This window comes from Deltaproteobacteria bacterium (genome assembly GCA_016930875.1).
In the GTDB taxonomy this organism is placed as follows: Bacteria; Desulfobacterota; Desulfobacteria; order Desulfobacterales.
The window spans coordinates 1-57,671 of the sequence record JAFGFW010000026.1 but is presented as its reverse complement, the minus strand read 5'-3'; the positions used below and the strand labels follow the sequence as shown (position 1 = coordinate 57,671).

51 protein-coding genes (1 of these 51 running past the window's edge) are annotated in these 57,671 nt (G+C 48.4%); 42 read left to right on the top strand and 9 right to left on the bottom strand.

Going from position 1 to position 57,671, the window contains the following annotated elements; translation table 11 throughout:
- From JW883_02885 to JW883_02875, 3 genes are all read left to right on the top strand, one after another.
- Window positions 1–1,566, top strand: the 3' portion of a protein-coding gene (locus JW883_02885) for an ATP-dependent helicase (GenBank protein ID MBN1841212.1). The gene continues 450 nt to the left of window position 1, outside the view; 1,566 of the gene's 2,016 nt are visible here — the last part of the coding sequence; its start codon lies beyond the left edge, outside the window; its stop codon occupies window positions 1,564–1,566.
- 15 nt (window positions 1,567–1,581) lie between these two features.
- Entirely contained in the window at window positions 1,582–2,553 is a 972-nt protein-coding gene (locus JW883_02880; protein MBN1841211.1) for a rhomboid family intramembrane serine protease, read from the top strand.
- A gap of 200 nt (window positions 2,554–2,753) precedes the next feature.
- The gene (locus JW883_02875) at window positions 2,754–4,178 is read left to right on the top strand and encodes a class II fructose-bisphosphate aldolase (GenBank protein ID MBN1841210.1); all 1,425 of its coding nucleotides are present in this window, start codon (window positions 2,754–2,756) and stop codon (window positions 4,176–4,178) included.
- 12 nt (window positions 4,179–4,190) lie between these two features.
- Here the strand turns inward: JW883_02875 and JW883_02870 are convergent, their stop codons facing one another.
- The 3 genes from JW883_02870 to JW883_02860 all read right to left on the bottom strand — a co-directional run bounded on the left by JW883_02870 (window position 4,191) and on the right by JW883_02860 (window position 9,297).
- Window positions 4,191–6,101 (bottom strand): response regulator, encoded by a 1,911-nt coding sequence (locus JW883_02870; GenBank protein MBN1841209.1) that lies wholly within the window; start codon window positions 6,099–6,101, stop codon window positions 4,191–4,193.
- Window positions 6,085–8,283: an HDOD domain-containing protein gene (locus tag JW883_02865; protein ID MBN1841208.1), complete on the bottom strand. Its 2,199-nt coding sequence runs from the start codon at window positions 8,281–8,283 to the stop codon at window positions 6,085–6,087. Before JW883_02865 ends, JW883_02870 begins: the two co-directional genes overlap by 17 nt.
- A gap of 339 nt (window positions 8,284–8,622) precedes the next feature.
- Entirely contained in the window at window positions 8,623–9,297 is a 675-nt protein-coding gene (locus tag JW883_02860) for an adenylate kinase (GenBank protein ID MBN1841207.1), read from the bottom strand.
- 219 nt (window positions 9,298–9,516) lie between these two features.
- Between JW883_02860 and rplM the strand changes: the two genes are divergently transcribed.
- From rplM to truA, 5 genes are all read left to right on the top strand, one after another.
- Entirely contained in the window at window positions 9,517–9,948 is a 432-nt protein-coding gene (gene rplM / locus JW883_02855; GenBank protein ID MBN1841206.1) for a 50S ribosomal protein L13, read from the top strand.
- Window positions 9,949–9,964: 16 nt separating this feature from the next.
- A complete protein-coding gene (gene rpsI / locus JW883_02850) occupies window positions 9,965–10,354 on the top strand; it encodes a 30S ribosomal protein S9 (GenBank protein MBN1841205.1) in 390 nt (129 codons plus the stop codon).
- Between the two features lie 90 nt (window positions 10,355–10,444).
- Window positions 10,445–10,669, top strand: coding sequence for a translation initiation factor IF-1 (infA, locus tag JW883_02845; protein MBN1841204.1), 225 nt, complete (start codon window positions 10,445–10,447; stop codon window positions 10,667–10,669).
- A gap of 223 nt (window positions 10,670–10,892) precedes the next feature.
- Window positions 10,893–11,933, top strand: coding sequence for an N-acetyl-gamma-glutamyl-phosphate reductase (locus JW883_02840; GenBank protein ID MBN1841203.1), 1,041 nt, complete (start codon window positions 10,893–10,895; stop codon window positions 11,931–11,933).
- A 22-nt stretch (window positions 11,934–11,955) separates the two neighbouring features.
- On the top strand, window positions 11,956–12,720 hold the full coding sequence (gene truA / locus JW883_02835; protein ID MBN1841202.1) for a tRNA pseudouridine(38-40) synthase TruA: 765 nt from the start codon (window positions 11,956–11,958) through the stop codon (window positions 12,718–12,720).
- 28 nt (window positions 12,721–12,748) lie between these two features.
- Here the strand turns inward: truA and JW883_02830 are convergent, their stop codons facing one another.
- Window positions 12,749–15,010 carry a chloride channel protein gene (locus JW883_02830; protein ID MBN1841201.1) on the bottom strand — a complete coding sequence of 754 codons (2,262 nt, stop codon included), beginning with the start codon at window positions 15,008–15,010 and terminating at the stop codon, window positions 12,749–12,751.
- A 201-nt stretch (window positions 15,011–15,211) separates the two neighbouring features.
- Here JW883_02830 and JW883_02825 point away from each other — a divergent pair, with 201 nt between their 5' ends.
- Window positions 15,212–16,405 (top strand): pyridoxal phosphate-dependent aminotransferase, encoded by a 1,194-nt coding sequence (locus JW883_02825; protein MBN1841200.1) that lies wholly within the window; start codon window positions 15,212–15,214, stop codon window positions 16,403–16,405.
- A gap of 67 nt (window positions 16,406–16,472) precedes the next feature.
- Here the strand turns inward: JW883_02825 and JW883_02820 are convergent, their stop codons facing one another.
- Window positions 16,473–16,751: a PxxKW family cysteine-rich protein gene (locus JW883_02820; GenBank protein MBN1841199.1), complete on the bottom strand. Its 279-nt coding sequence runs from the start codon at window positions 16,749–16,751 to the stop codon at window positions 16,473–16,475.
- A 291-nt stretch (window positions 16,752–17,042) separates the two neighbouring features.
- Between JW883_02820 and JW883_02815 the strand changes: the two genes are divergently transcribed.
- From JW883_02815 to JW883_02675, 29 genes are all read left to right on the top strand, one after another.
- On the top strand, window positions 17,043–18,254 hold the full coding sequence (locus JW883_02815; GenBank protein ID MBN1841198.1) for a type II secretion system F family protein: 1,212 nt from the start codon (window positions 17,043–17,045) through the stop codon (window positions 18,252–18,254).
- A 70-nt stretch (window positions 18,255–18,324) separates the two neighbouring features.
- Window positions 18,325–19,944, top strand: coding sequence for a PAS domain S-box protein (locus tag JW883_02810; GenBank protein MBN1841197.1), 1,620 nt, complete (start codon window positions 18,325–18,327; stop codon window positions 19,942–19,944).
- A 61-nt stretch (window positions 19,945–20,005) separates the two neighbouring features.
- Complete coding sequence (gene lysS, locus JW883_02805) at window positions 20,006–21,481, top strand: lysine--tRNA ligase (GenBank protein ID MBN1841196.1); 1,476 nt, start codon at window positions 20,006–20,008, stop codon at window positions 21,479–21,481.
- Between the two features lie 276 nt (window positions 21,482–21,757).
- Complete coding sequence (locus JW883_02800; protein ID MBN1841195.1) at window positions 21,758–23,014, top strand: lipoprotein-releasing ABC transporter permease subunit; 1,257 nt, start codon at window positions 21,758–21,760, stop codon at window positions 23,012–23,014.
- Window positions 23,007–23,696, top strand: coding sequence for an ABC transporter ATP-binding protein (locus JW883_02795; GenBank protein ID MBN1841194.1), 690 nt, complete (start codon window positions 23,007–23,009; stop codon window positions 23,694–23,696). Before JW883_02800 ends, JW883_02795 begins: the two co-directional genes overlap by 8 nt.
- Window positions 23,697–23,776: 80 nt before the next feature.
- Window positions 23,777–26,341 (top strand): outer membrane protein assembly factor BamA, encoded by a 2,565-nt coding sequence (gene bamA, locus JW883_02790; GenBank protein MBN1841193.1) that lies wholly within the window; start codon window positions 23,777–23,779, stop codon window positions 26,339–26,341.
- Between the two features lie 62 nt (window positions 26,342–26,403).
- Window positions 26,404–26,973, top strand: a complete 570-nt coding sequence (locus tag JW883_02785; GenBank protein MBN1841192.1) for an OmpH family outer membrane protein — start codon at window positions 26,404–26,406, stop codon at window positions 26,971–26,973.
- A 41-nt stretch (window positions 26,974–27,014) separates the two neighbouring features.
- Complete coding sequence (gene lpxD / locus JW883_02780) at window positions 27,015–28,037, top strand: UDP-3-O-(3-hydroxymyristoyl)glucosamine N-acyltransferase (protein MBN1841191.1); 1,023 nt, start codon at window positions 27,015–27,017, stop codon at window positions 28,035–28,037.
- 22 nt (window positions 28,038–28,059) lie between these two features.
- On the top strand, window positions 28,060–28,506 hold the full coding sequence (gene fabZ, locus JW883_02775) for a 3-hydroxyacyl-ACP dehydratase FabZ (GenBank protein ID MBN1841190.1): 447 nt from the start codon (window positions 28,060–28,062) through the stop codon (window positions 28,504–28,506).
- Window positions 28,503–29,276 carry an acyl-ACP--UDP-N-acetylglucosamine O-acyltransferase gene (lpxA, locus tag JW883_02770; protein MBN1841189.1) on the top strand — a complete coding sequence of 258 codons (774 nt, stop codon included), beginning with the start codon at window positions 28,503–28,505 and terminating at the stop codon, window positions 29,274–29,276. The genes fabZ and lpxA overlap by 4 nt, the downstream gene beginning before the upstream one ends.
- 21 nt (window positions 29,277–29,297) lie before the next feature.
- Window positions 29,298–30,098, top strand: a complete 801-nt coding sequence (gene lpxI, locus JW883_02765) for a UDP-2,3-diacylglucosamine diphosphatase LpxI (GenBank protein ID MBN1841188.1) — start codon at window positions 29,298–29,300, stop codon at window positions 30,096–30,098.
- Between the two features lie 372 nt (window positions 30,099–30,470).
- Window positions 30,471–31,433: a Gfo/Idh/MocA family oxidoreductase gene (locus JW883_02760; protein ID MBN1841187.1), complete on the top strand. Its 963-nt coding sequence runs from the start codon at window positions 30,471–30,473 to the stop codon at window positions 31,431–31,433.
- 90 nt (window positions 31,434–31,523) lie between these two features.
- Window positions 31,524–32,660, top strand: coding sequence for a lipid-A-disaccharide synthase (gene lpxB, locus JW883_02755; GenBank protein MBN1841186.1), 1,137 nt, complete (start codon window positions 31,524–31,526; stop codon window positions 32,658–32,660).
- Between the two features lie 11 nt (window positions 32,661–32,671).
- A complete protein-coding gene (locus JW883_02750) occupies window positions 32,672–33,349 on the top strand; it encodes a lysophospholipid acyltransferase family protein (GenBank protein ID MBN1841185.1) in 678 nt (225 codons plus the stop codon).
- 32 nt (window positions 33,350–33,381) lie between these two features.
- Window positions 33,382–35,106, top strand: coding sequence for a lipid A export permease/ATP-binding protein MsbA (gene msbA / locus JW883_02745; protein MBN1841184.1), 1,725 nt, complete (start codon window positions 33,382–33,384; stop codon window positions 35,104–35,106).
- A 109-nt stretch (window positions 35,107–35,215) separates the two neighbouring features.
- Entirely contained in the window at window positions 35,216–36,460 is a 1,245-nt protein-coding gene (locus JW883_02740) for a 3-deoxy-D-manno-octulosonic acid transferase (GenBank protein ID MBN1841183.1), read from the top strand.
- Window positions 36,461–36,539: 79 nt separating this feature from the next.
- On the top strand, window positions 36,540–37,763 hold the full coding sequence (gene lpxK / locus JW883_02735) for a tetraacyldisaccharide 4'-kinase (GenBank protein ID MBN1841182.1): 1,224 nt from the start codon (window positions 36,540–36,542) through the stop codon (window positions 37,761–37,763).
- Window positions 37,764–37,894: 131 nt separating this feature from the next.
- Window positions 37,895–38,782 (top strand): lysophospholipid acyltransferase family protein, encoded by an 888-nt coding sequence (locus JW883_02730; protein MBN1841181.1) that lies wholly within the window; start codon window positions 37,895–37,897, stop codon window positions 38,780–38,782.
- 206 nt (window positions 38,783–38,988) lie between these two features.
- Window positions 38,989–40,071, top strand: coding sequence for a lipopolysaccharide heptosyltransferase II (gene waaF / locus JW883_02725; protein ID MBN1841180.1), 1,083 nt, complete (start codon window positions 38,989–38,991; stop codon window positions 40,069–40,071).
- A gap of 4 nt (window positions 40,072–40,075) precedes the next feature.
- Window positions 40,076–41,122, top strand: a complete 1,047-nt coding sequence (gene waaF, locus JW883_02720) for a lipopolysaccharide heptosyltransferase II (protein ID MBN1841179.1) — start codon at window positions 40,076–40,078, stop codon at window positions 41,120–41,122.
- 104 nt (window positions 41,123–41,226) lie between these two features.
- Entirely contained in the window at window positions 41,227–42,180 is a 954-nt protein-coding gene (locus tag JW883_02715; GenBank protein MBN1841178.1) for an NAD-dependent epimerase/dehydratase family protein, read from the top strand.
- 257 nt (window positions 42,181–42,437) lie between these two features.
- Complete coding sequence (locus JW883_02710; GenBank protein MBN1841177.1) at window positions 42,438–42,614, top strand: Trm112 family protein; 177 nt, start codon at window positions 42,438–42,440, stop codon at window positions 42,612–42,614.
- On the top strand, window positions 42,615–43,541 hold the full coding sequence (locus tag JW883_02705) for a glycosyltransferase family 2 protein (GenBank protein MBN1841176.1): 927 nt from the start codon (window positions 42,615–42,617) through the stop codon (window positions 43,539–43,541).
- A gap of 1 nt (window position 43,542) precedes the next feature.
- The gene (locus JW883_02700; protein ID MBN1841175.1) at window positions 43,543–44,631 is read left to right on the top strand and encodes a glycosyltransferase family 9 protein; all 1,089 of its coding nucleotides are present in this window, start codon (window positions 43,543–43,545) and stop codon (window positions 44,629–44,631) included.
- A gap of 87 nt (window positions 44,632–44,718) precedes the next feature.
- Entirely contained in the window at window positions 44,719–45,594 is an 876-nt protein-coding gene (locus JW883_02695; protein MBN1841174.1) for a hypothetical protein, read from the top strand.
- A gap of 418 nt (window positions 45,595–46,012) precedes the next feature.
- Entirely contained in the window at window positions 46,013–46,753 is a 741-nt protein-coding gene (locus tag JW883_02690) for a hypothetical protein (protein MBN1841173.1), read from the top strand.
- Between the two features lie 13 nt (window positions 46,754–46,766).
- Window positions 46,767–47,576: a glycosyltransferase gene (locus JW883_02685; protein MBN1841172.1), complete on the top strand. Its 810-nt coding sequence runs from the start codon at window positions 46,767–46,769 to the stop codon at window positions 47,574–47,576.
- Window positions 47,577–48,041: 465 nt separating this feature from the next.
- Window positions 48,042–48,803 carry an SPASM domain-containing protein gene (locus JW883_02680; protein MBN1841171.1) on the top strand — a complete coding sequence of 254 codons (762 nt, stop codon included), beginning with the start codon at window positions 48,042–48,044 and terminating at the stop codon, window positions 48,801–48,803.
- A 284-nt stretch (window positions 48,804–49,087) separates the two neighbouring features.
- Window positions 49,088–49,795: a hypothetical protein gene (locus JW883_02675; protein ID MBN1841170.1), complete on the top strand. Its 708-nt coding sequence runs from the start codon at window positions 49,088–49,090 to the stop codon at window positions 49,793–49,795.
- Between the two features lie 376 nt (window positions 49,796–50,171).
- Here JW883_02675 and JW883_02670 read toward each other — a convergent pair whose 3' ends face one another.
- From JW883_02670 to JW883_02655, 4 genes are all read right to left on the bottom strand, one after another.
- Complete coding sequence (locus JW883_02670; GenBank protein ID MBN1841169.1) at window positions 50,172–51,242, bottom strand: O-antigen ligase family protein; 1,071 nt, start codon at window positions 51,240–51,242, stop codon at window positions 50,172–50,174.
- A gap of 239 nt (window positions 51,243–51,481) precedes the next feature.
- Window positions 51,482–52,660 (bottom strand): glycosyltransferase family 4 protein, encoded by a 1,179-nt coding sequence (locus JW883_02665; protein ID MBN1841168.1) that lies wholly within the window; start codon window positions 52,658–52,660, stop codon window positions 51,482–51,484.
- A 66-nt stretch (window positions 52,661–52,726) separates the two neighbouring features.
- Entirely contained in the window at window positions 52,727–53,482 is a 756-nt protein-coding gene (locus tag JW883_02660) for a glycosyltransferase family 2 protein (protein ID MBN1841167.1), read from the bottom strand.
- 8 nt (window positions 53,483–53,490) lie between these two features.
- Entirely contained in the window at window positions 53,491–53,721 is a 231-nt protein-coding gene (locus tag JW883_02655; protein ID MBN1841166.1) for a hypothetical protein, read from the bottom strand.
- A 54-nt stretch (window positions 53,722–53,775) separates the two neighbouring features.
- On the opposite strand from JW883_02655, the gene JW883_02650 reads away from it, so the two are divergent.
- The 4 genes from JW883_02650 to JW883_02635 all read left to right on the top strand — a co-directional run bounded on the left by JW883_02650 (window position 53,776) and on the right by JW883_02635 (window position 57,564).
- Window positions 53,776–53,964, top strand: coding sequence for a hypothetical protein (locus tag JW883_02650; protein MBN1841165.1), 189 nt, complete (start codon window positions 53,776–53,778; stop codon window positions 53,962–53,964).
- Between the two features lie 439 nt (window positions 53,965–54,403).
- A complete protein-coding gene (locus JW883_02645; protein ID MBN1841164.1) occupies window positions 54,404–55,708 on the top strand; it encodes a UDP-glucose/GDP-mannose dehydrogenase family protein in 1,305 nt (434 codons plus the stop codon).
- A gap of 137 nt (window positions 55,709–55,845) precedes the next feature.
- Window positions 55,846–56,379, top strand: coding sequence for a DUF4416 family protein (locus JW883_02640; GenBank protein ID MBN1841163.1), 534 nt, complete (start codon window positions 55,846–55,848; stop codon window positions 56,377–56,379).
- A gap of 297 nt (window positions 56,380–56,676) precedes the next feature.
- Window positions 56,677–57,564: a YicC family protein gene (locus JW883_02635; GenBank protein MBN1841162.1), complete on the top strand. Its 888-nt coding sequence runs from the start codon at window positions 56,677–56,679 to the stop codon at window positions 57,562–57,564.
- The last annotated feature ends 107 nt before the right edge of the window (window positions 57,565–57,671 follow it).

Here is a 57,671-nt window from a genome sequence, read left to right as displayed (position 1 = left end):
GGGCGGCGCTTTCCGCAGAAGAGGACCATAGTCAACATCTATAGCAAGGCTGTGAACAAGGGAGTTGCCATTGAGGAGGTTATCCTTGAAGATCACCCCCATTTTGTAAAGGATGCGCCGGACCTGCTGCGCCTTCATAAGGCCTATGAAACGTACAAGAAAGAGCATTGCATGATGGATTACGATGATCTCTTGCTTTACATGAAGGTCTTGCTTGAAGGAAACCAGGCTGTGAGGGAGACACTCTCGCACACGTATCGTTACATCATGGTGGATGAATACCAGGATACCAACAGGATTCAGGCCGATATTGTCAGACTCCTTGCTGCTACGCACAATAACGTGATGGTAGTGGGGGACGAGTCCCAGTCTATTTATGCCTTCCGAGGGGCTAATATCGGAAATATCATGGATTTCCCCGAAATATTTCCAGGCACAAAGACGATTAAGTTGGAAGAAAACTATCGCAGCACACAGCCCATACTTGACGTAACCAATGTCATTATTGATCGGGCGCAAAGAAAATACACCAAGGTGCTCTTTACGCGGAAAAAAGGGGGCGTTCCTCCTGCCCTGGTGATGGCGGAAGATGAGCATATGCAGTCACAGTTTGTAGCCCAGAAGATCCTTGAACTGCGAGAAGAAGGTATTCCCCTTGGTGAGATTGCCGTGCTGTTTAGGTCCGGTTATCATGCCTTTGACCTGGAGATTGAGCTGAATGGGAGAAACATCCCATTTGTAAAGGTGGGCGGGTTTAAGTTCATGGAAACGGCCCACATCAAAGACCTTCTGGCTCACATGCGGATTCTGGCCAATCCCCTGGATTCTGTTAGCTGGCATCGGGCGCTCCTTTTGTTGGAAAACGTCGGACCCAAGGCGGCAGACGAAATATTTCACGGCGTGGCGAGCTCAGGCAAGGGTGTTGGCGGCTTGGCCGCCATCAAACCGAAACCTCGTTATGCCCAGGCCTTTGAAAGGTTTAAAGACGCGCTTGAAGACCTCCAGGCAGATCGCCTTTCCGTGGCTGATATTGGCGCAAGGCTTGTGCAGTATTATCAAGCCATTTTAGAAAGGAAGTTTGACGATCATCCCAAGCGTGCCAAGGACCTTGAGCACCTCTTAACGATAATGGAACGTTACAAGGGCATTGAGAAATTCCTTTCTGATATGGCCCTGGAGCCTCCCAATGCCAGCATAGACGACGTTCTTGCCGCCGATTATAATGATGAGCAACTTGTTCTTTCCACGATTCATTCAGCAAAGGGGCTGGAATGGCACACGGTCTTTATCATCTGGACCCTGGAGGGCCGATTTCCGGCTGCTTACATTGTACGCAGTGACGAAGATATGGAGGAAGAGCTTAGGCTTATGTATGTGGCTGCCTCGCGGGCGAAAGAGAATCTCTTCTTTTCCTATCCGGTGAAAATATATGATCGAGGCACAGGGATGGTCCTGTCAAGCCCCTCGCGATTTATCGAAGGCATTTCAGAGGACATACTGGAGCCCTGGTCTCTGACGAGGGATTACGAAGACGAGCCTCTCCAGTGGCAGGGTATTGCAATGTAGAATATGAAATAGTCCATGATCCCTATTCGAGACACCATCCGGTCAGAGACCTATCCAGTCGTCAACAGTCTCATTATTGCGATCAATGTCCTGGTTTTTTTCACAGAGCTGTCCCAAGGGCAAAGACTCAATGAGTTTATCTACGTTTACGGTCTTGTCCCGGCCCGATATTCTGTCTCCGAGATCTCAGCATACTTCACCACCGGGCAGCAGGTTGTGGCTTTTCTCACGTTTTTGTTTTTGCACGGCGGTTTTCTTCACTTGCTGGGCAACATGTGGTTCCTTTATATCTTCGGGGACAACGTGGAAGACAGGCTCGGGCACTTTCGATACCTCGCCTTTTATCTGCTGTGCGGATTGGCTTCGGGGACCTCACATCTGGCTCTCAACTGGCATTCCGAGATACCTACTATTGGAGCCAGCGGCGCCATCGCGGGTGTTATGGGCGCATACTTCATACTCTATCCGAGAGCCAAGGTGCTGACTCTTGTGCCGATTTTTATCTTTTTCCATTTTGTGGAACTCCCCGCGTTTCTTTTTCTCGGCATCTGGCTCTTGATTCAGTTCTTGAGCGCCACTGGCGCCTCAGCCCAGGCAGGGGGCATTGCCTGGTGGGCCCATATTGGGGGCTTTGTTTTTGGCGTCATTTTTTTGAAGCTTTTTGAGATCCTGCCGGAATTCGGAGCGGGCAAGAGGTTTCGGGATCTTACAAAAAAACGGTCAACCCCTCGTCTCCAGGTGATCCGTCCTGCCGGTGTTGGAAATGACCCAAATTTGCACGCGGTTATCTCTGTGAGCGAGCGCGAAGCCCTTTTTGGAGCGCGCAAATTGGTGAACATCGCCCAGGGTTTCAAGAAGAAGACTTTTTTGTTGACCGTGCCGCCAGGCGTTTCAGAAGGAAGCAGGCTCCGCTTGAGAGGGATGGGGCGACAGATGCCGGAAGGGGCCAAGGGGGATCTTTTCCTTAAAGTACAAATCAGGGGCTGATACTCCTGATTATGTCCCAGGGCTCTGTCATATGAACAAGCAACCCCATGAAGTTGTGGATTTTTTCGCTGAATGTTGGAAAATTCGAAACTCGATCGACTTTGACGTCACCTTGTAATTCTGCCACCGCAGGCTTGCCTATCTGTTCATAAGTTGATATTAGAAGTAATCGAGTAAACAAACACAGAAGGAGGAAACCAATGAGCGCTCAAGTATTGCAGACTTTGCTGGCTGAACTGGAAGGCTCGGTGACCTTAGATGCTGACGGGAATATGTCGGTTCAAGATGAAAAGAAACTCCGTGGCGTCCCCATAGACATCCTGGCCAACAAGGCGGCCTTTGGAGAACCCGGACAACAGGCCGTTGCCAGGTGGCTCATGTGGGAGCTGGGGCAGGCCTTGGGCATCTATCCGGCATCTATCAATGAGCTTTATATGGCCCGGGGGCGTGGTGAGGTCCCCTGCGATTTCACGGTGCCGGCCATCAACCTGCGCGCCATGGCCTATGACAGCGCCTGTGCCGTCTTCAGGGCCGCCCTTCAACGCAACGTCGGGGCGCTGATTTTTGAGATCGCCCGCTCTGAGATTGGCTACACTGACCAGCGACCGGCCGAATATCTAAGTGTGGTTATGGCAGCGGCCATCAAGGAAGGTTATCGAGGGCCTCTCTTTGTTCAGGGGGACCACTTTCAGATGAATGCAAAGAAGTTTAAAGCCGATCCGGATGCCGAGTTCAATGCTGTGGCCGACCTGGCGGCAGAAGCCATTAGGGCTGGATTCTACAATATTGATATAGATACATCCACCTTGGTAGATTTGAGTTATTCGACGGTAGATGAGCAACAGCGAAATAACTATGAGGTTTGCGCAAAGCTGACAACCTTGATTCGTGAGAGAGAGCCTGAAGGGGTTACCGTCTCAGTAGGTGGGGAGATCGGCGAGATAGGCGAAAAGAACAGCGACGAGACCGAATTGCGGGCCTACATGGACGGCTACAAACGGAGTCTGCCCAAAGGAATGGTTGGGCTTTCAAAGATCAGTATCCAGACCGGCACGAGCCATGGCGGCGTGCCCCTGCCTGACGGGACCCTGGCCCAGGTCAAGATCGATTTCAATGTGATCAAGGAATTGTCAAAGGTGGCCCGCGATGCCTACGGGATGGGCGGGGCCGTCCAGCACGGGGCATCGACGCTGCCTGACGAGGCATTTAACCAGTTTGTGCAAAACGAGGCGACAGAGGTGCACCTGGCTACCGGGTTTCAGAATATCGTATACGACCATGAAGCGTTTCCGGCCGAACTTCGCCAACGCATCTATGATCACATCAAGACTGCTCATGCAAAAGAACGTAAAGAGGGCCAGACAGAAGAACAGTTCATCTATAAGACACGCAAGAAGGGCTTAGGACCTTTTAAGGCAGAACTCTGGGGGTTGCCAGAAGATGTGCGAAGCGCCATTCGAACCAGCCTTGAAGAGAAGTTTGGCTTTCTCTTTGATCAGCTCAATGTGGGAAACACCATGGAGGTGGCCAAACGCTACACGCCGCACGTGAAAATGCACAGGCATCTGGTCGATTATCAGGAGAAGGACGCTGGGCTGGAGGATACGTCAGAGCTGGCAGACTAGTTCAAGCATTGGTCAACCGCTTAGGACCTGTCGTATGGTATGGGAGAGCTGTGTTGCGGAAAAAGGTTTTTGAATAAACCCGTCACAACCCCGAGCCAGTATCTCACTTGCCTCACCTTCCACGCTATAGCCGCTTGATAGAAGGACTTTGACTTGAGGTTGGATCTCTTTCATTTTGTCGTAGGCCTCACCGCCCCCCATGTCCGGCATGATCATATCGAGAATGACCATATCGATTTTCCCCTTGTTTTTTTCATAGACCTCTACCGCTTCTTTGCCGGATCTTGCCAGAAACACCTCATAACCCATTTCTTCCAGGATTTCCTGGCCAATGTCAATGATGATGTCTTCGTCATCCACAAGAAGCACAGACTCGGTTCCTCGCATGAGGGAAACGGGAAGGTCAGGTTGTTCCGGGATCTCCTTTTCCGAGACGGGGAGATAAATGTCAAAGGTCGTTCCTTCCCCCTTTTTGCTGTCAACAGCAATGATACCGGCATGATTCTTGATGATACCATAGGCTGAAGCAAGTCCAAGGCCCGTGCCTCTGCCCATTTCCTTTGTGGTAAAGAACGGCTCAAACACCCTGCTTCTAGTGGCCTCATCCATGCCTGTGCCTGTGTCTCTAACAGATATCTTCACATAATTGCCCGGCTTGGCGCCAAAGGGTCTGACATCCTCCCCCTGGAGCGGAACATTCTTGGTTTGAATGTATAACCTCCCCCCTCCAGGCATTGCGTGCCATGAATTGACGAAAAGGTTTACCATTACCTGCTCTATCTGGCCCCGGTCCACTTCTGATGTCCAGATATCTTTCTGGTAGCTCGTATGAATCACTATCTCTTTCTTGGTCCTGCCAAACATCTGGGCGCTATTGTCGATCAACTCGTTCAGATTGGTTGGTTTGGCTTCATATTTCCCGCCCCTTGCAAAACCCAACAGTTGCTTGGTAAGACTGGCGCCGCTTTCGACTATACTCTCAATGCCCTTAAGATGTTCGAAGTGTGGGTGGTCAGAACTGATGTTTAGAAGCATCAAAGAAGTTCGCCCCTGAATACCCATGAGTAGGTTGTTGAAGTCATGAGCAATACCTCCGGCAAGGGTTCCGACTGCTTGGATCTTCTGTGTTTGCGCAAGCTGGGTTTCCAATTTCCGTTGCTCGGTGACGTCTTTCAAGGCTCCCACTGTCCCGGTGACGTTTCCATGTGAATCCAGATTGGGGGCGGCGCTCATGCCAAAGAGACGGGAAGATCCGTCTTTGTGTATCAGCTCGCAGGATGCGTCTCTGATAGTCTCATACTCGTCTTCCACCCGCCTGAAGAGCCGGAGACAATGGCCAGGAGCCTCTTTTCCGGCAAAGTCCGCAAAACGCTTGCCTAGTACTTCATCGGTCTTGTGTCCCAAGACCCTTTCCCATGCAGGATTGACATAGGTGAAGGAGCCGTCCAGTCCCAAGGTGTAAATGATGTCCGGCGAATTATTGACGAGACATTGATATCGCTTTTCTGATAACTCTAGCTTTCCGTTAATAATCTCATATTCCTTCTTGAGTCTTTTCTGGTCCAGGGCATTTTTTACCCTTTTGAGTAATTGGTCAAACTCAAATGGCTTTCTGAGATAGTCGTAGGCCCCTTTTCTCAAAGATCCAACTGCCGAGTCCACAGAGGCATGACCAGTGATGACGATTACGAGCGTATCCAGCTTTTGTTTGTTGATAAGGTCCATGACCTCGAGGCCATTCATGTCAGGCATAACTATGTCCAGAAGGACAAGGTCAATATGTTGCTTGACAAGGCATTGCAGGGCTTGTTGGCCGCTGTACGCTGTTTTGGTCTTATAACCCTCATTGCCTAAGAGGATCTTCAGGCTGTCGCACATACGAGGTTCGTCGTCGACTATCAGAATCTCAGGTGTGTAGGCCATCCTTACCTCCACCGGTTATCCTATGTTCTTTTCTGATCGGCAGAATAATCCTAAAGGTTGTTCCGGTCTTATCGCTGCTTTCGCAAGTAATGGCGCCATTCAATTCTTTAATAATATTGTACGCAACGGACAAACCGAGCCCGGCGTGTTCGCCCTTTTTTGAGGTAACGAAGGGTTCGAAGAGCCGCGACCTTATAGTGTCGGGAATCCCGTGTCCTTCGTCCCGGATACTTATATCCACAGAGTCAAAAGCGTCTTGCAGGCCTTCCTGTGATTGTTCCCCCAATGTCTTTGGGGCGCACTCCGTAACGATGTAAAGGTTCCCTCCCCGGGGCATCGCTTCCACGGCATTCTTCACAAGGTTAATGAAGACCTGCTTTAGGGCGTTTTTTTCCGAATGAATGGTCGGCAAGGAAGGCTCCAGCTCGAGATGGACATTTATCTTGGCGTCCAACATGAAGGGTTCGCGTGTGATTTTGACAAGGTCGGACAGAAGTGCATTTACGTTTACAGGTTCGGTCTGCCTGGCTTCGGGTTCGGAAAAATCAGATAGTCTATCAACGATGAGAGCCACACGATCGAGCTCCTCGCTGATGATCTTTAGTTCCTCCTGAGCAGGATCTTCACCAGACAATTTCAGTCCGAGAATCTTGATGTAGTTCTTAATGATTCCCAAGGGGTTGTTCACCTCGTGAGCCACTTTCCTGGCAATGGCCGAAGCTGCTGCCAAACGCTCGGACTGAACCAGTCTTGATTGAGCCTGTCTCATGTTATCGGCATGAAGGGCCAGGGCTGCTTGGTTGGCAAGCATGGTCAAAAGGTTTATCTGTTTGCACAAACTGGCCCCCCTGGCCTGCCCGATGCCCAGCAGTATTACTCCTACAGCCTGTTTATTGGCGATCATGGGGAGGCACAGGATTCCTTCTCTTTGAACCAATCGAATGATCTGATTGTCAATAATCGCAAGATCCACTTTTTTGAGATGGCCAAAGGAGTCCAGAGGAATTCTCTGTTTAAGGGATTGAACCGGAAGACAGTTCTTTGTTTGAAGAGAAATAACCAATTCCTTGACAAGATTTTCTTGCGTTGATTCCAGTCCCTCTTTGGCAACCAGAGCATCTCTCTTGTGGTCGTGGAGCAGAAATAGGATGCGGTTCACATCAAATAGAACCTGGATGCCCTGGCTGACAATTTCGAGGATCGATTTTTGCTCGCCGGCTTCCAAAAGGTTCCGAAGGGTGCCTTGAAGCAGGGAAGCGTCCCTTACACTGCGAACCAAGCCAAGTTCCTTTTGATGAGCATTGTCAGAAAGAGGGGATTGGGGAACTTCAGGCGACTCAATTTCCATGCCCAATGACTGCGCTATTTGCTCAACCTGATCTTTGCCCTGCGCCAAAAGATCTTCAACATCGGAGCGGGAAAATCCAAAAACCTCCTGGGCGATCTTGAATGTGAGGTCGTCCTGATCAACAGGATCTCTGCTCAGGGCATTGGCCACGAAGACAATCTTGACCAGCGGCAGAGCGTCAAGGATTCTGGCCACTGGTTCATGATGGTAAAGAACCGCATCGGCCATAAACGATTGCAGGTGCCACTTCTCGATCATCCATGCCCCTACCTCTGCGTGCGTGGCCCCAAGATGCGTTTCCTCGACCTGGGGTAAGTCGGCCTTATTATTACATGATTTCAATATGTTAGTATACTCAGCGGGGAAGTTGACGAACAAAACCAACTTTCCTATGTCGTGAAGGAGTCCGGCCAAGAACGCCTCTTCAGGGGAGCCGTGCGAGGTCTTTTTGGCGATCAACTCGGCTATGATGGCACACAGCAGAGAGTGGTGCCAGAACTGCTTCAGCTTGAAGGCGCCGTTGCCCTTAGCTTTGCCAAAAACCTGGAAGACGGCGGCGCTTATGGCCACATTCTTGATGGCATCCGTGCCCAGCAAGAGCAAGGCCTGTTCTATGTTGGTCACTCTACTCGCTAGACCATAATGAGAAGAGTTGACCATTCTCATGACCTTGGCGCACAACGAAGGATCTTTATCAATTATCCGGGAAATATCCTTAATTGTACATCCCTGGCTATTGCAGGCTTCAACAAGCCTTAGCAGAATATGGGGAAGCGTGGGGAGGTTCTTGGATGTCCTGATTCTATCGAAAAGCCGGTCTGTACGCGGTTTCATTTTCTACAACAATCCCGCCAATCCAAGGTTTTTTTGTGCAGTGATACAAATCTAACCATTAATAATATCTAACTGGTGGCCAGATGTCAATTTTTTGGGGATCCTGAAATTATTTCTGAGTAGCTTGCAGGATGTTGAGGAGCCACTCACGCGAGACGTAATTGCGAGAAATACCAAGAATATGTTTTAGTTGTGACTTTGTGCCGTGCAGTTGGCGAGGTTTTTGAGCGGAAACGCATTAAATGAGCCGTAATATGTGCCTGCCTGGAAACAGACCCTTCCGGGCAGGCACATGACTTAATAAAATCGTAAAACGATTCTATGATTTGTTAAGGCACCTTAGAGCTTTGACATCAACTCCGCTGTCACTTCCTTAACGCCAGGCGCTCCATCAAGTGTAATATATTTAATCTTTTCGTTTTTTTCGGCAATGTCTTTAAAATAATAGGCTGCGGCCATTGTGCCGGTTCCCGTGTCATAGTAGATGCTGTGACGTTTGTTGATGGCCTCTTCGTCCTGGTCATCGGACCGGCTTGTCAGGTCACCACCGCACACCCGGCACTTGTCGCCATCGGGTTTTATGGCGTCGATGAAAATGTTGTTAGGATGATTGTTGTCGTTAACGCACAACCTGCGTCCCATAATGCGGTCCTTGGCGATTTCTCGATCCAGAATTACTTCGATTATTACGTCCAGGTCCAAGCTGGCGGCTTTGAGGGCTTCATCCAGCTTTATAGCCTGCTCCTTGTTTCTGGGAAACCCATCCAGAAGCCATCCATTCTTGCAGTCGTCTTGTTTTAGACGGTCAAGAATCATCGGGATGGTGATCTCATCCGGCACCAATTCCCCGCGGTCAATATACTCTTTGGCCTTGACGCCGATTTCCGTGCCTTTCCCGATATTATCACGGAATATCGCACCCGATTCAATGTGGGGCAGGTTATATTTCTCCTTCACGATGGCTCCCTGGGTTCCCTTGCCACTACCGTTTGGTCCAAAGGTCAAAATGTTCATAGATCTCTCCTTTCTTGTCTAGGTTTAAGCGCAGACGCGTATCTAGGACTTGCCCGGAACGTTGGACTTAGCTTATTGTGATTGAATCCAGTACAAAAACAGAGGGCTTTTGTCAAGCAATTTGAGGGCTGGACCTTATTTTTTCTCTTGACATTGCAAGACAGCGGGATTAAAAAAATAAATTTTCAAGCTTTCGAGAGTAGGAAGAAGAAAGATCCGATGATGAAAACTTACAGCGCAAAGTCCAAGGAAGTGGACAGAAAATGGTACGTTGTTGATGCCAAGGGGCAAGTATTAGGGCGTCTGGCAAGCTTCATTGCCACTCGCCTCCGGGGAAAGCACAAGCCCATCTATACGCCCCATGTAGATACCGGAGACCACGTCATAGTGGTCAACGCCGCCAAGGTCGCTCTCACCGGCAGGAAGTGGGACCAGAAGGTCTACTATCGCCACAGCGGTTACATGGGGGGGCTCAAATCTACGACTGCCAATCAGCTTTTGCAGAAGCGCCCTGGGGATTTGATCGTCTACGCGGTTCGTGGGATGCTTCCCAAAAACAGACTTGGGCGCCAGATGTTGAGAAAGCTGAAGGTTTACGCTGGCTCGGACCATCCGCATACGGCGCAGCAACCAGAACAAATACAGATGTAAGGTGTAGGAGTCATTCATGGCCGAATCCTATTACGGAACGGGAAAACGCAAAACCGCCATAGCCAGAACATGGCTGAAACCTGGAACCGGGACCATAACCATTAATAGGCGGCTGATTGATGATTATTTTGGCAGAGAGACCGCCAAGATGATCGTGGAACAGCCTCTTGTGCTGACTGATACATACGGGAGCTTTGACGTGAACGTCAATGTTTCTGGTGGTGGTATGTCCGGACAGGCTGCTGCCATTCGGCATGGCATCACCAAGGCTTTGCTTAAGGTCAAACCGGAATTCAGACTGGTCTTGAAGAAAGCAGGCTTTGTGACCCGCGATCCCAGGATCAAAGAAAGGAAGAAATACGGTCAAAAAGGGGCTAGGGCCCACTTCCAGTATTCAAAACGTTAGTTCCATGTATTGAGGAATTGCGCAGCCGCTTGAAATAGCGGGAGTTTCCTGGAATTATGCCTATGCCCGACAAAAGGGGGTGAATTGATTGTGGCCAAAGAAGAAGCAATTGAAGTACGCGGTAAAGTCATTCAGGACATGTCCCACGGCACCTACAGGGTGGAACTGGAAAACAAACATCGGATACTTGCGCATCCTTGTGGAAAGATGCGGAAATATTCAATAAAGATCCTGCCAGGGGACACGGTCACCGTTGAGCTTTCACCATATGACCTGTCGCGAGGAAGGATTACATACCGCTTCAGCGGCAGGTAGCCCAAGAGAGACTCGTGTTCAGTCATTGTTTTTCTTTCCCGGTCGTTTTCTCCCTTCATACCTTCTCATTCCCCGCAGACAGGCTTCCTAGAGGTCGCCTCCTTTGTCTGGTACGTTCAAAATCATGTTTTAGTTTGACATGGCTGCGATTTTGATCTTTGATCCAGAGCAGACGTGTCAAGGAATCCGGGTGTAAACACACCAGGTCTTTCGGAGGGGTAACATGCCTGTCAGGACAGCAGTTATCGGAGCAACCGGCTATGCTGGGGCTGAGCTAGTAAGGATTTTGTCAGGTCATCCTCTTTCAGAATTGACCATGATTACTTCTCGCCAGTATGCGGGCGCTCTTTTTTCGGATATATATCCGGCCATGGCTGGAATTGTGAATTTGAGGTGCCAGGCTTTCTCGGAAAATGCTGTGTCTCAAGGGGCAGACGTGATCTTTACCGCGCTGCCTCACAAAGCGTCAATGGGTATCGTGCCAGGTCTCATTGATCAAGGCAAGAAGGTCATTGATCTTAGCGCAGATTTCAGGTTTAAGGACCCTGCGATTTATGAGGCATGGTATGAACCTCATCAGGCAAAGGACTTGCTTAAGTCGGCTGTGTACGGGCTTGCCGAGATCTACGGTGATCGTATTCGCAACGCCTCACTTGTGGGAAACCCCGGTTGTTATCCCACCAGCGTCCTTCTTCCGTTGCTTCCTCTGGTGAAGGCGCCTTTTGTGGACTTGCACAACATGGTCGCGGATTCCAAGTCGGGCGCAAGTGGCGCGGGACGGTCGGTGAGCCTTGCCTCCCTTTTTTGTGAAGTCAATGAGGGCTTTAAGGCGTACAAGGTGGCCGAACATCGCCACAACCCGGAAATGGACGAGATATTGAGCCTTTTTTCCGGACGTGCTGTCCGCATCACCTTCACACCCCACTTGGTCCCTATGACGCGGGGGATGCTAACCACGATTTATATAGGCCTGAAAAAGCCTGTGTCTACCGAAGACGTCGCATCATGCCTTGATTCATTTTATGCAAACAAGCCTTTTGTCCGCCTTTGTCGACCTGGCGGATTTCCGAACACCACGCACGTGAGAGGGACAAACTACTGCGACATCGGGTTCAAGGTGGCCCAGCACACGAGACGATTGATCATGGTGTCAGCTATAGACAACCTCGTAAAGGGGGCCTCCGGCCAGGCGGTGCAGAACATGAACATAATGCTGGGATTCCCTGAAACAGCGGGTTTGGATCATGTTCCGTTTCCTCTATAGAGCAGTGAGCTAAAGTCGCTGCATGCAGAACTTCAAGCTCATTATCGAATACGACGGCACGACCTATCATGGCTGGCAGCGCCAGAAGGATGTCCCCACGGTTCAGGGAACCATTGAGGCTGCCCTGGAAACAATGACCGGCCGTTTGGTGACAGTCATCGGATCCGGGCGCACAGATGCCGGAGTGCATGCACTGAACCAGGTCGCCCACTTCTTCGTCGACACAAGACTGACCCCTGAGATCTTCATCAGAGGCCTGAATGGCCTTCTGCCCGGAGATATCGTGATCAAAGACTGCCAAGTAGTTGCTCGTTCGTTCCATGCTCGATACGATGCCTGGAGCAAGGCCTACGACTATTACATCTGGAATAGACCTATCCCTGCCGCCCTTTTTCGGCAGTATGCCTGGCATGTCAAAAAAAGTCTAAACCTCAATACTATGAGAAAAGCCATGTCTTGCCTGAAGGGCAAGCACGACTTCTCAGCCTTTCAAGCGACTGGTAGCCCCAGGTTCCATGCGGTTCGCACTGTTATGAATGTGAGCTTGACGGCAAACGAAGCTGATGGTCACCTGGTTTTCAGCATTGAGGCTGACGGATTCTTGCGCTGCATGGTGCGCAACATCGTGGGTACCATAGTGGACGTGGGGACGGGGAGGGTCTCGCCAGAGGAGTTTGAGAATATCTTAATGTCAAAAGACCGCAAACAGGCTGGGATGACGGCGCCTCCTCATGGTTTGTTCCTGAGGGAAGTTAAATACGGACCATCCCTTTCTGAAGCAGCATAGCTGCGTTGCATAAGATCGCGCAGCGATCTTATCCCTTTTCCCTGACGATTTTTTTTATGAAGATATCATCATAGGCAGACATGATATCCCTTCGCCTGATTACGCCAAGAAGGCTTTTGGGGTTGCGTCTGCCCACCACAGGGAGCACGGAAAAATCCCCCTGGACGATTCTGGTAAGGGCCAGAAACAGGCTATCATCTTCGGTTACGGTGACCAGGTCGCAGGTTGCAATGTCTTGCGCCGTCAATGTTTTTTCCTCATCTGCATTAAAGGCCTTCTGGCAGTCCGACAAAGAAAGGATACCGATCAACCGGCCAAGTGCGTCTAGCACAGCAAAGCTGTTGTGCTTGCTATGATAAATGAGTTCCCTCAGGTCTTTCAGTGGCATCTCTGCCCTGATAGTCTCGATGTCTCGCTTCATCGCCTCCCGCACAGGTATGTTCTTCAGCAGGCTGATCTCACGATCTGATTCAATGTCTATTTTTTGGTGGCTCGATTTGATTTCCTCGACCTTCATATTATAGTGTTGAATTACCTCCATACGATCCAACATGCCCAGCAGAATCCTGTGGTCTTCATCCTTGACAACAGGGAGCCTGTGAAGATTGCGAATCGTGAATTTCTTGAGCACCTCATTGAGGTCTTCAGAGGGTGTTGTCACGATGATATCCGGGTTGGCGATATCCTTCATGACCACAAGATCTCCAATTTCCTGATCAAATATGATTTCTCGAATGTCGTTAATGGAAAATATGCCGGTCAGCATATTTTCCTTGTTTACGACTGGGAAATAGTGCTGATCTGTTGAAGAGAACATCTTTCTGAAGGCGACCAGCGGCATGTCTTCAGGGACCAGCTTCACTTTTCTCACTTGGTGGAGAAGCTCTTTGACCCTAATTGTGCCAAGCACGTCCACGAAGAAGTCGCCGCGGTGCGCATTGGAGTCCAACCTGCTTGGCACCTGTTGTACATAGATCGTCCATTTTCGCGAAAGCAAGTAGACGAGCGAGCAAACCAGCAGGCTAGGTAGGAGCAGGTGATATGAATTGGTCACCTCGCTGACAAAGATAATGGTCGAAATTGGTGTATTGGATACAGCTGCAAAAAATCCTGCCATGCCGACTACCACAAAGGCGCCAGGCTCCGTCACAATGCCCGGAATGATGGCATGAAAGATCCTGCCAACAGCCCCTCCAAAGGCGCCGCCAATGACGATAGAAGGGCCGAATACGCCGCCGCTGCCCCCTGAGCCGATGGAAAAAGAAGTTGTCATTATCTTTCCGAAGGCCAGGCCAAGAAGGAGGAGCGTGGGGATCTCGTTATTTAGCGCCATTTGGGCAAAGCCGTAGCCAAAGGACAAGGCCTGAGGGAGAAAAAACCCGATGGCACCGGTGCAAAGCCCGCCGATAGCAGGTTTAATGTGATTTGGAATTTTCAGCGCCTTGGCGATGCGATGCACGCCGTAAAACGATTTAATGTATAGGATTGCACCTCCCACCAGGATGAATGCAAGCACAATGTACGGGCCCAGTTCCAAAGGATTTTGAAAGGCAAAATCTTGAGACTCAAACAGAGAGCCCCATCCACACACGAGACAGAAGACACAGTAAGCAACGACTGAAGCAATGCCTGCAGGGATGATCACCTCGGCTTCAAATTCAGGGTTCCGGTACAGAACCTCGGCAGCAAAAAGCGCCCCTGCCAGGGGGGCACGAAAGATGCTTCCCACGCCGGCTCCAATGCCTGCAGCCAGCATGATGCGACGATCTCGGTCAGAGAGCTTCAGCCTTGTGGCAAGATATGAGCCAAAACCAGCCCCGATTTGGGCGATCGGCCCCTCCCGACCTCCGGAACCCCCGGAGGTTATGGTGACCGCAGAGGCGATAGTCTTGATAAATGGTATCCTTCCGCGGACAAACCCTCCCTTATTGTGATAGGAATCAATGGCCGCATCTGTCCCGTGGCCCTCTGCCTCAGGCGCAAAGGTGTAGACAAGCCATCCGCTTATGATCCCTCCTAAGGCAGGGAGGAAAAAAAGCATCCAGCGATTAAAGGGGGTTTGTGACGGCGCAAAGAGGTGTCCCTCTCCGGCGGGAATGGGAGGCCGGTAACCGGCCATCTGATCCATGAAGACGTGTGAACCCAACTGGCAAAGATAATGAAAGGCAATGGAGCCCAGACCGGCGATAAGTCCTATCAGGACGTAATAGAATATCCATTTCCCTGCGGTGTTGATGCGGGCGGTTCTTGACTTAAGATTGAAATATGTTGACCGTATTTTCTTTTTCAAAGAGAATTGCCATTTGGTTCAAGGTTTGGTAGATACCCTATAGCTGTTCGCTATTCGAAAACCGATTATGAATTTAATTTATAATGACGCTTGTACCTTCGGTCAAGCGAAAAGCCAAATAGTGCAACACTAGTTCCTTCAAGTACTAGATTGCCAAAATCGTGCACTGAACTTTTAAGACACCGCACTAGGGAGGTCATTATGCTCCTGTCCCAGCGAATCAGCGTAATCAAGCCATCTCCGACCCTGGCCATAAATGCCAAGGCAGTGTCCATGCGACAGCAAGGCGTGGATGTGATCAGCTTTGGTGTTGGAGAGCCGGATTTCGATACCCCCAAGCACATTAGGCAGGCGGCCGTGCGTGCAATGGAGGAGGGCTTCACACGGTACACTGCGGCAGGGGGCATGCCTGAGCTCAAAGATGCGATCATAGAGAAATTCAGGGAGGACAACAATTTGACCTATGAGCGTGATGCGGTCATGGTTTCGTGCGGAGGCAAACACGTGCTCTATAACCTGGCCCAGGCTATCTTAGACCCGGGCGACGAGGTGGTCATCCCTGCCCCATACTGGGTCTCTTATCCCCCTATAGTGGTCCTTGCCGGTGCAGAACCTGTGATTGTGGAAACAGCAGAGGCCAATGATTTTAAGGTGTCCCCTGAAGCCCTTGAGGAGGCCATCACTGCCCGAACGAAGCTTCTGATTCTTAACAGCCCCTCCAATCCGACCGGGTCGGTTTACACCAAATCGGAACTGGAAGCACTGGGAGAGGTCGTCCTGAGACATGACATCTCGGTTGTTTCAGATGAAATCTACGAAAAACTGATTTTCGACGAAAAGCCCTTCTGCGGCATCGCGCAAGTTAGCGATGAACTCAAAGCAAGGACTTTTGTCGTAAACGGATTATCCAAAACCTATGCCATGACAGGCTGGCGTATCGGATACGTGGCCGGAGACAGACAGGTTATTGCAGGGATGACAAAAATCCAGAGCCAGAGCACCTCAAACCCCAATTCCATAGCTCAGAGGGCTGCCATAGTTGCGCTAAATGGCCCGCAGGACTTGGTGCAGGACATGCTTCAGGTCTTTGACGAGAGGCGCAGGTACCTCGTTGAACGATTGAATGCTATGCCCGGCATCCATTGCAATATGCCCAGCGGAGCCTTTTATGCCTTTCCTTATGTTAGCCATTATTTCAAAGCGAACCTGGATGGGAAGAACGTCGAGGGCTCCAGCGATCTATGTGAATACCTCTTGACAGAGGCCCGGGTTGCCCTTGTGCCAGGGGCTGCTTTTGGCGCTGACGATTTTGTGAGGGTTTCCTATGCAACAAGTCTTGAGGTCATCAAAGAGGGGCTTGACAGGATAGGGGAGGCCCTTCGGAAGCTGACGTAGTTATTGGTCAACAGTCAGCAGAATTGATCTGAACCACTGACCGTTGACCAATGACTGATGAGAGCCTCTAGCGGGCATTGCGCTTGGATGCCTTGAGCGGGTTGATTTTGCCAGTTTCGGTTTTGGCTGTGCTTTTCACATGTGTAGCGAGGTTGCATTTGCCGTTTTTCCATTTGAGGGAAGGATCAGGGCAGGCAGTGCAGTACCATCCGGAAGGGAATTCGATAGTGCGGCCACATCCATGACATTCTTCTACGGTCTTATGACAGTTGCCGCCGTTAAAGGAACAACCATTCTTCGTCATAAATACGCATTCCACCCCCGGCTTTACAGTTGTACAGTCCATCGGAATCACCTCCTTACTTCTTGTTGAGTTTTGAGCGCTTTGAATGCAAACTTTATTTATATATCAAATTCATTCTAATCTGTCAACAATTTTCTAACCTTCGTTTGGGGAAATCCCAAATTCAAATATGCAAATTTCAAACAAATTCGAATGACCGAAATAGAGCTTTTGAGACGTCGCACTGGGATTCACATTGGAACGTCTCTTGCATATGCTAAGTGTTCATGATACCAAAATAGAGATCTTGGACTACCCTGTTTTGGAAACATCCAATAGTAAGGAGAGATACTTATGCCAATTTATGTGTGGCAAGGACAAGACAGAAAGGGCGCAATCCAGAAGGGCGAAACAGAGGCCCCTGACGAGGCTGCGGTGCGGGCCCAGTTGCGCCGTATGCATATCAAGTCTACGAAGATCAAGAAAAAGCCCAAAGACTTGTTTGAAAACGTTTCCTTCCTGCAACCCAAAGTGCAATCTGCCGATGTGGTGGTATTTTCAAGGCAATTTGCAACTATGATTAGCGCCGGCCTTCCGCTCATTCAATGTCTTGACATCCTGCAGTCCCAGCAAGAAAATAAGATGTTTAAGAAAATACTGAAGGAGATCAAGGAGAATGTGGAGTCTGGCTCTACACTCGCAGAGGCGTTGGGGAAGTACCCTCAGACGTTTGATGATCTTTTTGTTAACATGGTTGCGGCAGGCGAGACGGGTGGCATTCTTGATACGATTCTGGATCGACTTTCCGCATACATGGAAAAGGCTATGAAACTCAAAAAACAGGTGAAGTCGGCCATGACTTATCCTATTATCGTCCTTATTATTGCCGTTTTGGTAATTGGCGTGATCTTGGTCTTCGTGATCCCGGTTTTTGAAAAGATGTTTGCTGATTTTGGCGGGGCCCTTCCCGCACCGACACAGATTGTCGTGAGCTTAAGCAGGTTTGTCAAGGGCAATATCCTTTACATGATTGGCGTTCTAGTAGCTTTTGTCTTTGCCTTCAGGCGATTCTATAAGACTGAAAAAGGCCGAGTTCTGGTCGATGACTATATGCTTAAGTTACCCGTCTTTGGCATGCTTCTGCGTAAGGTGGCCGTAGCCAAATTCACTCGCACGCTCGGCACCATGGTTAGCAGCGGGGTGCCGATCTTGGACGCCCTTGATATCGTGGCAAGGACTTCAGGCAACAAGACCGTTGAGTCGGCTATCTTCAAGGTCCGATGGGCTATTAGCGAGGGACAAACAATGGCTGGTCCTCTGGCAGAAAGCGGTGTGTTCCCGTCCATGGTTTGTCAGATGGTGGCAGTAGGAGAGTCAACAGGGGCCTTGGATGCCATGCTGTCAAAGATAGCTGACTACTATGATGATGAGGTTGATGCTGCAGTTGACAGCCTGACTTCCATGATCGAGCCCTTTATGATGGTCTTTTTGGGTGTTACCATCGGCGGGTTGGTGGTTTCCATGTATCTACCTATCTTCAAAATGGCCGGTATGGTTGGCGACTAAGGCAGTGGCTGGAGTCACTTCTAACGCACTGATGTCACATGGATATACGGCTAGGAGACTCCAGTGGTTGATGTTTTTGCGAGTCGTATTTACCACTTTCCTGCTGGGCTCCACTGTCATCGTCCAGTTCAAGGATCGTGAATCACTTATTGCCCCCCCTCTTCTTGTACTCTATGGCCTCATTGGCACTGTCTATGTTCTCACTTTTCTCTATGTTGTGATCTTCAAACGACTGGGGCCAACTGTCAGCTTCACATATGCGCAGATTGGTCTTGATACTTTGCTCGTGACCTTGCTCATCTACCTAACGGGTGGCATTGCCAGTGTCTTTTCTTTTCTCTATCTAGTCGTCATTGTTTACGCAAGCATTCTTCTTTACAAGAAAGGGAGCCTCACCATGGCCACCCTGTGCAGCATTCAGTACGGGGTCATGATAGACTTGGAGTACTATGGCATTTTGGAGCCGTTTTATACCCAAGCAAGTTTGAGTGTTCAGGCATATGAGGGGTCGTTCGTCATCTACAAGATCGTTATGACTGTGCTGGCCTGTTTCTTGGTCGCTTTCTTGAGCAGCTATCTTGCTCAGCAGACCGTTAGGAGCGAGAGAGAACTCGAGGCCAAACAGAAGGACTTTCGACAGTTAGAGGCCTTTAACGCCAGTATTGTGCACAGTATGGACAGTGGGTTGCTAACGTTGGACGTGGCAGGTGCGATTACTTCCTTCAACACCGCGGCCGAGAGAATAACAGGCTTTGCGCGGGCCGAAGTTTTGGGAAAGCCACTGGCAACGATTTTTTCGGAGGTAGTTCAGCGATATGACACATCTGCAGAATCCCATCAAAAGGGGCCATATCGTCACGATGTGACGTTTAGAAAAAGTGATGGGACTGTTGGTTACCTTGGTTTTTCAGTGTCTTCATTGCGAGAACGTGGCGGGAGGGCCATCGGCAAATTGCTGATTTTTCAAGATCTAACGGCCATGAAGATCATGGAGTCCCATGTCAAGAGGGTGGAGAAGCTGGCCGCTGTCGGAGAGATGGCGGCTGGCATAGCCCATGAAATAAAAAACCCACTTGCATCCATGACTGGCTCGATCCAGCTTTTGAAGGGTCAAGTTGGCATGACGTCAGTTACAGAAAAGCTTATGCAGATTGTCCTGAGAGAAGCCGATAGGCTCAATGTCCTGGCAAATGATTTTCTCCTGTTTGCACGTCCCAGTTCAGGCAAAGTCGAACCCGTGGAGCTTAGTTCCGCTATCGAGGAGACCCTGGAGTTATTTGAGCAGGATGCTATTTGCCGGAACAGAATAAAGGTAGCGCGGCGCTTGGCCCCTAACATATGGACCAAAATGGATCCTAAGCATATACGTCAGATCCTGTGGAACCTGCTCTTAAACGCTGCCGAGGCAGTTGATGGAACGGGTTCTGTTGAAGTCGCATCTGAAGTCGTGGAAGACATGGCACAAATCTCAATTAACGACGATGGCTGTGGCATGTCGGAAGAGACGCAAAAAAACATCTTTGATCCCTTCTTTACCACCAGGGCACAAGGCACGGGTTTAGGCCTTTCAATTGTCCACAGGCTTCTGGAATCCTACGGCGGACGTATTAACGTCGAGAGTCGAGAAAGCCTGGGAACCACATTTGTCCTGTGCCTGGAGAGAATAGAATCTCCAGGCGTTTTACCTTGACACATAGAGACAAATGGGTTAGCAAAAATCCTTTAATATCCTGGTGAGGTGCGGCTGTACTGTGGACGAGACGAGTGAAGTTGTTCGCCAACGACGAGAAAAAGCACAGGCCTTGGTGGATGAAGGGGTTGAGCTTTATCCCAATGATTTTAAGCTTTCCCACACGGTCGAGAGCGTAAGAGAGTACATTCGCAAACAAAAAGAAGACGTGGACGATACGGCCGTTTTTTCGATGGCTGGCCGTATCATAGGGCGCAGGTCCTTTGGAAGAGCCACTTTCCTCCATTTCAGGGACTCCACCGGTCAACTTCAGGCCTACGTAAAGCAAGACGAAATTGGGCAGAAAGCCTATGACTTGTTCAAGAAATTCGATATTGGCGACTTCATAGCGATCAAGGGTACCGTATTTCTTACCAAAACAGGGGAATGGACTATTTTTGCCAAAGAGATTCGTCTGCTGTCAAAGGCGATTAGGCCATTGCCCGAAAAATTCCACGGGCTAAAGGATACAGAGAAACGCTACCGCCAGAGGTATCTTGACCTCGTCATGAATCCTGAAGTTCGGGCTATCTTTGTCAACAGGGCCCGGATCATTCAGACCTTCAGGGAGTTCCTACTGGAGCGAGATTTCTTGGAGGTCGAGACTCCCATGATGCAGCCATTACCCGGAGGAGCTGAGGCCACGCCTTTTAAGACCTTTCACAATGCCTTGGGAGTCGAACTCTTCCTGCGTATTGCACCTGAGCTTTACCTGAAGCGATTGGTCATTGGTGGAGTTGAAAGGGTTTTCGAGATAAACAGGAATTTCAGGAACGAAGGTATTTCAACGCAGCACAATCCGGAATTCACTATGCTGGAGTTCTATGTTGCTTACGCCACTTACGAAGATCTTATGACTCTGACAGAGGAGATGTTTAGGTTCGTAACCCAGCGTGTTTTGGGCGTCTCCGGTTTTACATACCAGGGGAAGAAGATAGACATGGAAGGACCGTGGCGCCGACTATCATTGAAGGATGCACTGAGTGAACTGGGCGGTGTTGATCCCTCTGCGTTCAATGATCGGGAGCGATTGCTCGATTTTGCCAAATCCAAAGGGATTCAGGTCACAAAAGTGAGGCGGCTGGGAAAAATCCTTACAAAGCTGTTCGATGTGCTGGTCGAACCCAAGCTGATCGAGCCCACTTTTATTGTGGACTATCCAGTGGAGATCTCTCCGCTTGCCAGGAGGAGCGCCTCGGACCCCGAGTTGGCCGAGCGATTTGAGCTATTCATTGGAGGCAGTGAGATTGCCAACGGGTTCTCAGAACTCAATGATCCGGTTGACCAGAAAAAGCGCTTTCTGGATCAGGTTGCAGATCGCGACGAGGGTGATGAAGAAGCTCACCACATGGACGAAGATTACGTGCTAGCTCTCGAATACGGCATGCCTCCCACCGCTGGTGAAGGTATTGGCATTGATCGATTTGTCATGTTGCTGACCGATGTGCCCTCCATCCGCGAGGTGATCCTTTTTCCCCAGTTGAAGAGCAGAACTTAGTTTGCTTCGCTCCAGATTGGAATGTTGGAATACAAGAATGTTGGAATATTGCCTGCCTGTCGGCAGACAGGGGTCCTGGGCAAATGGTCCGCCGGAGGCGGATTGACAGGAGAATCAAAAAATGGGAAACTTTCTTCAAGAATCAACCCCGCTAAAGACGGGATCTTCGAGATTCCAATATACCAGCATTTCATTTTTCCAGATGCGAGGCATACATCCAAGCCTCAACGGCTCCCTGTAAATTCAATATGTTGTAGAAATTACGAGACGTAAACCATGTCTTTTGAACTCTTTGTGAGCTTTCGATACCTTCGGGCCAAACGAAAGCAGGCCTTTATTTCAATTAACACGTTTATATCGGTTGCCGGAGTTATGCTGGGTGTTATGGCCATGATGGTTGTTCTGGCCGTCATGACAGGGTTTGGAGCTGATATCAAATCAAAAATACTGGGAATGAACGCTCATATCCGAGTTATGAGCAGAAGTGGCGAGCTGGCACAGTATGGCGACGTCACGAAAAAAATTGAGGCGGTGGAGGGGATAGAGGCCGCAGCTCCTTTCATTCACAGCCAGATCATGCTTCGCTGCGGATCCTGCGTTTCCGGCGCAGTCTTGAAGGGTATCGATCCTTTGAGAGCGGGTCGCGTGTTGGACCTGGAAAAGAGTATGAAGGGGAGCGATTTACAAGCCTTGGCAAGCATGGAGGACCCACAGACTGACACGGGAACGGGTTTTCCTCCGGGAATCATCTTGGGAAAGGAGCTTGCCAGGCTGCTCATGGCAAATCCGGGAGACGATCTTCACGCCATCTCACCGTTAAGTGGCAGCCTGGCGCCCCTTGGGGCTCGAGTGCCTCATATGAAGAGATTCAGGGTCGTTGGTCTCTTCAATTCGGGGATGTATGACTACGACACATCATTTGCCTATGTTTCTATCGAAGCAGCGCAGCAACTCTTGAGGCTTAAAGACTCTGTTCATGGCATTGAGGTGAAAGTAGACGACATCTACCGTGTTGATAAGATCTCCGGCAGAATTCTAGAGAGTCTAGGCGCTGGTTATTGGACTCAGGACTGGATGCAGATGAACAAGAATTTCTTCTCGGCGTTGAAACTTGAGAAGGTCGTGATGTCTATTATCCTGGTTTTGATTATTCTGGTTGCTGCTTTTAATATCATCAGTACTTTGATTATGATGGTCATGGAAAAAAGAAAAGACATTGCCATTCTAAAGTCTATGGGCGCAACAGGAAAGAGCATAAGGAGAATTTTCGTGATGGATGGTCTCATAATTGGTGCGTTGGGCACTATCCTTGGGTTGATGGGAGGAGGTATCCTCTGTTTTCTGCTAAAGAAATATCAATTTGTTGAACTTCCGAGCGATGTCTACTATATCTCCACGCTGCCCGTTAGAGTGCAGGTCCTTGACGTAATCCTTGTTGCTTTGTCGGCTGTGGCCATTAGTTTTCTAGCTACCCTTTATCCGTCATATCAGGCTTCCCGGTTGGAGCCAGCCTCAGCGATCAGATATGAGTAGCCAGGAACCTTTGATAAAGGTGGCAGACGTCAACAAGTCGTTCGTCACAAATGGTAACCGGGTAGATGTATTACGGAGTGTGTGTTTGCAAATATGGCATGGAGAGATGGTCGCCATAGTGGGCGCTTCCGGTGTGGGCAAGTCGACCTTACTTCATGTGCTGGGGACTCTGGAGCGACCTGACTCGGGGGAGGTTTTCTTTGAAGGGAAAAACGTTTTTGATTACGATGATGAAGGGCTGGCCTCTTTTCGCAATCAGACCATTGGCTTTGTTTTCCAGTTCCACCATCTGCTCCCGGAGTTTAACGCCTTGGAAAACGCAATGATGCCTGCCTTGATCAAGGGCGTGAGTGCTAAGAAGGCATGCGAACTGGCTGAAGGCATCTTGGTGCGAATGGGCCTCAAGGATAGACTCAAACACGCGGTGGGCGAACTTTCAGGTGGAGAGCAACAGAGGGTTGCTGTAGCAAGATCTTTGGTGTTAAAACCAATAATTCTGTTGGCGGACGAACCCACTGGCAATTTGGATCCCAGAACCAGTGAAACCATTCATGACCTCTTGATGTCATTAAACCGCGATGATGGAATAACAGCCGTGATTGTGACTCACAACATGAAGTTAGCTGAGAGACTGTCTCGCCAGATGACCCTGATAGATGGCAAGGCGGTACCGATAGGTTAAAGGCCGCTATGTTCAGACGATGTTTACTGATCACTCTTTTTCTGTTTTCCTTCCAGACGACAGTCATGGCCCAGGAGGCTGTGCGTGTCTTAGTTTTTCCATTTGATGTGCATGCGCATGAAAGCCTTGATTCCCTTAAGGACCGGATTCGGAGACTGGTTTCCCAGCAACTGACGGATGAAGGGGTTACAGTGGTGGAGCCCCTGGCCCTGGCTGAGGCAGCGCCAAAGAAGACCGAAGGCCTTGGTCTGAAGTATTTCCGGGATATGGGGGTTGATACGGCAGCCGACTTTGTCGTGCTCGGAAGTTTCACGCAGATTGGAACAAGGTACAGCCTGGATGCCAAGGTTATAGAATCCTTCGGGAAGACCCCTCCACAGACGCTTTATGTGGAAGGGGAGGGCATTGAGAACCTCCTAGATTCTGTTCGGAGGCTGGCGCAGGACATCGGCATTAGGATATTCAAGCGAGAGCAAGTGGCAGAGGTCGTGATAGCAGGAAACAAACGGATAGAAGCCGAAGCTATCAAGAGAGTTCTTAAGATCAAGAATGGTGATATCTATTTGGCAAAGGTCCTCAGAGATGATGTGAAATCAATTTATAAGATGGGTTATTTTGGTGATATTCGCGTGGACGTCAGCAGCACACCTGAGGGGAAGGTGGTTACCTTTGAGGTTGAAGAAAAGGAAACAATACGCCACATAATGATAAGAGGGAACAGGAAATTCGATGATGAAGAGATCAAGGAGATTGTTGGCACGAGACCGGGGTCTATCTTGAATGTCAACACGCTTCAGAGCGACCTGGGGGAAATTAGGAGGCTTTACAAGGAAAAAGGTTATCACCAGGTCGAAGTTAGTTACGAGATAGAGTCTGTGTCAGAGAATCGTGCCAATGTTGAGTTTGTCATTGAAGAGGGTGGAAAGGTTTTTGTCAAGACCATCTCTTTTGAGGGAAACAGCGCCTATGATGACGATATGTTGAAGGGTCTGATGAAGACAAAAGAGAAGGGTTTCTTTTCGTGGATTACCTCATCAGGGGATTTGGATCGTGAGGTCCTGGAGCAAGACATATCAAAGATAGCTGCTTATTATCACAATCATGGATATATTCAGGCAAGAGTTGGCGAACCTCATCTTACTTATGAGAAGAACCGGATTGATGTCGCTGTCAAGATAGAAGAGGGGCCCCAGTTTAAGGTTGGAAAGGTGAAGATTGAAGGCGATCTGATTCAGCCGGAAGAGACGTTGCTTGAGAACATACGGATCAACAAGGAAAAGATGTATAACCGAGAAGTGTTAAGGGCAGACATCCTTGCTTTGGGCGACCTTTACTCCGACGAGGGTTATGCATACGCAGATATTTCTCCACGTATTGCCCAGGAGCTCGAAGAACATAGGACCAATATCACTTATGTCATAAACAAGGGGCCGCCGGTCTATTTTGAAAGGATCATTATTGCGGGTAATACCAAGACGCGTGATAAGGTCCTTCGTAGAGAGTTAAATGTGTACGAGCAGGAACTCTTTAGCGGGAAACGTTTAAAGAGGGGGACACGAAACCTTTATCGCCTTGATTATTTTGAAGACATAAAGCTCGATACCACACAGGGAACCGCAGAAGATAAGATGGTTGTCAAGATCGATGTGACCGAGAAGCCCACCGGCGCATTCAGCTTTGGCGGCGGGTACAGCTCAGTGGATCGCTTGTTTTGTATGGTATCGATTTCACAGAGGAACCTGTTTGGCAGAGGACAGACCTTGGGCCTCAGGGGCCAGCTTGGCAGCAGAACCTCCACTTACACATTCAGCTTCACCGAACCATGGCTTTTTGATATTCCTCTGACAGCCGGTGTTGATCTTTACAACACGGACAAGGACTACGATACCTATGACAAAGACAGCATTGGGGCAACTTTTCGGGCCAGCTATCCGGTCTTTGATTATAGCAGGGCATATTTGTCTTATAACTATGACCGGGCTGAGATCGAAAATCTTACGAGTGACGCTTCGACTTCCATCCAGGAATTCAAAGGGACAAATATCGGGCATACTGTGACCGGCACAATACGCCGGGATTCAAGGGATCGGATTTTCAACGCCACGCGGGGTTCGGACAACAGCCTTACAGTGAAACATGCAGGAACACCCTTTGGCGGAGATATTGGGTTTACCAAGTATATTGCGGACTCTGGATGGTATATCCCCCTCTTCTGGGATACAGTCGGCGTGCTACATGGCCGCACTGGCTTCATTAACGGGGACGCTGCCGGCAAAGTGCCCACATGGGAGCGTTTTTACTTAGGCGGCATGGGGTCGGTGCGTGGTTATGACTGGCGAGAGATCAGTCCGAGGGACCCGGCAACGGATGATAAGATCGGTGGGAACAAGATGGTGCAGTTTAACGTGGAGTTTCTCTTTCCGATCATAAAGAAATCCGGGTTGAGAGGAGTTCTTTTCTACGATACGGGAAATGTCTATGATAATGGAGAGAGCCTAAACCTCGGGAGCCTTAGAAAGAGCATAGGTTATGGGTTTCGGTGGTACTCACCCATAGGACCGATACGTTTGGAGTATGGCTACATCCTGGATTCTGAACGCAAAGGCGAAGGTGGATGGGAGTTTACCATGGGTATGGCGTTTTAGTCATTGGCCATCGCTACCCGATACCAATGACCAGTGACTAATTACCAACAAGGAGGTTATTCATGAAGATGCGCAACGTAGTCTCAGTTTTTGCCCTTTTTCTGTTTTTCTTTTGTGGAACCGCTTTCGGGGCAGAGGTGGCGAAGATAGGGATTATCGATTTCCAGAGAGTCATTGATACATCCAATGCCGGCAAACGATCAGCAGTTGAGATTAAGAGTCAAGGAATGAAGATGGAGCAGGTCCTGAAAGAGAAGGAGGCTGAGGTTGAAGAGCTAAAGAAGACTTTGGAACAGAAGGCTTTGGTCATGAGCCAAGAGGCCCGTGAGGAGAAAGAGCGGAGCCTGCGGATCAAAATGAACGACTTAAGATCCCTCCGAAAACGGTATCTGGACATATTGAAAGAACTGAACCTTAAGCTTTCCGATCGGATCAAAAAAGACGTTTTTCAGATTGTTGAAGACATAGGAAAGCAAGGGGGCTACCTGCTGATTCTTGAACACCGGCTGGGAGGTGTTGTCTATGCGCCCAATGCCATTGACATTACGGATAAGGTCATAGAGGAATATAATGCCCTGGATGCGAAACGTCAGAAAGAGGAGAATCCAGCTTCAGAATCGAAGAAGGAATAGGGTGGCATTTGAGAACTTCCACAAATAACAAGTTACGAAGAATGGAACTGCCTGTCCGGAAGATTGCTGATTTGGTCGAGGGGGAACTCGTGGGCCCCGGTGATTGCATCATTCGCGGTGTTGCAGGGTTTGACGAAGCCGGTCCGGATGATATTAGTTTTGCCGCATCCGCGGATTACAAGAAACGGATTGATGAAACCAGGGCCAGCGCAGTGATTGTTCCGTTGGAGATTCACGAGGCTAATAAGATCCTTGTGCGGGTCGCAAATCCCTATTTGGCCTTGGCAAAGGTTTCGAGCTTGTTCCACACGCTTCCTCAATCCGGGATTGGAATCAGCCATCAGGCCAGTGTGGGCAAAAACTTCAGGTGCGGCAAGGAAATCTCAGCATATCCGGGTGTATTCATTGGAGATGATGTGACCCTGGGTGATCGCGTCACTTTGTATCCTGGAGTCGTAATTGGCAGCAGCGTGGAGATGGGAAATGATGTGGTTGTCAATCCCAATGTATCCATTCTGAAAGGCTGTCAAATCGGCAACAGGGTGGTCATCCATGCGGGTGCTGTAATCGGGAGCGATGGCTTTGGCTTTGCCTCTGATGGCGACAAGTACTATAAGATTCCTCAAACCGGTATTGTGCGTATTGATGATGATGTTGAGATTGGGGCTTGCAATACCATCGACCGGGCCACCTTTGGGCGGACCTGGATCAAACGGGGCGTAAAGACTGATAATCTCGTCCATATTGCACACAATGTTGTCGTGGGCGAGGATACGGTGCTTGTTGCGCAAGTTGGCATTTCAGGCAGTGTGACGATTGGAGACCACGCTATCCTTGCTGGGCAGGCCGGGGTGGCGCAACATCTCACCATTGGAAACCGTGTGATTGTGGGTGGGCAATCGGGGGTCGGCAAATCGATACCTGACGGTGTGATTGTTTCCGGGAGCCCGAGCATGCCTCATCGGTTGTGGTTGAAGACATCGAATATCATTACAAAGCTGCCGGATATGAAAAAGAAGATTAGAGAGCTGGAAAGGCGAATTGAGGAACTGGAGGAATCATAGGAAGCGCCTAAAGGAATGACATATGGAAACGGTATATGACATCAGAAAGATCATGGAGTTGTTGCCCCACAGATACCCGTTTATTCTGGTTGATCGGGTCGTAGAGATAGAGCCAGACAAACGTATCGTTGCGCTAAAAAACGTGACCATGAATGAACCGTTTTTCCAGGGCCACTTTCCGGGGACCCCTGTTATGCCAGGTGTGCTCATTGTTGAGGCTATGGCGCAGGCAGGCGGTGTCCTTGTGTACGCTTCGCTTCCGGAGGATAAGAGGAAAGGTGGCATCTATTTTATGGGCATTGACAAGGCGCGTTTCAGAAAACCGGTCGTTCCCGGAGACCAGCTCGACATTGAGGTAGTCTGGACCAAGAGACGCGGCAATGTTTCCAGAATGTCGGGCAAGGCTACTGTGCACCGAAGACTCGTTGCGGAGGCAGAAGTGATGGCCATGATAGGAGAAAACTCATGATACATGCCACGGCCGTGGTTGATCCTAGCGCTGAGATAGATGCCGATGTTGAAATCGGGCCCTATTCTGTCATAGCCGGTGATGTTCAGATACATGCCGGCGCCACAATCGGCTCCCATGTGACGATTGACCGGTACACAACCATTGGGCAGAATTGTAAGATATTTCAACACGCAGCAATTGGCGCCGTGCCTCAGGCCGTAAGATACAAAGGGGAAAAGACATTCGTAAAAATCGGTCGTGGAACGATTATTCGAGAATTCGTGACAATTCACAGGGGAACCGAGTTCGGCGGGGGAATCACTGAAATTGGGGAAGAGAATTTCTTGATGGCCTATACCCACATAGCCCATGATTGTTCCACGGGCCGCAAGGTGATTTTTGCCAATGCCGCAAGCCTGGGTGGCCACATTCAGGTGGGGGACTTTGCGACCGTGGGCGCTTTTGTTGCTGTCCATCAGTTTGTGCGGATTGGAGATTATGCCTTTGTTGGGGCTGTCAGCGGTGTGACAAAAGATATCCCGCCCTACGTGCTTGCCTCAGGCTCGCCACGGGCGAAACTTCACGGAATGAATATCGTAGGGCTGAAGCGGCATCATTTTGAAGCGGAGAAGATTCGGGCCCTGAAAAGGGCCTACCGCATTTTGTTCCGCCTGGGGTTGACCCTGAACGAAGCAATGGAGAGGGTCGTCGCGGAGGTCGATCAAATCCCGGAGGTTGTTGCATTAATAGAGTTCATCAAGTCTTCTCAACGGGGGATAACAAGGTAAGGTTGGTCACCAGTGACTACTATGAAACGTGTGGGACTCATTGCGGGGAGCGGACAGTTCCCCATTATTTTTTCAAAGGCAGCCAGGGAAAAGGGTTTGCAGGTATACGCCGTTGCCCATGCTGGAGAAACAGAGCCTCGATTGGAGACCTTTGTTGAGGCGATAAAGTGGATCAAGTTAGGGCAACTGAAATCCCTTATTGCCTTCTTTAACGGTCATGGCGTAAAGGATGCGGCAATGGCGGGGGCAATAACAAAGACCAGGATGTTTTCAGATGTCAGGCCGGACCTAAGAGCCCTGAAAGTTCTGGCCAGTGTGAATCACACACAAGATGATGGCATCCTGCGAGCCTTTGCCGGAGAGTTGGAAAAAGAAGGGATTGTTATCCGCGCAGCCACTTTTTTGCTCCCGGAACTCTTGGCCCGGAACGGATGCTGGACACAGAGAAAACCCTCCAGGTCTGAAATGGCTGATGTGCGTTTCGGATGGAGCATAGTCAAGGAGATTGGCAGGTTAGATATTGGCCAGACTGTAGTGGTTCGCGACGGGTCGGTGATGGCGGTTGAAGCAATTGACGGTACGGATGCCACTATACGGCGAGGAGGGCAGCTGGGACGGGAAAAAACGGTAGTTGTGAAAGCGAGCAAGCCCAACCAGGATATGAGATTTGATATGCCTGCCGTGGGTGTCGAGACTGTTCAGATCATGAGTGATGTCGGCGCTTCTGTATTGGCTGTTGAGGCAGCGAAGACCGTGGTTTTTGATGCGGAAGAGATGGTGGCGCTTGCCGATCAGCACGGAATTGCCATTATAGCTCTGTGAGTGAAAAAATGCCTAGAATGAGCTAACGTGCCTAAATTTGGGTGTAATTGTTACCAATTCAGGAATTGTAAATTTGATGAACCCGCAAAAAGTCAAAAAATGTATTTTTTGTCATTCCGGCCCGTCGAGAGCCTCAGGGTCGAACGACGAAAGCCGGAATCCAGTTTAGTCAGCTAGTTACGAAGGCTCTGGACTCCGGTTTTCACCGGAGTGACGACTTTTTATGACTTCATCAAATTTGGGAATTGAAGGAATTGTGTCTGATTTTAGTTCATTAGTTCCTGAATTCTTTTGATTTTTGGCATTTTAGGCACTTTAGCTCACTTTAGCATTCTGTATCTTAGTGTAGATACTCTATATTTTGAGAGGGTCATGGAAGCAATACGTGTAGGCGTAATAGGAGTCGGATATCTGGGCAAGTTTCATGCCGAGAAGTATGCCCGCATGAAGGACGTTAGGCTTGTGGGGGTGGCGGACATCATTTCCGAAAGGGCCCAAAGCGTTGCAAAACGGCTTGAAACCGAGTCGTTTGCTGATTACCGGGATTTCATGGGCAAGGTCGATGCAGTGAGCGTTGTTGTGCCTACGCCGCTTCATTTTGCCATTAGCCGTGATTTCCTGGAAAACAATGTGGATATTTTGGTTGAAAAGCCCATAACAGAAACCCTTGAAGAAGCAGATGCCCTGATACAAATGGCAGATTCGCGTGGTTCGATCATCCAGGTCGGTCACCTTGAGCGATTTAATCCCGCAGTCGTAGCCTTGAGGAACGTCGTAAGCATGCCCTTGTTCATAGAGTCACACCGTTTGAGTATTTTTAATGAACGGGGAACCGAAGTGGACGTTGTTTTGGATTTGATGATCCATGACATCGATATAATACTGAATCTTGTCAAGTCCGAACTCAAGAGCATTCAAGCGGCTGGCGTTCCGGTCGTGTCTCCGCGCGTGGACATTGCAAACGCTCGCTTGGTTTTTGAAAACGGTTGTGTTGCCAACGTGACTGCCAGCCGTATTTCGATGAAAAACATGCGAAAAATACGGATCTTTCAGAAGGACACTTACGTCTCCGTGGATTATGCGGGCTCAAGCATTACGATTATCCGCAAGGATGGTCAGGGGGCAGGCCTGCCGATTCCCGGGATGTCCATGGAACGATCATCCTTTGAAAAAGCCGATTCTTTACAGTCTGAGCTGGGGGCATTTGTCGAGTCAGTGAAGAGTCGACAGGCTCCACTGGTTTCAGCGCGTGATGGGCGGAATGCTCTGTGTGTTGCTTTGGGCGTCATTGAGCAGATTGAGGAAAGTAGCAGGAAGATCTTGACAGAGCCCTGATCCATTGGTTGCGTGGTTTCATAAAAGCCTTTGACCCAAACCGAGCCTCACAACAATCTTCGAAACTCCAAGTCTCGAGTCTTATTTCACATGGACGGAAAACGAAAAATCATGATTGTCGCCGGGGAAGCCTCCGGCGACATGCACGGTGCAGGTCTAGTGAAGGAAATGCAGAGACTCAACCCCAGGCTTGAGTTCTTCGGCATAGGTGGCAGCGCCCTTCGGCAAGCAGGGGTTCGCATAAGGGTTGACAATGCGCAAATGGCTGTCGTCGGGGTTTCCGAGGCCTTACTGAAGCTCAGGGTGCTTCTGAACGCCCTGGGAGTCGCAAAAAAAGACTTGAGAGGAATGCATCCTGATCTTCTCATTGTAATCGATTTTCCGGATTTTAACCTGCGTGTTGCCACGATGGCCAGAAAGATGGGCGTTCCTGTTCTGTACTACATTAGTCCCCAGATATGGGCATGGCGCACAGGCAGGGTGAAAAAGATCAAGAAGGTAGTTGATCACATGGTGGTGATCTTCCCTTTTGAGGTGGATTTTTACAAGAGATGGCACGTCCCTGTGACTTTTGTTGGGCATCCTTTGCTGGACAGTATGTCATCAAGGATGGCCGGGGAGAAAAAGCAGAATCTTGGGGGCAGAGGCCGGCTAATAGGGCTGTTGCCAGGTAGCCGAAACGAAGAGGTTATGCGCCTCCTTCCCACTATGGTACAAGTGGCAGATGTTGTGTCGGAACATATTCCAGATATCCAGTTTGCCATACCTGTGGCGTCTTCGGTAGATAGGTCCTTGGTGGAATCTATAGCCAGGAATGGGGCTGCCAGGATTCTAGTCCTTTCTGATAGGCTTCGAGACGTATTGGAAGAGGCCACATTGCTCATAACAGCTTCCGGGACCGTAACGTTGGAGGCGGCTATAGCAGGTACGCCCATGATCATCGTGTACAAAGTCTCGGGGCTGAGTTACTGGCTTGGAAAGTGCCTGATACACGTTAAACATATTGGTTTGGCCAATTTGGTAGCTGGAAAATCGATTGTGCCTGAACTAATTCAACATCAGGTTTCAGCCGAAAAGATTGCTCGTAAGGCCTTGAATCTGCTCAGTGATGACAGCGCCCTTGCTGAGATGCGGCGTGCACTGGGCTGCGTTGCGCAGCTTTTGGGCGCTCCAGGCGCCTCGAAGCGGGCTGCAGAGGTTGCGATGGGTCTACTTTCGAGCAGCTAAGTTGTTACCACATGATTAACAAATCAGATCAAAGGGTTGGACTGAAGTGGTGGCTGGTTGGCTGGCTGGGCAAGGGCTTGGTCGATTTGACTTGCAGTACTACGCGGATTGAGGTTATTGGTTTTGAGAATGTCAGGGGAAACATCGAGTCCGGAAAATTCATCTTGGCCTTTTGGCATTCCAGGATATTGATGATCTCTCACATTTTCAAGGGTTGGGGCGGGGTCGCACTTGTCAGCAGGTCAGAAGACGGGGAGATCATTGCTCAGATACTTCACCGTCAGGGCCAGGAGACGATCCGCGGGTCTACTTCACGAAATGCCGTTCGAGCGCTGGCAAGGTTAATCAAGGTTCTTAAGGAAGAGATCCGTCCCGGAGCCATGATTCCGGATGGTCCAAGGGGGCCGCGGTTCAAGGTTCAGCCCGGAGTCATAGCGTTGGCTCAAAAAACAGGATACCCGATTGTGCCCGTAAGCTACAGCGCTAAGAGATTGAAGGTGTTTGCCAGTTGGGATCGCTTTATCCTGCCCTATCCATTCAACAAAAGCCGGGTTATTTATGGAACGTCAATTTACGTTCCGTTGGAACTCGACTCAGAGGCTAGAGAGCATTGCAGGCTGATGCTCGAAGAGGAACTCAATCGGATTACAAAGACTGTAGATAGCTATTATGGCCATCAAATAGACTAGCTGTGAAAAAGCGAAACAATACAGATTTGTCAATGATATATCATCGGATTTTGGTGTTTGTGAAGCCCTATTGGTTTCGTCTGCTCATGGCCATGATGTGCATGATATTGGTGGCAAGCCTTACTGCTGCGATGGCCTATACCATAAAACCCGTGGTGGATGAGATCTTCATGGAAAAGGACATGGCGAAGTTAAAATTTCTGCCCTTTGTCATTGTCTTGCTTTTCGTGATGAAAGGAAGCTGCGAATTTGGGCAGGGATATCTCATGAACTATGTGGGGCTCAGTATCATCAAACGACTCCGCGACGAGCTTTATAGTCACATCCAGATGTTACCCTTGTCCTTTTTCCACAAACAGGAGACGGGCGTCTTGATGGCAAGGATTATGAACGACGTCAGTATTCTTAAAGAGATGGTGTCCAATGCCATTACGGCCGTGATAAAGGAATTCTTCACCATTGTCTTCTTGCTCGGACTGATTTTCTACCAAGACTGGAAGCTGGCCCTGATTGCCATAGTGGTCCTTCCTTTTGCTACTATCCCCATTGTTAAGTTCGGAAGACGGATGCGGAAACTGAGTACCCGGTGCCAGGAAAGTGTAGCCGGTGTGAGTTCCCTGCTTCATGAGACCTTTACGGGCAACAAGATTGTAAAGGCCTTTGGGATGGAGCCTTATGAGAACAGACGTTTTTTTGAAAAGACCCTGGTGTTATTCACCTATGAAATGAAAGCCGTGGCAGTCCGATGTGTTTCTTCACCTGTCATGGCGTTGCTGGGTGGCGTGGGTATTGCTTTTGTCGTTTTCTACGGCGGACATGGGGTCGTCACGGGGGTTTCCACACCCGGGACCTTTTTCTCCTTTATCACTGCAGTGATGATGTTGTATGACCCTATCAGAAAGCTCAGCCCCTTGAACAATACCATACAGGAAGGCTTGGCTGCGGCTGTTCGAATCTTTGACATCCTCGATACGGAATCGGAAATCATAGACAGGCAAGACGCAGGGGCGCTTGAGTCAGGACATCATGGGGTGGTTTTCAGGAACGTATCCTTCAAGTATGAAGACCAAATGGTCTTAAGAAATATCAACCTGGAGGTCAAAAGCGGCAGGGTCATAGCACTGGTAGGCATGAGCGGAGGTGGAAAGACCACGTTGGTGAACTTGATTCCTCGGTTCTATGACGTCACAGACGGGGCTGTACTCATTGATGAGCATGATGTCCAGGATGTCACCATTGCCTCGCTTCGCAGCCAGATTGGAATCGTGACTCAAGACCCCATTCTTTTTAATGATACTATTGGAAACAATATAGCTTATGGCAACATTGACGCAGCAGAGTCCGACATCATTGCGGCGGCCAAGGCCGCCTATGCCTATGATTTCATAGAGTCTTTTCCGGAAAAATTTGGCACCATCGTTGGGGAGCAGGGTGTGCGGCTTTCCGGGGGGGAAAAGCAACGCATTTGCATTGCCCGCGCGCTCTTAAAGGACGCTCCCATACTGATCCTGGATGAGGCAACGTCTTCATTGGATACGGAGTCTGAACAGGCTGTTCAGGGGGCCCTTGAGAACCTCATGAAGGGTCGCACAACCTTTGTCATTGCCCACAGACTTTCCACGATCCGTCACGCTGATCGGATCATCGTAGTTGTGGACGGTAAGATTGTCGAGGAGGGAACGCATGAAGACCTCTTGGCTCTCCTAGGCGAGTATCACAAGCTTTATGAACTGCAGTTTGAAGATAACAATCAATAGAATCGCTTATATAAAATCGCTTTGCGATTTTATATAAGGCGGCTACGCCGCCAAGAAGGATCAAGCCCTGATTCTTGCATATAACATTTTGTTTTTTTTAGGCACTGTGTTGGCCTTTCCGCTTGTCTTGGTTAATGTCCTGACCTCTGAGAAGAGAAAAAAGACAGTTTTGAGGCGCTTGGGGATACAATCCCTCGTCAGGACGTCTGCGATAAGGCCGGTATGGGTTCATGCCCTTTCCGTAGGTGAGGTGTTAGCCTCTGTTCCCCTAGTAAAAAGGCTTAGAAAGACTTATTACAATCGTCCCCTCGTTTTTTCGGTTTCAACTCTTACCGGTCATGAGATGGCAAAAAAGCTGTTGGTAAGTGATGTTGATTCAATCTTCTTTTTTCCTTACGATTTTCTCTGGTCTGTAAGGAAGGCAATTCGGAATGTAACTCCTTCCTTGTTTTTTCTCGTTGAATCAGACATCTGGCCGAACTTCCTGTATGAGATGAAGAGGCGGCAGATCCCCACTATTTTGGTTAACGGCAGGATTTCGCCAACATCTTTTTCCGGATACAAGCGCCTTTCTTTCTTCATGAGATCAGTTTTTTCTTGGATATCGGTCATTTGTGCCCAATCCGAGTTGGATGCGGAAAGATTTGAGTCGATCGGAGCTCCTCAAGAGAAGATGAGGATAACGGGAAACCTCAAGTTTGATCAGGAAATCGATTGTGTGTCCAGTAATGAGATAGAGAGTTCAAGACAATCCCTGAAGATAGCGCCTGGCTACAAGATTCTCGTGGCTGGCAGCACGCACGAAGGAGAAGAGTCCATTCTTTTTGATATTTTTTGCAGATTGAAAAGGAAGTTCCATAAGCTGGTCCTTGTGATTGCGCCAAGAAACCCTGAGCGCGCGAGCGCTGTCTGCAGACTGGCTGCGCCCTCCGGACGAACTGTGGCCCTGATGAACGGGTTGAAGCAAGTTTCCTCAGCGGGTGCGATCGATGTGATTGTGGTGGACGCAATGGGTGTACTGGGGCGATTGTATGCTCTTGCAGATATCGCTTTTGTTGGGGGGAGTTTGGTGAGGTCCGGCGGGCACAATCCGCTGGAACCTGCGGCGCTGGGGAAACCGATCCTCTTTGGCCCTGATATGAGTGATTTCTCGTCAATAGCCGAAATGCTCATTGAATCCGGGGGGGCGATTCGAGTAAGCGATGGTGAAGGACTTTTTCGAGAAGTAACTGCTCTTCTGAGGGACAATAACAAAGCAAGACGAATGGGGGAGCGTGCCTCTGAGGTGTTTCAAAGCAATAGAGGAGCTGTGGAAAGGACACTGAAGATCTCAGAAGGATTTCTAAAGACTTGAGGTAATAGTTCACCTATCAAAAAACAGACAGCTGAACTTGTACGACGTGAGTTTCCTTCGGAAAAAGATAGAATCTGTCATGATTCACGGAAGCGAGTCCCGATTTACATCGTTTTTCGAGATTTCCCTTTACCTCATTTCGCTTGCTTATGCTGGTACTGTAAGCCTGAGGGCCCTTTCTTACAAGAAAGGGATTTTGAAATCGAGAAGACTGCCGTGTACGGTAATATCCATAGGTAATGTCACTGTCGGCGGTACTGGAAAAACGCCATTGACAATCCACATGGCTGGTTTGCTGAGGGGTCTGGGCTACAAGGTGGCTGTGCTCAGCAGAGGCTACAAAGGATGCAAGGAAAAATCCGGCGGCGTTGTGAGTGACGGGCAAAGAATACACATGAGCCCTGAGGCAGCGGGTGATGAACCGTATCTCATGGCTCTCAAGCTCGACGGCGTGCCAGTGCTTGTGGGCAGGGATCGGTTTAAAATTGGCATGCTCGCAATTCGGGAATTTGGATCTGAAATACTTGTGTTGGATGACGCATTTCAGCATCTACAACTGGATCGGGATTTGGATCTTGTGCTGTTGGACGCTGTTTGCCCTTTTGGCAACGGCCATTTTCTCCCGAGAGGAATACTCAGAGAACCGTTAAGACAACTGGTACGTGGTGACGCATTTGTTCTAACGAGATCAGACCCTGTTGCTTTGCGTTCAGGCTCTCGGGTATTAAATACCTTGACAAAAGGCAGGCCTGTTTTTCAGTGTATGCATGTTCCCGACGTCCTGACTGAAGTCAAAACTTTGCCCTTTGCCAAGGGAGAGAAAGTTAGCTATGATCTTGATTTTTTAAAAGGACGGCGGGTCCTTGCTTTTTCCGGAATTGCCAGAAACGAAGACTTTCGAATGATGATCGAAAACCAGGGATGTGCCGTGGCAAGATTCCTCTCGTTTCCTGACCATCACAAGTATTCAGACGAGGATTTGGAGACGATTCGGCGATCAGCTGACCAGTCTGGTGTGGAACATGTGGTCACAACTGAGAAAGACTATGTCCGTATCTCTCATAGGGTTTCCTGGCCGATCAAACTCTTGGCGCTCGGGATAAGAGTTTCTTTTGGGGACGCAGAAAAAGCCTTTAGTAGCTATCTCTCGAAGAAGGTGCGTTCTTTGCGCGGTAACCGTTTACGGGCTCAGAGGTTCAGGGTTCACCGAAAAGCTGAGCCGACTTCGCCAAAGCACTGGCTGCGACGGCTGAAACCGTCCCGCCCGCCTCGGAAGCTTGGCGAGCGGGCAGGTGATTCGTGAGTTCTGACTGGAGAAGGCATGAGAATAGGTCGATTTGAGGATATTGAGGCATGGCAATTGGTCATTCGTGGTTTCATTAAGTACTTGCTGGCTTACGATCAAGGTCAACGAAAGAAAGGTAACCCTGAACAGTGAACTCTGAACCCGTGATTGCGACCTTGTTCGGGCTCTTAGGCCTTGTTCCGAGGAATTGGGCTTCGCGATTGAGTGATCTCATCGGGCATATCATATTTCTGGCTGACAAGAAGCACAGGAAGATTGCTCTGGATAACCTTTCCTATGCCTTTGCCAATGAGAAAAACCCAACAGAGATTAGGATACTCGGCCGACAGGTTTTTAAAAACCTCGTGCGGGTTGTGTTTGAGATAGGATGGTCCTTGAGGTTGGAGATAAAAGATTTTGACAAGCATTTCAGAATCGAAGGATTGTCCAACCTCAAGAGTGCGTATGAAAAGGACAAAGGAGTGCTAATCCTCACTGCTCACCTTGGCAACTGGGAACTTCTGACTATCATAGCGGCCATGATAGGTTATCCCACCAGCATTGTTGTTCGTCCGCTTGATTTCCTACCACTTGAGGGATTTTTTGGAAAACTGAGGACGCGTTTTGGCGGCAGACTGATCCCTAAGGATTCAATGCGGACGGTTTTGGGAAGCTTGAAACAACGAAATATAGTCGGATTACTAATGGACCAGAACGTTGATTGGTATGAAGGAGTTTTTGTCGACTTCCTTGGTCGCATATGCTGTACGAGTAAAGGGCTGGCGCTTCTGGCCCTAAAGACTAAAACGCCAGTGGTTCCGCTGTTTCTAGTGCGAGAGACATGGGGCTTCAAAGCAGAAGTTGGGCAGGAAGTCCCGCTTGTCAAGACCGGAGACATGAGAAAGGATATAGAAGCCAACACACAAGGGTATAACAGGGTTATCGAGTCCTTTGTTCGCCGCTATCCGGATCAGTGGTTCTGGGTCCATCAGCGTTGGAAAACAAGACCGTATTGCCCTTGGCCAAGAGAGCAGTAGTCAGTAGTTACTGGTCATTCGTTTGAAGAACGATACCTGATGCCAGATTAAGGATGCCGGATTCCTGACCAGGAAAGACAAATGTCTATATTCACTAACAGGAGCAAATCACCTTTTTTCGTTATTGCGTGCTTTGCGGCATTCGCCTTGAGGACATCACGTGGTAATTTTTCTTTCTTGGTTCCTGATCTTTCATGGATGGTTTGATGTCAAGAACCAGACTCGATTGTTGCAAGATCAAGCGTCTTCTCATCCGTTCCACCAACTGGGTCGGAGATGCCATTCTCACCACTCCAGCGATTCGGGCAGTTCGTAAGAGTTTCCCAGATGCCGAGATCACCATTCTGGCCAAGCCCTGGGTAGCTCCCGTTTTTTGCAATAATCCCTATGTTGATAACATCTTGCAGTACGATGATGGAGGGAGGCACGCAGGTTGGCTGGGAAAAGTTCGCCTTTCAAAGGAGTTGCGCAGGAGTGGTTTTGACCTGGCTATTCTTTTGCAGAACGCCTTTGAGGCCGCTCTTCTGGCCTATCTTGCCGGGATTCCGAATAGGCTCGGTTACAATACTGACGGCCGGCGGTTTTTGCTTACAAACTCTATTCGTCTTGATCCCGGTTTTAAGCAGGTCCATGAAATAGAATATTATCTTGGCATTCTTAAGGGAGCCGGACTAAAACCTGACGGGAGAGATCTCACCTTGGTGGTGAGCGGGCAGGATCGCAGGTTAGCGGGTGAGGTCCTGGCCAGACACAGTATTTCAAAACAACAGACATTGGTAGGAATCAGCCCCGGGGCCACATATGGCTCAGCCAAGCGTTGGTTTCCGGACCGCTTCGCCAGCCTGTGTGACAGGATACAGGAGTCCTCCGAGGCGAAGATAGTGATTTTTGGTGGACCCAGCGAACAAGCCGTGGGAGAGCAGGTCTGTCAACTAATGAAGGGTAAATCCGTAAATCTTTGTGGCAAGACAAACCTTCGTGATGCTGTGGCCCTAATTGAAAAATGTCAGCTCTTCATAACAAACGATTCCGGCTTGATGCATGTGGCAGCAGCCCTTGACATTCCTTTGGTCGCAATATTTGGTTCCACCAACCCGATCACAACAGGACCCAGCAGTCGGAGGAGCCACATTGTTCGCGTGCCGGTCCCGTGTAGCCCGTGTCTTAAGACTGAGTGTCCCACAGACCATCGGTGCATGAAGGCGATAACGGTTGATATGGTCTATGCCGTTGCTGAGGAACTGCTTGTTGAGAATAACGGTCAGCGGTCATTGGTCGCTGGTCATTAGCCCCATGAACATATTGATTGTCAAGATGAGCGCCATCGGAGACGTTATCCATACGCTGCCTGCTTTAAATGCCCTGAGGGCGCATTTCCCCGATGCCCACATTGCGTGGCTCGTGGAAGAGGCCGCATCTCCTCTTGTTGAGGGCCATCAGGCCCTTGACCGGGTTCTGATCTCAAAGCGAAAAAGCTGGGTCAGAGGTCTATTGGGGCCTTCGGGTCTTGACAATATCAGGGAGGCATACTCTTTTGTAAAGGAAATCCGGGATACGAGATATGATATCGTGCTAGATTTTCAGAGTTTGCTCAAAAGTGGCGTTCTGATCGGATTGGTCAGGGCAAAGCGCAAAATCGGATATGACAAAGGCATGGAACATATGGAACACAGTTATCATTTTCTCAATGAACGTGTTCCGCCCGTTAATATGGATATTCACGCTCTTACCAGGGGCATGATGCTTCTCGAATTCTTGGGGATCCAGTCCCGTAAGATTGTATACGATCTTCCCATTGGCGATCGTGATCGCGCCATGGCTGATGACCTTCTGGTTCGACACGGACTGAGGGGCCATAGACCACTCGTGCTGATCCATCCTGTGGCCAAATGGGAGACAAAGCTTTGGGGTGCCCGCAAGTTTTCCATATTGACTGACAGGTTGATTGAACAATATAATGCCAGGGTGGCCTTTACGGGAAGCCAGGGAGATCGCACCATCATTCAGGACATGATATCCATGATGAAAGGTGAGGCTGTGAACCTTGCCGGAGATACGACGTTGAAAACCCTGGGCGCGCTGTACGAAAAATCCGATTTGCTCATTTCAACTGACACCGGGCCAATGCATCTTGCTGCCGCAGTGGGAACTCCGATTGTTGCTCTTTTCGGACCAACTGCCCCGTGGAGAACCGGCCCCTTTGGGCCTGGCCATAAGGTTATAAGGGTTGGTCTGGAATGTAGTCCCTGCTTCAAACGGGAATGCACTACAAAGGATTGTATGGAGCAGATTTCTGTAGAAGACGTATTGGATGGCGTTGAAAAGCTCGGGGTTGTTTGAGTTTCTTTTTAACCACTTATCAGATGGTTTTGTTTTTCGTGCTTTCGTGGTAGATTTTGTTTCTCCTTTTGGGTTCCGTTTCGTAAGGGTTAGGAGAGAATCATATGAAATGCTTGGTTACCGGCGCTGCCGGGTTTATCGGATCCCATTTGTGTGAATACTTGATTGAAAAAGGATTGACTGTTGCGGGCATCGATAGTTTTATGGATTACTATCCCAGAGCCATTAAAGAATCAAATATTGCCGCCATAAGAAAAGCGGAAAGATTTCAATTCATCGAAGGAAGCCTTCTGGAAGTAAATCTCTTAAAACTATTGGACGGAGTTGACGTTGTCTTTCATCAAGCTGCCCAGGCCGGTGTGCGGGCGAGCTGGGGAGAGAGCTTTAAGATCTACACTGATAACAACATACTTGCGACACAGATGCTCCTTGAGGCATGCAAGCAAAGGCCGGTCAAGAAATTTGTTTACGCATCTTCATCTTCTGTTTATGGAGATACAACGGATCTTCCAATGAGAGAAACTTCCCTCCCCTGTCCGGTTTCTCCTTATGGTGTTTCCAAGTTGGCTGCTGAACATCTTTGCTGGCTTTACCACAAGAATTTTGGAGTGCCAACGGCTTCACTTCGTTATTTCACGGTTTATGGGACCCGGCAGAGGCCAGACATGGCGTTTCATCGTTTTTTTAGATGGGCGCTGGAGGGAAAAACTCTTGAGGTATATGGCGACGGCGAACAGAGCAGAGATTTCACTCATATTAACGACATCGTAGAAGCAAATTGGCTGGCATTTGAAAAGGCCTCGCCAGGAGAAGTGTTTAATATCGGAGGAGGCTCTTGCATTACCCTGAACAAGGTTATCGACATCATCAAAGAGATAGTGGGGTCGGAGTTGCAGGTGAATTATCAGGGAGTACAAAAGGGTGATGTAAGACACACCTCTGCGGACATGACCAAGGCAATAGAAACGCTGGGATACAGGCCCAAGATATCGATCCATGATGGTCTCCTGATGGAATATGAGTGGATTAAAGAGTTAGTTGAATGGTTGAGTAGTTGAGTGCTCATTTGTCCATGGAGAATCAATGCCATCAACTTAAGGAATTTTGTTCTGTCATTTCGAGGAGCATTGGCGACGAGAAATCTTTTAAATTCAAGCAGAACAAGATTTCTCCCTTCACTCGAAATGACAAAGCAGCATTGACCTGGGCTTAAGTTAGTACATTGAATGGAGAATACTGAATAGTGAGTAGTGAATAACCAGTGTCCACTCGACTATTCAACTACTCAACCATTTTTTAGAAAGGAGGTAAAGATATGGCAATCAGCCAAGAATTGCTGGACATTCTGGCCTGTCCCAAGTGCAAAGGGGGCATCTATCTTAATGAGACAAAAGATGGGCTTATCTGCGATAACTGTAAGCTCCTTTATGAAATCAAGGATGACATCCCAATTATGCTGATAGACGAGGCAAAACCGCTGGAGGGGAGTTGATTGGATATTTCTGTCGTTGTGGTCAATTGGAATACCCGGCAGCTGCTTTTGGCTTGTTTGACTTCTGTCTATGAAACTATCGATGGATTGGATTTCGAAATATGGGTGGTTGACAACGGATCTCAAGATGGGAGTGCAGAGGCTGTACAAAGTCAGCTCCCAGCGGTGAACATCATCAAAAACACAGAAAACTTGGGATTTGCAGCGGCAAACAACCAGGCCTTTCAGCGCATGAAAGGCCGTTACGCTGTCCTGCTCAATACCGATACTGTCCTGACGGAAGGAGCAATCCGCGAGCTGTACGTGTTCATAGAGGCCCACCCTGAAGTGGCCATGGCATGCGGGCAGTTGCTAAATAGCGATGGGTCCAAACAGAATTCCATTGCCAACTTTCCTTCATTCGGGTCGTTGCTTTGCAATGAAAGTTGTTTGCGGCTTTTGTTTCCCAAGAGATATCCAAGCAAGTACGAGAATTATGTAGACCCTATTCCTGTAGAATCTTGTGTTGGAGCATGTTTGATGGTTAGAAAGACGGCTATGGAAGCCGTAGGTCTTCTGGACGAAAGGTATTTCTTTTTCTTTGAGGAAACCGATTGGGCCAAAAGCATGAAGGATGCCGGATGGCAGATTTTTTTTGTGCCTTCTGCCAGAATATTCCATTTCCAGGGACAGACAGTGGGCCATGACGTGAGATCAAGATTCTTATTCTATCGTTCCAGATACATGTATCTCAAGAAATGGCATCGCCGTTCCTACGTGATCTTGTGTATGGCCATTTTTTTGCGGCTCTTGGCCAATGCCTTTTTGAACCTCATTGGCGTTGTGGGCACCTTGGGACTACATGCGGGAACGAAAAAGAGACTTGACATGTATGCAAGGCTCATTGCTTGGCATGTCAAGGGATGCCCGGAACCCAGCGTGAGGTAACATGTTGGTCAAGGGTAAAAAGAATCTCTCGAGAGACAGTAACGGTATCCTGTTGATTCAACTTGGAGATATCGGTGACGTTGTATTATCCTTGCCGTGTATTCGGGCCTTAAGAGAAAATTTCACGGAAGCACAGATTACTGTTGCAGTCAGGGAAAATGCAGCAGGGCTCATTAAGGACTACCAATGGGCATCAGGAGTCATTGCCGTAACCAAAGAGAAAAGGAGGCTTGTTGAGGAAATAGTCTATCAGAAGCGCTTTTTCAGGAGACTTCGGAGAAGTCGTCCTGAAATAGCCATTGACCTGCGAACCGGAACTCGGGGAGCAGTTCTGGCCCTCGCGTCAGGCGCTCGACAGAGAATTGGGTTTTATGCTTTTGATGGGAAGCTTTGGCGCAATAGAGTATTCACCCACCTTGTGAGACCAAGCCATTATCCCGGCCAGCACATGACAGGCCACTATGCTAGTATACTTCGGGCTTTCGAATTGGAAGTGAGTGATACTATACCCCATAACAACATTCCTCAAGAAAAACTGGACGGTGCCTCTGACTTGCTGAGAAACGAAGGCATCCCAAATGGCTCGCCCATCTTTGCGGTACAACCCTTTTCGTTATGGAGATACAAAGAATGGGGAATAGACAAGTACGTTAGGCTTATCAAATGGCTTACCTTGGAATACGGGGTGACAGTGATTGTTACAGGATCCTCTGAAGAAAGGAAACGGGCCGAGGAATTGGTGGGGCGTTGTGGTGACAGAACCTTCAACCTAGCCGGCAAAACGCCTATAGGTATCTTGGCAGGTGTTTTTAAGATATGTGCTTTGTTTATTGGGGGAGACAGTGCGGGCCTTCACATCGCGGCGGCAGTCGGCACGCCTACTGCGGGTATATTCGGGCCTTCCTCATCTGACGATTGGGCACCTAGAGGGGGACAACATCTCGTCTTGGCAAAAGAGTATTCGTGTGTGCCTTGTCGCAAAAAAGGGTGTGACGGAAGAGAAGTGAGCCTATGCCTGGAAGATCTCACTTTTGACGAGGTCAGAAAAAAGATCCGTGGTACGGTCAAGGCGGTGTTGAAAAACTCATAGCTTAGTTGGCTGTCGGATCAATTGGATTTGTAAGGAAGGAATGCCGACGTAGCAGGAAATCTCCAACGGACAAGAACGTTATCAGTTATGAAGAAATATCTGGTTAGCTTTGCGACTCCGGATTACTACAAGAGCCAGAGGAGATTACACAAGTCAGCATTAAATTATGGCATTGATGAATGCATTTCTTGTACGATGAAGGACATCAAAAGAAGCGACTTTTACAGGAAGAACAAGCTAATTCTTGATCAAGAACGAGGGGTTGGTTATTGGCTGTGGAAGCCGTTTATAATTCTTGACACGCTGCACAAGGTGGACGAGGGCGACATTGTCATGTACAGCGACAGTGGGGCGGAAGTCATTGGAGATATCCAACCCCTCATAGACATCTGTCAGGCCAAGAACGGCTTAGTATTTTTCCAGGTACATAATCAAGACGGCACAGATGGTGGCGTCCACCTGAATAGGAAGTGGATAAAACGAGATTGTTTCGTGCTAATGGGGGCGGACTACGAGAAATTCTACACGAGTGGGCAGGTGGCAGGGTCCCCGCAGTTATATGTCAAGGATCAAACGAATATCGACTTCGTCAAAGAATGGCTGTCATATTGCGAAGATCCGAGAATATTGACAGATCAGCCCAATACATGCGGCCTGGAGAATTTGCCAGAATTCATCGAACACAGACACGACCAAGCTGTCCTATCAATACTAACCAGGAAATACGAAATCGAGATTTTCAGAGATCCATCTCAGTTTGGAGCCCACCCGAGAATCAATGGACTCGAATCCTCGAAACAGACGTCTAGGCGAGTTGGGTCTCCGCAAAAAACTTATGAGAATTCCCCTTACGATACCTTATTCTATCTACATAGAAAGAAAAACTTTTCTTTGGTGCATAAGTTGCGGAATTTGGTCAACCGCTTGACCTCAAAAAAACCAAGGATTATGAGCCCACAATAAAGAAAAACGCATCTATAAACCAAAATAAGGTGCTTGGAAGGGCCGGCAGGTAATCCTCATGCAAAGAAAGGCATGGAACACTACGGTCACTAAGCCCCTCAGACAGTTCCAGGCCTTTGCATGAGGATTACCTGCCACCATACTTAGTTTTGTTTATAAGACCGAAGAAAAATGTAGGGCTTGCGATTTGAAGAAGCATATGAAACTGGTAAGGATCGTTAAGAATTGGGATTATCCGGATTTGCTGCGCCAAAGTCCAGGCAACTCGGGAGTCTGGGAAGGAATAAGGTTTACAATTGAGCCAGCTGATGAGTGCGACTATTTGGTAGTGCTCAATAAGGTAGTGGGGGAAAAGGTGTGTGCCAAATGCCCCAAGGAACATGTTTGGGCAGTGATGCAAGAGCCTTATGAGAGAGGGGTGACAGATTGGATGGTGGAAAAGCATGAACCTTATTCAAAGGTGTTTACGCACCATCCGGCGTCGTTTGATAGCAAATACGTCACGTCCCATCCAGGGATCCCGTGGCACGTTGATAGGTCATTCGATGCATTGGTGTCGAGTCCGATGCCGAAGAAAACGAAAGATTTGTCATGGATTGTAGGAGACGCAATGGAGTTGCCGGGCCACAAAAAAAGATGGGCATTTTTGGAATATATCCGGCGACAGAGCTCATTTGAGATAGATCTATATGGAAGGGCTGTGAAATTTATTGAAGACAAATGGGATGGCTTAGCTCCATATAGGTTTTCTCTCGCAATAGAAAATACCCGTGGCCCCGACTATTGGACCGAAAAAGTGGCAGACTGCTTTTTGTCGTGGACAGTTCCGTTCTATTATGGTTGTACGAATCTGACAGACTATTTTCCCAAAGAATCATTCATCGAAATCGATATTGATCGACCGTTAACTAGCCTCGAAAAGATAAAAGCTTCTGTCGACAATGGTGCTTGGTTGAATCGAGTCCCAGCCCTCGAAGAGGCTAGGAGGCTGGTTTTACATAAATATCAGCTGTTTCCGCATCTCGTCGGATTGATTCATACTTATGGTTATCAAAATGCCAGCAAGGTAGCTTTGAAAATACCTACTTACATGAGAAGCAGCAAGGCGAGAATCTACCGGACTGTGAGGAAGCTGAAAAAGACCTTGAGACTAATGTGACGAGGCTTTTTTTATGATAAGCGTGATTGTCAGTTTTTATGAACGACTTAGCCATTTAAAATGTTGCCTTGACGCTCTCAGTCTTTGTTCAAATGACTTCGACGAGGTCGTTATAGCAGACGACGGTTCGAATGAAGAGGTCGTCCGGAGTCTGGAAGAATACATTTCTAAATACGATTTCGAAATAAGACACGTCTGGCAGGAAAAAAGAGGCTTTAGGCTCGCAGCGAGCCGCAACAATGGAATCAGGGAAGCCAGAGGAGACTATTTGATTTTCTTGGACTGTGACTTGGTGGTCTTACATGATACGATTAAATGCCATTTGAAGGCAGCAAGACCTAAAAGATTTTTGGCTGGTAATTGCAAGTACTTAACGGAGATACAAACCAATACGGTATTCAGAAACAAAATCTCGCCAGATTTATTAGATACGTTATATCGGAAACTGCCTGAAGAGAATATCATTAGGGACCATCGCAAGTTCATAAAGCATGTGATTTTATCCACACTTTACCTGAGAAGTAAAAAAAAACAGACTCTTGGCGGACATTTTTCGATTCATAGAGAGGATATCGAAAATGTGAACGGTTTTGACGAAAACTTCATAGGGTGGGGCGGAGAAGATGAAAATCTGGGAATTAGGCTGGTGACCGCAGGAAGCCGGGGCCGCTCTGTGATCCGAAAAGCTAGGTGCCTACACCTTTGGCATTCTAAGGAAATTGGGGACAAAGGCTGGAAAGAGGGGCCGAATATAGGGTACTTTAAAAGAAGCCATATTCCTTTTTATTGTGAGAATGGCTTGAATCAAAAGGTTCGCACATGAAGGATCGGTGCCCACTGAAATAGCCTACGACCCTGACGGAGTGGATGAAGAGAAAGCTGTGTGAGCAAAGGACCAGCATGTTTCATGGGCCTTTTTGAGGTAATTGCAGGTTTTGAGTTTTGATGAAATTTGGAGGTTAGCAGGTTGGCGAGGCTGCCACGAGTGACACCAAAAGAACTTAATATGCTTCATCACTTAGGCTTGGATGATCATCGTATCTGCAACGGATCGATCAGGTATTTGAGCCGGCAATATTCTAAAGAGGGCTTTTTGGTGAAGCAGGAAAAGAAGTGTTTGTGTAGTTTGCGGTGCAGTGGAAAATCCTAAGGCAGTTGATGTGAACTAGCTATGCGTATTGTAGGAACTATGGAAATAACGACTATGGTGGGCTGCAAGAATATGTGCACCTATTGTCCGCAAAAGACATTGATAAGAAGTTACAAAAAAAGAAGTGACGTTACCAGGATGAGTTTTGAGACGTTTGGGACGTGTTTAAAAAAAATCCCGAAAGAAATCTGTATTGATTTTTCGGGTTTCTGTGAGCCTTGGATGAATCCGCATTGCACTGAAATGCTAACACATGCCTACGACCAGGGTTTTGATGTAGGTGTCTTCACAACAGCAGCTTGGCTGACTTTTCAAGATATAGACCAGATAAAACACATTGGTTTTAAGAGATTTGTGGTGCATTTACCTGACAATGACAACCTAACGAACATGAGCGTAGATGTGAGATATTTAGAAACGATTGGCAAGCTACTTGAAAGCGACATTGTGAACCTGAGCTTCATGACGATCGGCAATCTGCATGAAAATTTAGCAAACACCTTCGACATAGTGGTGAGAGAAGATCCGGTTATCGACAGAGCCGGCAATGTGACGGGCCTGCCCGGCCTTAGGCGCGGGAAAAAAATGAAAGGAAAGATTCGGTGTGTGAGTTGTACAGATGACCTGAATCACAATGTATTGCTCCCGAACGGCGATGTTGCTCTTTGTTGTATGGATTATGGATTACAGCACATTGTAGGAAATCTAGTATCGGAGAAATACCTCTCAATATTCAATGGTGTTGAATATTTGAAGGTGAAAAGAGGCCTGATCGACGATTCGTTGGATATCCTGTGCAGATATTGTAGTAATGCTAAACGGAAAGGTTTGTGGGGGCACTTGTCAAGGAGGTTTTCGTCCGGAACGTCAGGCGAAGTTTTCCTGGGGTATACTTCTTGATAGGTGCCCATTGACAAGGAAACTAAAGTTCACGGCCAGCGGCATACAACTGGGCACAGGAGAGGGGCTCAGGTCGCCAGGCCAAAATCGGAGCCTCGGTTGACACAAAAACGGTTCATGACACAGGAAGAGGGCAGCAAAAGGACCGATCTGCTAGCTCGGGAAGAGATAGACCAGCATTTTTGAGGATTTGTATCAAGGTCAGGCGGAGATAAGGCTGCCGAAGGATTAGCGGAATTCCGCATGACGTTTCTTGTATAGGCATCTGTGGTTATGGGAAAAACATGAAATTCTTGTTTTTGGTAGGAGTTGAAGGCTGTGGCCATTCCATGATTAGAAGTGTTTTGAGTCGCTTCTTTGGGGAGGCTTGGTTTGTGGATGAAGGCGACTGGCATGAAAAGATGACGGATTTTTGGAAGCCGGATGCCTCTCTGAGAGATCGGCTGAAGGGACGAAAAAAAATAGAAAAATCCTTGAGTAAGTATTTGAAACAAGGATATACTCATTTATTTGATAGCGCCTCTTTTCCCTTTGATCAACCGCGAAATTCACTTCGTCGTTTCGATCTTGTTGAACTTGCCGATATTCTCATTGACTACATGGAGATCAGGTTGTTGGTGCCTTATAGGAATCCGATTTCGGCAACGTTCAGCGGGATCAGACGAGGATTCACAAAACATCCCTATGAGCAGTGTAAGATCGTAGAAGATAATTTAATTTTCTTAAACTCTCAGTTATCGCAGTTGCGAAGTGACATCTACAGGAAACTTGCTTTTGAAGAGTTTCTGTTAGATCCATGGAGTCACATAGGGCGTTTGGCATCTTGGTGGGATTTGGAAGAAACTGAATTGGCAAAAGGATGCGAGAGATTAAGATCGCCCACGAGATTGGAACAGATACCGAAGCGTATTAGGAGATGTTTGGAGGACTTTTTTACTATTTCACGTTTACAACAGTGGCCGTTACTAACATCACAGGAAAATTATCTTTAGGCGAGTTGTTTGGATTCAAAAGGCCATTATTAATAAGATGGGAGAGGATAGACAGTATTTCAGCACGATATGAAGAAGGCACTAATAACAGTTTGGCGATCATCAACTAAATTATATCGAGGCCACCGCCTCTATCTAATTGTGCGAAACTTCTTATACGTTATCATCAAAAGCAAAGAGGAAACTGGGGTGGCAACCCTCGGTGAGTTTTGAAGATCTTGTGAGAGAAATGGTGGATCACGATCTGAAAAGGCTCAACAACTTTTCAACCTTTTTGTGACATGAATGCTTTATTCTACTCCATGGAAACAGTTGACGGGAGCGGAAAGGGGGTATGCCTGTTCCAGACAGACAATGTGCCTATTCGTCGTGGTGCTTAGTGAGAAGGCGACAAATCTCCTCCCTTCATGGAAGTTGCCAATACAAAACCAGCGTTATGTTTTTTATGTATACGCCACAGGACAGCTATCATGGATAGTATTGTGAAGAATACAACTTCAGTCAAATGGGTTAACACGGGTTCAAAAAGCCCCTTGGTTAGAAACATGACAAGGAGCGAAAGAGAACAATAGCCCCATCCCCTCACAGCATGAACTTGCGCCTTCCCTATCACCTCAAAGCACATTTTAACGGACACGCCGATAATGGCAAGAAAGAGAAGAAAGCCAGGGATGCCTGTCCGGACGGCCACGCTTACAAACATGTTGTGAGGATATTTCATAATGTAAAGACTTTTTTGCCAATTGGATACTCTTGCTTTGTAGTCAGCTAAGTCAAGCTTGTTGCCATAGGTGTGCATCCCGAAGCCTATCCCCGTAACTGGATAATCCTTAATTACTTGATAGGCAATGCGGCACATTCCCAGCCGTTCATTGTTCAAAAGATGATTCAGTTGCCAACGGGATGGGGCATGCGATATTGAAGTTAAAAGCAAAGTACATCCGACAACGGCAAATGCCGCTTTTTTGTTGAAAGGAAATATTAGTATTAGCGTAGCGCCTAATGCAATAATATTGCTGCGGGTTCGGGTTAGCATAGTAACGGCAGATAACGGCACGAGGCACAAAGCGAGGACAACCTTATTAGTAAAGCCTGTTTTGGTGAGGAGTCCATGCAAACACAGGATGATTCCAAACAAGGTAACGACACCAATAAGATTGGTCGGAGTCTGGACCAAACTCAATCCAAAACGGAGATTTATGGAATTGCCCAACACGGCATATTCATAAATTAGACTTCCAAGAGAGAAAACGGACGTAGATATGATAATAGTCCACGAAACAGTGTCGAGACGTCTTTTTGACGCAAAGAAATTGACCATGACATAAAAAAAAATGATGTATTTGATTAGGTGAGAATAGAGATCGTGAATGCTGTTCTGTTTATCAATAGCAAAAAACGTGGTAAGGGTCACCCAACAGGTGAAAATTAGAAAAGGAAGGGACAAGGGCGTCCTAAAAGAGAATTCAATCTTTTTTGTTACAATCAACGCTAGGCAAAATAGGACTGAAAGATAGAAGCATATTTCTTTCATTGCCGTGATATGGGGAAAAGGATTCAGAAAAATGAAGGTCCCCATGAGCACCGGGATGCTCTTTTTCAGAAAAGCGAAGATTTCAAAATCTGCTTTCCATTCAGCCAGACTCTTTTTGACAGGGGTATAGGGTTGATTTTGCATAATGCATCCTAGTTGACACTTTGGGACTTGTTCGTGAGAGGGGCGATCATACACGCCAAGTCAGGTCCTTTGTGTTGTTCTGTTGTGGAGTACAGATCGACAATACGGCGGGCGAGTTTGTCCCACGAATTTTCAAGTGCTGTTTTTTTGGCCATCTGTCCGATTTGTATGTGACGTTGTGAGTCTATCATCGATGCTAAAGCCTCGACCATCTCATATTCTGAGGGGTTTTCAGAAAGAACGAAACCTTGGACACTGTTTTGAAGGAGATCTTTGGCTCCGACTTTTTTGGTGATGATGACTGGGAGCCCAGCCATCATCGCCTCAAGGACAGCAATGCCAAAAGTGTCATATGCCGAGGGCATGACAAAGATGTCGGCCGCCAGATAGTATTCCTCAGTCTTCCTCACCAACCCGGCAAAGACAACCCGTTCAGAAATTCCTAGGTTCCGGGCCGAACGTATATAACGCTTTTCATCGCCCTTTCCCACAATGAGAAGTTTCAGGTGAGAATTCGAGTTGTCTTTAACGAGACGGGCCATGCCCTGTAGAACAAGTTCCAGCCTTTTGACTTCGAAATTCATTCCCACGAAAAGGAGGACCATGTCGTCTTGGGCCAAACGGTGACGTTGGCGTACCTCTCGCCGGCACATTCCTCGGTCCAATTGGGCAAAGCGATCGATTGACACGCCTGGATGCATCACGTGAATCCTCGATTCAGCAATGTCATAGCGCTTAAGAAGTTCATCTTTGACGAGTGTTGAAACCGGCAGCACCATGGGCTCAGGTGGCCCTGTAATCCCCTTTTTTTCCACCCAGGCTGTAGCTCTGTCAAAAAGACTCAGGCGCTTTTGCCTGACTTCTTTTATCCACGTCTTGTGGGGAATTCCGTGCATGGTAAAAAGGTTCATTCCAAAGATTCGGTCATGGCTGTGCAACAGATCGAATCTGCCCCTTTTTGCCTCGTTTCGTACAAAATACGCGAAGCTGATTGGCTGCAAAAAGCGCGGAAAACGGATGATTGGTATCTTATGGAACACAATTGGCGCATTGCCTTTTCGCCACTTGTTGGCAAAGACATGTATTTCAAACCCGTTGTGGGTGGCCAGGCGCTCGCAAAGCTCAAAGGCGAAGTTTTCAGCACCTCCCACCAGACCATATTTGGGAATTGCTACTGCTATTTTCATATTGAAACGACGGATCTTACAACGTACTTTTAGTCGGCAGTCATTTCTGACTTAATATGGACACTTCTACTGACCAAGATGATTCTCAATTTCCCTGAGTTTGACGTAGCGAATAAACATAGCATAAGCAGAAGATGTAGCTATAATGAATCCGGCAAGGCCATCCAAGAAACCCCTTTTGAGTAGATAGACCTCCACAAATTTGAACAAAGGACGCAGCAAAAGTAAGGAGACGTGATAGCGTTTGCCTTTCTCTTGCATATCTTCTGCCATAAGGGTGGAAAAATTGTTCACTGTTTGGAGTTGCCCGGAGATGATGCCTTTATAAGGATAGTGCAAGAGGTCGTTTTCTAAGTCTCCAATACTCCCGTTGATCTCAACGCGTTCATGGACCCGCCCCCCAGTCCAGCGGCCTCGCTCACACTTAAACAGGCGAAGCTGTCTATCCGGATAAAAACCGCTGTGGTTTATCCATCTTCCCTGATAAAAAGAGCGACGAGGGATTCGATATCCATCTTTGGCATTTGTCTTTCTGATCTCGGCCTTGATCTCATTGCGGAGAGCCTCTGTTACTTCCTCATCAGCATCCACACTGAATATCCAGTCACCCCGTGCCTTTGAAAGGGCAAAGTTCTTCTGATTTTCATACCCAGTCCAAGGCCTTTGAAATACTGAATCCGTGTATTCTTTGGCAATCTCGACTGTCTTGTCCTCACTCATGGAGTCCACAACTACAATTTCATCGGCCCACGACGCACTCTCAAGGCATCGCCTGATATTCTGCTCTTCGTTGAAGCATATGACACATACGGAAAGGGACATGAGTGCCCTTATTGTTCAAATATATCAAGGAGTTTTAAGTAGATCCCTGCGTCCTCAAAACAAAGCTCTATCCTAAGTTCTTTGTTGTATTCTTCATCATGGCTATCAAGAACATATTCTGTAACCTCAACTGAGCGAAACCGCTCAATTGAGGTTGAAATTACCACAGAAAAAATGCCACTGCAAGTTTCAGCGTCACGGCAGATAAAATCGCGGAGCGCTTTCATTTGAATTGACATATGACCTCAATATGTTAGATTAGTTTTTATTGAGAATATGATAACTTCTTAATCATGGCAACCAAAGAGTTTACGAAAATCATAAGTCCTATTGGTGAAGACAGATTGCGGATAAGGATAGAGACTCAAAAGGGGAAAGTTGTCAACGTCATGGCCCAATATGAAGCCAAACTTGGTGGAAAATGGCATGAAATTGTAAGATACGATTGCGGACATGGGTTTTTCCACAGGGACGTGATGTAAAGAGGGAAAAAAGAAAAGCACCCCATTGTGATAGAGAACCTAGGGGATGCCTTGCAATATGCGGAGCAAGATATTAAGGATCGTTGGAAGTGGTATAGAGACCGATACAAGAGGAGATTCCCCAAGGTAAGGAGTATGCTGCCACCATCCCCATACTCCGGAATATGACATTCCATGTATCTTGATAGAAGTGGGCGGGAAAATCGATTTAGGGTGTCTGTTTTTGTAATAATGGACGGTACTTTGGAAAGAATCTCCTAACTTCTCAAAAAGTCCTGGTAATTCCCTGAAACTGTAATTTCGGGTCATTGCGAGGAGTCCCGCCTGTGGCGGGACGACGACGCAATCTCAGTGCTACCAAGGAGATTGTTCGCTTCGCTGGCAATGACGAGAACCCGAACTTTTTGAGAAGTTACACAACCTCAATGGGACACGATAAATGAACATTTGTGTCGTTGGCGTGGGATACGTTGGGCTCGTGACTGGGGCTTGTTTTTCCGAATTTGGGCTGCGGGTCACCTGTGTGGACAATGACGTAACAAAGATCAGCATGCTGAACGATGGTAAGATCCCGATCTATGAACCCGGTCTTTCGGAAATGATTCACAAAAATGTCAATGAAAGGCGCCTCTCATTTACCACTGATATCAAGGAAAGCGTGCGAAATGCATTGGTGATTTTGATTGCCGTCGGCACCCCGACTGGCCAGGATGGGGGTGCCGACCTCAGGTATGTGGAAGAGGTGGCCCGATCCATCGGGCAGACCATGAACGGTTATAAGGTGGTGGTGACAAAAAGCACGGTTCCAGTGGGTACCGGGAAGATGATTGAGGGCATCATCAAGGAAAACCAGGCCAATCCGTGTGCCTTTGACGTTGTTTCCAACCCGGAATTCTTGAGGGAAGGAGCTGCCATAGAGGATTTTATGCATCCCAATCGGATTGTCATCGGCGCCGAGAGCGAGCAGGCTATTGCTATCCTTCAGGACCTTTACAATCCCCTCTATCTCATTGAAACTCCGTTTGTGATCACCGACATAGCCACAGCCGAGATGATTAAGTATGCCTCCAACGCCTTTCTGGCCACGAAGATATCGTTTATCAATGAAATGGCCAATATATGCGAGAGGGTTGGGGCGGATGTACACAAGGTGGCCAAAGGCATGGGTCTAGATGGGCGGATTAGCTCCAAGTTCCTGCATCCAGGCCCTGGTTTTGGAGGTTCGTGCTTTCCAAAAGACACACGGGCCATAAGTCAGATTGCCAAACAGCACGGATATGAATTCAAGATTGTTGATGCGGTGATCAAGGTAAACGATGAACGCCCCAGGATAATGATCGAGAGAATTATCTCGGCTTTAGGTGGGGACTTGAAGGGTGCAACGGTTGGGATTCTTGGCCTAACTTTCAAGCCAAACACAGACGACATGCGAGAGTCTCCCACAATCCCCATAATCAAAGGCCTGCAGGAGAAAGGGGCAAGGATTCAAGCCTTTGATCCGGCGGGGATGGACCACGCAAAAGAACACCTTCACGATATTGATTACAAGAAAGATTCGTATGAGGCTGCTGAAGGCGCTGACGTCTTGGTCCTTGCCACGGAATGGAATCGGTTCCGAAATATCGACTGGGACAGAATGAAGCAGCTTTTGAAACACCCAATCGTTGTGGACTTGCGAAATATCTACAAACCGAAGCGGATGCGTGCCCAGGGATTCCAGTATACCAGCATAGGGAGACCATGACATCTATCATTTATCATCTATTATTTGGCATTTTTCATTAACCGGTTAGTACACTTGGCAATCTAACCATGGAAAACCGGATCTCTTGGAGAGATAGACAACAAATGACAGATGTTCAATGATACTTTACAAGTGCTATGAGCATTCCCCGCGAACCAAAACCTGCTAAATTGGTTATTAGTGTCTTTATGCGGGACAAGGACCTCCTCCAGGAGGTATTTCGCGGTCTGTCTGAATCCTGGGGATCAATTGATATGGTGAGTCCCTGGCTACCCTTCAATGAGACAGATTATTATACGGCTGAGATGGGTAGCCCTCTTTTCAGGCGGTTGTTGGCTTTTTCCAAATTGATTGAGCAAGAGGAACTGGCTGATGCTAAACTTCTTGCCAATAGATTCGAAGGCAGCTTTTCAAGGCAAGGCAAGCGGCTGGTCAATATCGACCCGGGATATATGCTGGCAGAACGCTTTGTCCTGGCCACCGGAAAAAACTACACCCACCGTATCCATCTGAGGGCTGGCATTTATGCTGACCTGACTTTGATTTACCATAAAGGTGATTTTCGTCCGCTGGACTGGACCTATCCGGACTATGCCGGGGAGGCCATAGTTGGTTTTTTGAGATCTGTTAGAGACAGATATTTGTATCAGGTTCGACAGTCAAGATATTAGCCTCGTAGCTAATCAAAGGGTTTTTTATCTCTCACAGAGCCCGCAGAGGCACAGAGCTTTTGAGCTGAATTCCTGAGAGGGGAATTCAGCTCAATGTGCTATCCCGCTGCCGCGGGACATGTCGACAAGGCGAAGGTCGGAAATTTTTATGCTCAAAGAGGGCATTGGCAGGATCATAAATGCTCCGGCGGACTGATTGTTTGGCCTGATTTTTCCCTCTCAAAAAATCAGGCCAAGAAGTCATCTCAGTGAGCTCCGTGGGCTCGAGCGACCGAAGGGAGTGGGCGAGAGGACGACATGATCAAAAGCATGACGGCCTTTGGCAGGGCGGAAAAAACGGTCGAAGACTGTTCATATACAGTGGAAATGCGCTGTGTGAACAGGCGCTATTGTGAGATCTCTGTGCGTATGCCTCAATTCGCCGCAGGCGGACCTCTTGAGGAGCGCATAAAGAAGCTGGTAGCAGCCAAGGTTTCGCGAGGCCGTGTGGACGTGGTTGTTAAGATTAAGAACGGTTCTCGCACGATTCCGGAAATTGAAGTGAATGTGCCCCTGGCCAAAGCCTATTACAGGGCATTGTGCAAATTGAACGAATCGCTGGGAATAGAAGAAAGGGTCGGACTGGAAACCCTCCTTGGTTTGGAGGGGATCATTGCGGCAACAGAACCTGAGGTAGATTTGGAAAAGACGTGGGCAGACCTTTCAACTTGTGTTAGTGAGACCTTAGAAAGCGTAGATGTCATGCGGACTTCAGAGGGCAAGGCCATTTACGATGATTTTCAGAAACGTCTCCTGTCCGTGGAGGAGGGCATCTCTGGAATAAGAGTATTGGCCCCGTCCGTATTGTCAGAATACCGGAGTCGCTTGAACGAACGGATAGCCGTGCTCACCGAAGGCAAGGTAGAGTTAGATCCAAACCGGCTGGCTCAGGAGGCAGCTTTCCTGGCGGACAAGAGCGATATTACAGAGGAGATAGTTCGCGCCGAAAGCCATTTGAAACAGTTCCGCACCGTGCTCGAAGCAGAGGGTCCGGCTGGCAGGACTCTCGATTTCTTGCTTCAGGAATTGAATCGCGAGGTGAACACCATTGGTTCCAAGGCAGGGGATACCAGGCTATCCCATATGGCTGTGAACCTTAAGAGTGAACTTGAGAAGATTAGGGAACAGGTCCAGAACGTGGAATAGCAAATTTGATGAACTCGCAAAAAGTCAAAAAATGTATTTTTTGTCATTCCGGCCCGTCGAGAGCCTCAGGGTCGAACGACGAAAGCCGGAATCCAGTCCGCCGGAGG

Coding starts and splice junctions, on each gene's coding strand:
- JW883_02880 (MBN1841211.1), top strand. CDS start 1,582: ATGATCCCTATTCGAGACACCATCCGGTCAGAGACCTATCCAGTCGTC.
- JW883_02875 (MBN1841210.1), top strand. CDS start 2,754: ATGAGCGCTCAAGTATTGCAGACTTTGCTGGCTGAACTGGAAGGCTCG.
- JW883_02870 (MBN1841209.1), bottom strand. CDS start 6,101: ATGGCCTACACACCTGAGATTCTGATAGTCGACGACGAACCTCGTATG.
- JW883_02865 (MBN1841208.1), bottom strand. CDS start 8,283: ATGAAACCGCGTACAGACCGGCTTTTCGATAGAATCAGGACATCCAAG.
- JW883_02860 (MBN1841207.1), bottom strand. CDS start 9,297: ATGAACATTTTGACCTTTGGACCAAACGGTAGTGGCAAGGGAACCCAG.
- rplM (MBN1841206.1), top strand. CDS start 9,517: ATGATGAAAACTTACAGCGCAAAGTCCAAGGAAGTGGACAGAAAATGG.
- rpsI (MBN1841205.1), top strand. CDS start 9,965: ATGGCCGAATCCTATTACGGAACGGGAAAACGCAAAACCGCCATAGCC.
- JW883_02840 (MBN1841203.1), top strand. CDS start 10,893: ATGCCTGTCAGGACAGCAGTTATCGGAGCAACCGGCTATGCTGGGGCT.
- truA (MBN1841202.1), top strand. CDS start 11,956: ATGCAGAACTTCAAGCTCATTATCGAATACGACGGCACGACCTATCAT.
- JW883_02825 (MBN1841200.1), top strand. CDS start 15,212: ATGCTCCTGTCCCAGCGAATCAGCGTAATCAAGCCATCTCCGACCCTG.
- JW883_02820 (MBN1841199.1), bottom strand. CDS start 16,751: ATGGACTGTACAACTGTAAAGCCGGGGGTGGAATGCGTATTTATGACG.
- JW883_02815 (MBN1841198.1), top strand. CDS start 17,043: ATGCCAATTTATGTGTGGCAAGGACAAGACAGAAAGGGCGCAATCCAG.
- JW883_02810 (MBN1841197.1), top strand. CDS start 18,325: ATGTTTTTGCGAGTCGTATTTACCACTTTCCTGCTGGGCTCCACTGTC.
- JW883_02800 (MBN1841195.1), top strand. CDS start 21,758: ATGTCTTTTGAACTCTTTGTGAGCTTTCGATACCTTCGGGCCAAACGA.
- JW883_02795 (MBN1841194.1), top strand. CDS start 23,007: ATGAGTAGCCAGGAACCTTTGATAAAGGTGGCAGACGTCAACAAGTCG.
- JW883_02785 (MBN1841192.1), top strand. CDS start 26,404: ATGAAGATGCGCAACGTAGTCTCAGTTTTTGCCCTTTTTCTGTTTTTC.
- lpxD (MBN1841191.1), top strand. CDS start 27,015: ATGGAACTGCCTGTCCGGAAGATTGCTGATTTGGTCGAGGGGGAACTC.
- fabZ (MBN1841190.1), top strand. CDS start 28,060: ATGGAAACGGTATATGACATCAGAAAGATCATGGAGTTGTTGCCCCAC.
- lpxA (MBN1841189.1), top strand. CDS start 28,503: ATGATACATGCCACGGCCGTGGTTGATCCTAGCGCTGAGATAGATGCC.
- lpxI (MBN1841188.1), top strand. CDS start 29,298: ATGAAACGTGTGGGACTCATTGCGGGGAGCGGACAGTTCCCCATTATT.
- JW883_02760 (MBN1841187.1), top strand. CDS start 30,471: ATGGAAGCAATACGTGTAGGCGTAATAGGAGTCGGATATCTGGGCAAG.
- lpxB (MBN1841186.1), top strand. CDS start 31,524: ATGGACGGAAAACGAAAAATCATGATTGTCGCCGGGGAAGCCTCCGGC.
- JW883_02750 (MBN1841185.1), top strand. CDS start 32,672: ATGATTAACAAATCAGATCAAAGGGTTGGACTGAAGTGGTGGCTGGTT.
- msbA (MBN1841184.1), top strand. CDS start 33,382: ATGATATATCATCGGATTTTGGTGTTTGTGAAGCCCTATTGGTTTCGT.
- lpxK (MBN1841182.1), top strand. CDS start 36,540: ATGATTCACGGAAGCGAGTCCCGATTTACATCGTTTTTCGAGATTTCC.
- waaF (MBN1841180.1), top strand. CDS start 38,989: ATGTCAAGAACCAGACTCGATTGTTGCAAGATCAAGCGTCTTCTCATC.
- waaF (MBN1841179.1), top strand. CDS start 40,076: ATGAACATATTGATTGTCAAGATGAGCGCCATCGGAGACGTTATCCAT.
- JW883_02715 (MBN1841178.1), top strand. CDS start 41,227: ATGAAATGCTTGGTTACCGGCGCTGCCGGGTTTATCGGATCCCATTTG.
- JW883_02710 (MBN1841177.1), top strand. CDS start 42,438: ATGGCAATCAGCCAAGAATTGCTGGACATTCTGGCCTGTCCCAAGTGC.
- JW883_02700 (MBN1841175.1), top strand. CDS start 43,543: ATGTTGGTCAAGGGTAAAAAGAATCTCTCGAGAGACAGTAACGGTATC.
- JW883_02695 (MBN1841174.1), top strand. CDS start 44,719: ATGAAGAAATATCTGGTTAGCTTTGCGACTCCGGATTACTACAAGAGC.
- JW883_02685 (MBN1841172.1), top strand. CDS start 46,767: ATGATAAGCGTGATTGTCAGTTTTTATGAACGACTTAGCCATTTAAAA.
- JW883_02680 (MBN1841171.1), top strand. CDS start 48,042: ATGAGTTTTGAGACGTTTGGGACGTGTTTAAAAAAAATCCCGAAAGAA.
- JW883_02675 (MBN1841170.1), top strand. CDS start 49,088: ATGAAATTCTTGTTTTTGGTAGGAGTTGAAGGCTGTGGCCATTCCATG.
- JW883_02665 (MBN1841168.1), bottom strand. CDS start 52,660: ATGAAAATAGCAGTAGCAATTCCCAAATATGGTCTGGTGGGAGGTGCT.
- JW883_02660 (MBN1841167.1), bottom strand. CDS start 53,482: ATGTCCCTTTCCGTATGTGTCATATGCTTCAACGAAGAGCAGAATATC.
- JW883_02655 (MBN1841166.1), bottom strand. CDS start 53,721: ATGTCAATTCAAATGAAAGCGCTCCGCGATTTTATCTGCCGTGACGCT.
- JW883_02650 (MBN1841165.1), top strand. CDS start 53,776: ATGGCAACCAAAGAGTTTACGAAAATCATAAGTCCTATTGGTGAAGAC.
- JW883_02645 (MBN1841164.1), top strand. CDS start 54,404: ATGAACATTTGTGTCGTTGGCGTGGGATACGTTGGGCTCGTGACTGGG.
- JW883_02640 (MBN1841163.1), top strand. CDS start 55,846: ATGAGCATTCCCCGCGAACCAAAACCTGCTAAATTGGTTATTAGTGTC.
- JW883_02635 (MBN1841162.1), top strand. CDS start 56,677: ATGATCAAAAGCATGACGGCCTTTGGCAGGGCGGAAAAAACGGTCGAA.